Raw genomic sequence first — 55,085 nt, 5'->3', positions numbered from 1 at the left:
ATGATGGACTTAACAACGACTGGGGCTCGACACCGGCGGACGTACGGCATTTGTGAAAGGTTGCTCTCTCGGCTGTGGAACAGCCTCGGTCACTTTGTCGCATTTTTGAGAGAATATGCTAGGAAAACAGGTTGTTACTCTTGCTTATCCTCGACATAAGCAAGCGCTCTTAAAGGCATTCTTAACTATGCGGGCCTAATCCTCCGGTCACGCCTTAACCCATCTGCCGGCATGATGCCGATCGCGCAGCGCGCATGCCTTTCCCCGTTTCGATTTAGGATGCTCCCGTATGTCTGCGCCCGTTTCCACGACCAAACACCTTAATGAACGTCTCGATTTCGTCGGGCTTGTTGGCGAAGAGCGTGCTGCTCTCGTGCGGGCAAGGCCGACCATTTCTGCCTCCCTTGATGGTGCACTCGACAAGTTCTACGCGAAGGCGACCGCCAATCCGGAAACGGCGAAGTTCTTTGCCAGTGAAGCGCATGTCAAAAGCGCCAAGACAAGGCAGGTCCGCCACTGGGACCAGATCGCTTCCGGCGAATTCGACGATAAATATGTCGATGCGGTGACCGCGATCGGCAAGACCCATGCGCGCCTCGGGCTGGAGCCGCGCTGGTATATCGGCGGCTACGCACTGATCATGGAATCGATTATCAAGGCCGTTGTCGAAAAACACCTTGAAGGCTTTCTCTACAAGAAGAAGGCGAAGGACATCACGATCGAGGTGACTGCCATCATGAAGGCGGCGTTCGTCGACATGGACTACGCCATCTCGGTCTATCTGGACGCGTTGCAGGAGCAGCGGGCCATCGGCGATGCCGAGCGGAAAACACTTTCGGCACAACAGGACGAAGCCCTGTCTGCGCTTGACCGTTCGCTGACCGGGCTTGCCAATGGCGACCTGACCGCCAAGCTCAGCGCAGCTCTGGCGCCGCAGTTCGACGGCCTGCAAACCAACTTCAACTCAGCACTCGGGACGCTCGATACAGCTCTGGGTTCGATCGTTCTGGCTGCCGACGAAACGTCCGGCAATGCTGGCGAACTGGTGACTGCGGTCGATGACATGGCCCACCGCACCGAACAGCAGGCTGCCTCGCTTGAACAGACTGCAGCAGCGCTGGAAGAAATCACCACGATTTCCAAGGAGGCGGCACTGCGGACCGAGGAAGCCCGTCGCGTTGTCGGACATGCCACAGAGGAGGCGCATAAGTCCGGGGCGGTGGTCGAGCAGGCCGTCAGCGCCATGAGCGCGATCGAGGAATCCTCCCGCCGGATCACCCAGATCATAAGCGTCATCGACCAGATTTCCTTCCAGACCAATCTTCTCGCCCTGAATGCCGGGGTAGAGGCTGCACGTGCCGGTGATGCCGGCAAAGGGTTTGCCGTGGTTGCCCAGGAAGTGCGTGAACTGGCACAGAAATCGGCTGATGCCGCCAAGGAGATCAAGGGGCTGATCGACAAGTCGTTCGAGGATGTTCTCAGGGGAGTCTCGCTGGTCAATCAAACCGGCGATGCGCTGAGGACCATCGGCGAACAGGTCACCCATATCAACGGCCATATCGATGCCATTGCCGGCTCGGCACGGGAACAGGCGATCGGCATCACCGAGATCAACACGGCCGTCACCGGCATGGATCACATGACCCAGCAGAATGCCGCGATGGTCGAACAGACCCACGCAGCAACCCATAATCTGATGCGCGTCAGTACCACCTTGAAGGCTCTGGCCGATCAGTTCACGGTTTCGGGTGGGCGGCGCGTGCCAGCGCCTGTTCGTCAGCGGGACCAGCGGCGCTACGCCTAAACGGACACTGCAGGCGAAGCATCAGGCCGGACGGTCAGCGCTTCGTCCATTTGAGCGATGGGGCCGCGACAGAGTTGCGGACCACCAGATCGGGACGAAGCAGGATTTCCGTTTCCGGTGGCTGGCCGTCGGACAGAAGGTCCAGCAGCAGCGCCATCGCATGTTTGCCAATGGCCGTTCGCGGCTGGCGAATGGTGGTCAGCGCCGGCGACATGAAGCTTGCTTGCGGAACATCGTCAAAACCCGTCACTGAAAAATCGCGCGGGATATCATAGCCACGTGCGCCAAGGCCGATCATCACCCCAATCGCCGTCTGGTCGTTGACGCACATGAACGCCGTTGGCAGCGTGTCGCGCATGAACAGCTGCTCGACCGCCAGCCGCCCGCTTTCGATCGTGCCGTCGCCCTCGAAGACTATGCGCTGATCGGCGCCGACATTGGCCGCGTCCAGTCCGGCCTCGTAGCCCATCCGGCGCCGGCTATAGGCAAGCCGGGTGCGGGAATCGCCGATGAAAGCGATCTTGCGATGGCCTTCGGCGAGAAGCAGGTCGATCACCTTGCGGGCGCCCTCGGTATCGTCGACGCCGACATAGGGAATGCCGCCATTGAAAACCGGCTCGAAGACGCCGACACTCGGCGGCAGCCTTGCCGTCATCGACTGATGGCCGAAAGGCAGGATGCCGGTAAACAGGATCAATCCGGCGGCCTGGTTTGAATTGAGGAACTTCAAGTATTCCAGACCGCGCTGGGCGTCATTCTGCGTATGGCCGATCAGCACGCCATAACCATGCGAACGCGCCTCGTTTTCCAGGCCGACGAGAATGTTAGAAAAATTCGGGTCGCCGATATCGGGCGCCACAACGAGGATCATGTTGGAACGGCCAAGCCTGAGGCTGCGAGCCATGGCGTTGGTGGTGTAGCCAGTGATGGCAATCGCCTGGCTTACCTTCAGCCGCGTCGAATTGGCGACCTTCTCCGGCATATGGATGGCGCGCGACACTGTCGCGATCGACACTTCCGCGATCCGGGCGACGTCTTCAATGGTTGCCGGCGTGGAATTCGACACTGCGCTCTGCCTTGGTTTTAGTCTCGGCGGGACACTACACAGACTTACCCAGAGGTCAAAGCCTACGCGAAGAATTTCTCGGGTATGCCCTGATGTAAACCTTTACATGGCTTATGTAAAGGTTTACATAGCATTCAAGCGGACGGGAGCCGCAGGGAGGATTACATGAATGCGCAGACCAGCGGCGCCGGTGACGGCGCAGTCGTGCTATCTGCTCGACGCATCAGCAAGTCGTTCAACGGCGTGCAGGTCCTGTTCAGCGTTGACTTCGATCTCCGCGCTGGCGAAATCCATGCTTTGATGGGAGAAAACGGCGCTGGAAAATCCACGCTCGTCAAGATTCTGTCCGGTTTCGAGCAGCCCACGTCCGGTGAAATTATCCTCGATGGTAATCCGGTCAAGCTGCCGCCGAATGGCGCCGCAGAAGCGCTCGGCATCGTCATCATCCACCAGGAATTCAATCTCGCCGAACATCTGACCGTCACCGAGAGCCTGTTTCTCGGCCGCGAAATAACCCGTTTCGGTGTGCTCGACCGCAAGTTCATGCGGGCCGAAACGCGGCGTGTTCTCGACCTGCTCGGTTCGCATGTCGATGAAAATGCGATGATCAGTTCGCTGTCCATTGCCGACAAGCAGATGGTCGAGATCGCCAAGGCCATCAGCCGCGATGCCCGCGTCGTCTTCATGGACGAGCCGACGGCTGTTCTCTCCGGCGAAGAAACCAGTTTCCTGTTCAAACAGGTGCGCAAGCTGCGCGATCAGGGCACGAGCTTCGTCTTCGTGTCGCACAAGCTCGATGAAGTCATGGCGCTGACCGACCGGGTGACGGTGCTGCGTGACGGCCAATGGATCAAGACCTCGCCGACATCGATCCTCGACGGGGAATCGATCGCCCAGCTGATGGTCGGCCGTGAGTTGTCGAAGCTCTATCCGGCCAAGCGCGAGCCGAATGTCGATGAAGAGGTCGTGCTGAGCGTCGATGCGCTATCGACCGGCTATGTCAAGGACGCGACTTTCGAGGTTCGCAAGGGCGAAATCCTCGGGTTTTCCGGCATGATCGGCTCGGGCCGCACCGAGCTGATGGAGGCGATTGCGGGCTTGAGGTCTCGCGCCTCGGGCGAAGTGATCATTCGCGGCGAGACCGTCCCATCCGGCGACGTACACGCCGCCAATAGGCAGGGCCTTGCCTACATGACCAAGGACCGCAAGTCGAAGGGCCTGCTTCTCAATTCGCGCATGACCGCGAACCTGACGCTGCAGTCGCTCGAAAATCACGGCAAGCTCGGATACCTCAATCCCGCCAGCGAGGCGCAGGCGCTGGAACGCGCCCGCCGCCGCTTCGATATCCGGGTGCGCGATGGCAATGTCGTGGCCGGCCGCATGTCCGGCGGCAACCAGCAGAAGCTGCTGCTTGCCAAGGTGATGGAAACCGAGCCCGAGATCATCATCATCGACGAGCCCACCCGCGGCATCGATGTCGGCACCAAGCAGCAGATCTATCATTTCATCTCGGCATTGGCGCGTGACGGACGTTCCATCATCGTCGTCTCCTCCGAAATGCCGGAGGTGATCGGCCTTTGCACCCGCGTCGCGGTGATGCGGGAAGGGCGGATTGTCGGCATGCTGGAGGGCGATGAAATCTCCGAACAGGAGATCATGCGCTATGCGGCCGGACTGAAGAAAAAGGCTGCGGCCTGAGCCGCGCAACTGCGGGGACGGCACTGAAAAACAAACCCCAGGGATAATGGGACGGGAGGTTGAAGTGGACACGAGCGTGAATGAGGAAACCCGGGACGTGCGGCGCCGGAACTGGCAGGATATCGACCTTCGGGCCGTCGCACCGTTTGCGGCTTTGATCCTGCTGCTCATCCTCGGGGCGCTCGTCAATCCGAACTTCATCGGATTGAACAACCTTGCCAATGTCGCAACCCGCAGCGCCTTCATAGCCATCATCGCGATTGGTGCGACCTTCGTCATCTCCTCGGGCGATCTCGATCTGTCCGTCGGCGCGATGGTTGCGTTCGTTGCCAGTCTGATGATCCTGTTCATGAATTCAGGCGTCATCGCCGATCCCACCCTGATGCTGATGGCGGCCGTGCTGTTCGCGGTCGTCGCCGGGTCGCTCTGCGGCCTTGCCAATGGCCTGATCACCACGGTCGGCCGGATCGAGCCGTTCATCGCGACGCTGGGAACCATGGGCATCTATCGTGGCCTTACCACCTGGCTGTCGCAGGGCGGCGCGATCACGTTGAAGGATCCGGCCCTCCAGGAAATCTACCGTCCGGCCTATTTCGGCTCGATCCTCGGCGTTCCGGTGCCGATTGCGGTGATCCTGGCGGTCACCTGCGTTGCGGCCTTCATTCTCTATCGCACCCGCTATGGCCGTCATGTCGTTGCCGTCGGCTCGAACGCCGATGTCGCCCGTTATTCCGGCATTCCGGTCAACCGGGTCCGCACCATCGCCTTCGTCATCCAGGGCCTGTGCGTAGCGATTGCGGTTCTGCTTTACGTGCCGCGCCTCGGCTCGACTTCGGCAACCACCGGTATCCTGTGGGAACTCCAGGCGATCACCGCAGTGGTTGTCGGCGGAACTGCATTGAAGGGTGGAGCCGGCCGGGTCTGGGGCACGATCTGCGGCGCTTTCATTCTCGAGCTGGTCGGCAACATCATGCTGCTTTCCAATTTCATCAGCGAATATCTGATCGGCGCCATCCAGGGCACGATCATCATTGTTGCGATGCTCGTCCAGCGCTCGCTGGTACGGAAATCGTGAAGTGCCGGGTTCAGGGGGTCGCCCGGTCGCAAAGACTGCAAGACCCGCATCACTAGGGAGAGAGAAACATGCGTAAAGGACTATTTGGCGCTGCAGCCGTCGCCATGATGGCGCTGACCGGCGTGGCCCATGCACAGGAAGAAAAGAAGGTCACGATCGGCGTTTCGATCCCGGCTGCCGACCATGGCTGGACCTCGGGCGTGGTATTTCACGCAGAGCGCGTCGCCAAGCTTCTGATGGCACAGCATCCGGGCCTCAACATCATCGTCAAGACGTCGCCGGATCCGGCAAGCCAGGCCAATGCCGTGCAGGACCTTGAGACCCAGGGCATCGACGCGCTGGTCATCCTGCCGTCCGACCCGGATCCGCTGGTCAACGCCATCAAGGAAGTCAAGAGCAAGGGCACGTTCGTTGCCATCGTCGACCGCGCACCGTCGGTCAACGACAACACCGTTCGCGACCTTTACGTTGCCGGCAACAACCCGGCACTTGGCCAGACGGCCGGCGAATACATCAAGGCAACGACGCCGGACGCTGAAGTCGTCATCATCCGCGGCCTGCCGATCCCGATCGACCAGCAGCGCCAGGACGGTTTCGATAAGGGTATCGAAGGCTCCAACGTCAAGGTTCTCGACCGCCAGTTCGGCAACTGGAACCGCGACGATGCCTTCAAGGTCATGCAGGATTACCTGACCAAGTATCCGAAGATCGACGTGGTCTGGTGCCAGGATGACGACATGGCTGTCGGCGTGCTGCAGGCCATCGACCAGGCCAAGCGCACCGACATCCAGTATGTCGTAGCCGGTGCCGGTTCCAAGGACATGATCAAGAAGGTCATGGACGGTGACAAGATGATCCCGGTCGACGTGCTCTATCCGCCGGCAATGGTGGGTACTGCGCTCGAAATGACCGTTGCCAATTTCTACGGTCAGGTTCCGGTTCGCGGCGTCTATACGATCGACGCAACGCTCGTCACCAAGGACAATGCCAAGGACTTCTACTTCCCCGATTCACCGTTCTGATCGGTTCCACTCACGACCGGGCGCCCGCGAAAACGGGCGCCCATTTTTATGGCTTAGGGTTGCCCGTCTTTGTTTTCAGTTTTGCGGCACGTACCTCTTGCCGCCATGCAAAGTCCGTGATTAGGTTCCGGCGCACTGGAATTCTGGCTGTCCCCACCAGCTGGCCGTTATCGGTAAGAGGCGTCTTGCCCGCGATGAACGGCGTGTTAAACCACTTCGGAAACGTTTACGGTCGATAATCAGGGAGGAATCTGACATGAAGACCATCAAGGGCCCGGCGCTCTTCCTCGGACAATTCGCGGGTGATGCCGCTCCGTTCAACTCATGGGATTCGATCACCAAATGGGCCGCCGATTGCGGCTATATCGGCGTGCAGGTGCCAACCTGGGCCAGCCAGCTGATCGATCTGAAAAAGGCAGCTTCGTCGAAGGATTATTGCGACGAGTTTGCCGGCAAGGCGCGCGAGAACGGCATCGAGGTGACCGAGCTTTCCACCCATCTTCAGGGGCAGCTGGTTGCGGTCAATCCGGTCTATGATGAAGCCTTCGATGGTTTTGCCGCTCCCGAAGTGCGCGGCAATCCGAAGGCTCGCCAGGAATGGGCCGTCGAGCAGGTCAAGATGGCGCTGACGGCGTCGAAGCATCTCGGCATCAAGGCGCATGCGACCTTTTCCGGCGCGCTCGCCTGGCCGTTCATGTATCCGTGGCCGCAGCGTCCGGCCGGTCTGGTGGAAACCGCTTTTGACGAATTGGCCCGCCGCTGGACGCCGATCCTCAACCACGCCGAAGACTGCGGCGTCGATATCGCCTATGAGATCCATCCGGGCGAGGATCTGCATGACGGCGTCACCTTCGAGATGTTCCTCGATCGTGTCGGCAACCATCCCCGCGCCAACATGCTCTACGATCCCTCGCACTATATCCTGCAGTGCCTGGATTATCTCGACAACATCGATATCTACCACGAGCGCATCAAGATGTTCCACGTCAAGGATGCCGAGTTCAATCCGACCGGTCGCCAGGGCGTCTATGGCGGCTATCAGGGCTGGGTGAACCGGGCCGGGCGCTTCCGCTCGCCGGGTGACGGCCAGGTCGATTTCGGCGCGGTGTTTTCGAAACTGACGGCTAATGATTTCGACGGCTGGGCCGTGGTCGAATGGGAATGCGCGCTGAAGCATCCGGAAGACGGCGCCCGCGAAGGTGCCGAGTTCGTCAAGCACCACATCATCCGCGTCACCGAAAAGGCCTTCGACGATTTCGCTGATAGCGGCACCGACGACGCGGCCAACCGGCGCATGCTGGGGCTTTAGTCTCTTTCGAGGGTGGGTACCCCCCTCTGTCACTTCGTGACATCTCCCCCACAAGGGGGGAGATTGTTCTTTTCCCTCATCGCCCTGCCGTAAGGGACGCATGAGCTTCGCAGTTAATCTCTCCCCTTGTGGGGGAGATGTCGGCGTCGCCGACAGAGGGGGGTAAAGCTCTCCGCAAACTCAAAAATCAAGGGAGACACTCTCATGGCAATCGAAGGAACCACTGAGGTTCGCGAAAAACGCATCCGTCTCGGCATGGTCGGCGGCGGTTCCGGTGCGTTTATCGGCGCCGTCCACCGTATGGCCGCGCGCCTTGACGATCATTTCGAGCTGGTCGCCGGCGCCCTGTCGTCGACGCCGGAAAAGGCGAAAGCCTCTGGCGCAGAATTGGGTCTTGATCCCTTACGCAGCTATTCCGATTTCAAGGAAATGGCGATCCGCGAGGCCAAGCTGAAGAACGGCATCGAGGCCGTTGCGATCGTCACGCCGAACCATGTGCACTACGAAGCCGCGAAGGAATTCCTGAAGCGCGGCATTCATGTGATCTGCGACAAGCCGCTGACCTCGACGCTGTCGGATGCCAGGAAGCTGAAGAAGCTGGCGGACGAGAGCGAAGCCCTGTTCGTGCTGACGCACAATTACACCGGTTATCCGATGGTCCGCCAGGCCCGCGAGATGGTCGAGAATGGCGATATCGGTGCTGTCCGCCTGGTGCAGATGGAATATCCGCAGGATTGGCTGACGGAGAACATCGAACAATCCGGCCAGAAACAGGCCGCATGGCGCACCGATCCGTCGAAGTCGGGTGCTGGCGGTTCCACCGGCGATATCGGCACGCATGCCTATAATCTCGGGGCCTTCGTGTCTGGACTCGAACTGGAAGAGCTTGCCGCCGATCTCGACAGTTTCGTCGAAGGCCGGGCACTCGATGACAACGCCCATGTGATGATGCGCTTCAAGGAAAAGAACGGCCAGCGCGCCAAGGGTCTGCTCTGGTGCAGCCAAGTTGCCCCGGGCCACGAGAACGGCCTGATGGTGCGCGTCTATGGCACCAAGGGCGGCCTCGAATGGACGCAGAAGGACCCGAATTATCTCTGGTACACGCCGTTCGGCGAGCCGAAGCGCCTGATCACCCGTGCCGGTGCAGGCTCCGGCCCGGCCGCGGCGCGCGTTTCCCGCATTCCGTCCGGCCATCCGGAAGGTTATCTCGAAGGCTTTGCCAATATCTACACCGAAGCGGCCCGCGCCATCTTTGCCAAGCGCAAGGGCGTTGCGGTCGATCCGGCTGTCATCTATCCGACAATCGACGATGGCATGAAGGGCATGGTGTTCGTCGATGCCTGCGTGCAGTCGTCAAAACGCAATGGCGCCTGGATCAAGGTTTAAGCTTTTCCGCGATCTTTATCCGGTTGGCGCATGCTGTTATGCTAACTATTATTGTCTCCTGTCAGTGGACACAAAGGAAGCAGCATGGCCAGCAGCGCGAACCTCGGGCAACATCTGGAAGACTATGTGACCGATCTGGTGAAAAACGGGCGCTATAATTCTCGCAGCGAGGTGCTGCGAGAAGGTGTCCGTATGATCGAGGATCGCGAGAAAAGGCTGGCTGCCCTTGACCAGTCGATCGCCCAAGGACTCGACGACGTGAAGGCAGGCCGTGTGAAACCTGCAAAGGATGTGCTTGCGCGCCTTGTTGCCAAATATGAGGGCGAGGCGAAAGACGGCAATTCGTGATCGTCGTTTTCACCGCTGCGGCCGAGGCGGACATGGAACATATCGCCGATTATATTTCTCGCGATAATCCCGGTCGTGCCGTGACCTTTATTCGTGAACTGATCGATCGCTGCGAACAGCTGCCTCAATCGCCCCATGCGTTTCCGATCGTGCCGCGTTATGCGCAGGCTGGTGTTCGAAGACGTCCCTATCGAGGCTATCTGATCTTTTACACCGTCAATGAAGACAGGGTGGAAATCCTGCATGTTCTGAATGGTGTTCAGGACTATGAAGCCATTCTTTTCCCTGAAACATAAATATCTCATCTTCTCTGCGACCGTGAACTTAGCAACTCGTGCCAGCGCGAGGTTGACTTTTTTGCAAACCGTTTTACTGCAACGTTGCAGTAGATGTCGCTTATCCGGAGTGTTTCATGATCGATCCCAAAATCCTTGCCCAGCGCTTCCCCGGTGATTTCATTTTCGGCGTTGCGACCGCCTCCTTCCAGATCGAGGGTGCGACGAAAGTCGATGGCCGCAAGCCGTCCATCTGGGATGCCTTTTCCAACATGCCGGGCCGGGTCTACCAGGGCCATAATGGCGATATCGCCTGCGATCATTATAACCGGCTGGATGAAGACCTCGACTTGATCCAGAGCCTCGGCGTGGAAGCCTATCGGTTCTCGATCGCCTGGCCGCGCATCATCCCGGAAGGCACCGGGCCGATCAACGAGAAGGGGCTGGATTTTTACGATCGCCTCGTTGATGGCCTAAAGCAGCGCAATATCAAGGCATTCGCGACGCTCTACCATTGGGACCTGCCGTTGGCGTTGATGGGGGACGGGGGCTGGACGGCGCGGTCGACAGCCTATGCCTACCAGCGCTACGCGAAAACCGTCATTGCCCGGCTGGGTGACCGGCTGGATGCGGTGGCAACCTTCAACGAGCCGTGGTGCTCTGTCTGGCTCAGCCATCTCTACGGCATCCATGCGCCGGGCGAACGCAACATGGATGCAGCGCTGCATGCGCTGCATTTCACCAATCTCGCTCATGGCCTCGGCGTTGCCACCGTTCGCGAGTTGCAGCCGAACCTGCCGGTCGGCATCGTCATCAACCCGATGCACGTCTATCCCGGCAGCGACAGTGCTGACGACAAGGCTGCGGCTGAGCGGGCGTTCGATTTCCACAATGGCGTCTTCTTCGGCCCAATCTTCAAGGGCGAGTACCCGGAAAGCTTCCTCTCGGCGCTTGGCCATCGCATGCCGGCGATCGAGGATGGCGACATGGCGACGATCGGCCAGAAGACCGACTGGTGGGGCGTCAACTATTATACGCCGATGCGCGTTTCTCACGATCCGGCCGAAGTTGCCGAGTTCCCGGCGACGGTCAGTGCCAAGCCGGTCAGCGACGTCAAGACCGATATCGGCTGGGAAGTTTTTCCGCAGGCGCTGGGCGATCTCATCCGCACGGTCAACGACCGCTACGCGTTGCCGGATTGCTATATCACCGAGAACGGTGCCGCCTACAACATGGGCGTCGAAAACGGCGTGGTCGATGATCAGCCACGGCTCGATTACATCGCTGAGCATCTGGCCGTGACGGCCGACCTGATAAAGGAAGGCTATCCGATGAAGGGTTATTTCGCCTGGAGCCTGATGGACAATTTCGAATGGGCGGAAGGCTACAAGATGCGCTTCGGCATCGTCCATGTCGATTACGACACGCAGGTCCGCACCATCAAGAACAGCGGCCACTGGTACAAGGAACTGGCCGAACAGTTTCCGAAAGGCAATCACAAGGCCGGTTGACGGTCGTGTTTTGGCGGAGATCATAAGCCCCGATTGACAGCAAATGATCCGGCATTCTAAGCCGGATCATGGCTCTTCAACTCTCTGCCTTTGACAATGAATTGCTGGACGGCACGCATGGCGAGGCGGCGGCTTTCTGCATGCGGCTTTTGACGCGTTTCGCCGAAGCCGTCGATGCCGGCAGTTTCATCGATATCGAAGCGGCCCATATCGACGGTTGTCTGTATCTCGGAGAGGTCAGCCTCGATTTCGTCCAGCATCTCGTTCGCCTGAAAGGCCGTGTTCGCGTACCGACGACGTTGAATGTCGGCTCGGTCGATCTCATCCATCCGGAGCTGTTCCATGGCGACGGCAAGATTGGAACCAACGGCGCGCGGCTGATGCGGGCGCATGAGGCGCTGGGCTGCTTTCCGACTTTCACCTGCGCGCCCTATCAGACGATCTTCCGCCCCCGTTTCGGCGCGCAGATTGCCTGGGCGGAATCCAACGCCATCGTGTTTGCCAACTCGGTGATCGGCGCCCGCACCAATCGCTACGGCGATTTCATCGATCTCTGTTGCGCGCTTACGGGCAGGGCGCCCTATTACGGGCTGCATCTGCCGGAAAACCGGCGCGCCCAGATTTTGGTCGAGATTGAAAGCCTACCGGAGGAGTGGCCGGACGCCGGTCCGGCCTGCGTTGCGGTCGGCCATGCCATCGGAAAACGTTGCGGAAGCCTCATCCCGGCGATCACCGGTCTACCGGCCCATACGCAGGAGGATGACCTGAAGGCGCTCGGGGCGGTCGCTGCGTCGTCCGGCGCCGTCGCGCTGTTCCATGCAATCGGCTTGACGCCGGAAGCGCCGACGGTCGAAGCGGCGTTTCAAGGCCGCCAGCCGATTGAGACGATCCGGCTGACGGCCGACGATCTGCGCCACACGGTGCGCAATCTCTCGACAGTGCCGGATGGTACGCCGCTTGTCGGCGTCAGCCTCGGGACGCCGCATTTTTCCTTGGAGGAATTCGCCCGCCTGATGCCGCTGATGAAGGGCCTGCGGCCGCTCATCGATATCTACATCAACACCAATCGCGGCGTGTTGAGCGAACTCACGGACAGAGGCTGGGACACGGCGCTGAAGGCGCAAGGCGTAACGCTGGTGATCGATACCTGCACTTATGTCACGGCGATCATGCGCGACATGTCCGGTGCGATCATGACCAATTCCGGCAAGATGGCTTATTATGCGCCGAGCAATATCGGTGTCGATATCGCCTTTGGATCGCTGGCCGAATGTATGGCCTCGGCCAGGGCCGGAAAGGTGGTGCGGCTGTGACCATCCAGGCGATTACGCTGGTGCCCGGACAGGCGGAAGGGCGGACCTTTGTTCTGAGCGAGCCCTTGAGCTTCTGGGGCGGCCTGGATTCCGCTACCGGCCGGATCATCGATCAATGGCATCCGCAGAAGGATGCAGTGATATCAGGCCGCATTCTCGTCATGAAGGCGGGGCGGGGCTCCAGTTCCGGCAGTTCCGTTCTGGCCGAGGCGATCCGCCGGAAAACGGGGCCGGCTGGTATCGTCCTGATGACGCGCGATGCCATTGTCACCGTCGGTGCGATGGTCGCGGCCGAACTTTACGGGGTTCATTGTCCCGTCGTTCTGGTGGAAGAGACGGATTGGGATGCGATCGTCTCGGCCGGACTTGTTGGCATCAGCGCAGCCGGTACCGGGCCGGCCATTCTGACACTCCCGATCTGAGCCTGTCTGAGCGCGTCAGCTTCCCAGATGCCGTTCGCCGCGTTTCTTCGCCAGGTCCATCTGCTGCTGCCGCTGGCGGTAGCGCTGGCGGTCCTCGTCGGTGCGGGTGTCGTGGCAGTGGATGCAGGTGACGCCATGTTCGTGATGGGGTGACAAAAGGTCCTGCGGCGTCAACGGTTGGCGGCAGGCGTGGCAGAGGGTGTGTTCGCCTTCCTTCAGGCCATGGGTTACCGACACGCGATCATCGAAGACGAAGCAGGCGCCGTCCCAGAGGCTTTCTTCTTCCGGCATCTCCTCCAGATATTTCAGGATGCCGCCCTTGAGGTGGTAGACCTCGTCAAAGCCCTGTTCCTTCATGAAGGCAGTCGCTTTCTCGCAGCGGATGCCGCCGGTGCAGTACATGGCGATCTTCGGCTTGGCGGCGAGATCCGGGTTGTTCTTCACCCAGTCGGGGAATTCGCGAAAACTTTTGGTGTTCGGATCGACAGCGCCACGGAACATGCCGATCGCCGTCTCGTAATCGTTACGGGTGTCGATCACCAGCGTATCCGGATCGGAGATCAGCGCGTTCCAGTCCTGCGGCGCCACATAGGTGCCGACGATCTTGTTGGGGTCGATATCCTCGACGCCCATGGTGACGATTTCCTTCTTCAGCCGCGCCTTCATCCGAAGGAACGGCATCGACGACGCCCAGCTTTCCTTGTGCTCGAGATTGGCGAATTCGGGCTGGGCGCGCAAAAAGGCGAGCACGGTACGGATGCCATCTTCCGGCCCGGCAATCGTGCCGTTGATGCCCTCATGTGCCAGCAGCAAAGTGCCCTTGACGCCATTGCCGTCGCAAATTGCCTGCAACGGTTCGCGGAAGTCGGCGAAGCGTTCGAAACCGGCGAAATGATAAAGCGCCGCCACCAGAAACTGGCCGCTGGCTTCCGGGCGAGGAATATGGATCGTGTCTGTCATGCGGCGTGAAATACAGCTTTCCGGCCGCGCACGCAATCGGGGTGTGCGGCCGGAAAGCACTGGTCAGGCGGCCTGCGGCGTGAAGACCCGCAAGCGATGGCCGTCTGGGTCGGCGCAGGTGAACGTGTAATCAGACGCCGACGAGGTGGGTTCCTGCAGGATCGTCACACCTTTCCTGCGCCATTCATCGTGTAGCGCATCGACGCCTTCCCGGCCGGCGACGAAGATCGGAAGTTCGGCATCATTGGCATTCACAGCCGTCGGCAGTTTCCTCCTCTTCGCTAGGCCAAGTTTCAACGCATCGTTCATCAGGACGACTGCATAAGTCGGCGACAGCTCCAGCGGCAACGCGCCGAACATCGCCATGTAGAAAACGGCGCTCTCGGCCGGGCTTTCGACAGGCAGAACAAAATCGGTTTTCATGGCAGTCTCCTCTCGGTGGGTTCGGAGACCTTTTTATTCCGTCCTGCTGTCAATTTCTGGCAGTAGAGTCACATGTCCTGCGTGAGATTGTGAGCACGCCGCCATTCGGCCAAAAGCAGGTCGCGCCGACGCGGGATGCGGATGCCGGTCACGGTCATGGTGGTGAAGCGGTCGGTACGAAAGTGGCGAAAGTCACCGCGCAATTCGCACCAGGCGGCCAGCACGCGCGTCTCTTCGAAATAGGCCAGCGCAAAGGGCCAGACGCGCCGTGTCGTCGGCTGGCCGTTGACATCGGCATAATCGATGTCGATCTTCATGCCCAGCCGGATGGCTTCGCGAATGGCGGGAAAGTCGACGGTGCCGAGCCTCAGATCGCGCGTGTTGTAGACGAGCAGCGAATTGGTCTCCAGTTCATGGCGCAAATCTGCAGGCAGCACGGCGGCAATCTTTGCCAAGGCGTTCTGCGCCGCATCCTTCAATTCGTCGTCGGCCCGCGCCGCCACCCAGCGTGCGCCGAGCACCAAGGCCTCGATCTCCTCTTCGCTGAGCATCATCGGCGGCATCAGGAAGCCGGGCTTGAGCACATAGCCGAAGCCGGGCGCGCCCTGAATGTCGGCGCCTTGCGCCTGCAGCGTGGCGATATCGCGGTAAAGCGTGCGGATGCTGATGCCCATGCGCTGCGCCAGCGAGTTGCCGCTCACCGGCCGGCGGTAGGTGCGCAAAAGCTGGATCAGGTCGAGAAGGCGGGTGGAACGGGACATGGCCGATCATACTGACAGGGATTGGCAGTATCAATGCCGGGAAGGAGGGCCGCTTCAGACTGCGTCCCGCCACATGAGCTTGATCCTGCGGCTTTCCGTTTTCGGATCATCGCGGAAAACCGAAGCAGCGACCGTCAGTGCCTGTTCCCGGAGGATTTTCTGCCGGGTAATGACAGCCGAGAGCAGATAGGCGACGTCCTCGCTCTTGCCGAAAAGCTGTGGCTGTTCATCGACCAGGGAGGCAAGCAGTGCCAGATCGTTGTGATGGCCGAGAAGATCGACAACCTTTGTCACCTCGATCCGCTTTGCATGCATCGCCGACGGCCAAAGCCGCTGCAACATGTCCAGATAGAAACGGTAGTCCTGGCTGCGTTTGCGCAGTTCGTGAAACAGATGTGCATCGGTGGTGTCCGTGCAGGCCTGCTGCGCTACCGCTACTCTCTCCAGCGCCTTGCGCCAACCCTTGGCGAGGCGTTTGGCGCCCTTTTTACTGCCATCCTGAAAGGTGATGCGGGAGAGCGAATCCAGTGCCCGGCCGCAGGTTGAGATCGCCGCCGCCACGCTTTCTTCGAGTTGGTTCCCCTCAGCGACCTGTTCGTCGCGCCGGGCGGTCAGCAGCTTGCCGATCCGTTTCAGCGCGGCGCGTTCGTCGGTGTTTTCAGCATGATCAAGCAGATACAGGCTGACTTCGACAAGCGCGGTTGCGTCGCGGGAGGTCGAAAGCGTCCGTGCCATGTTGCGGATGCGCGCATTTTCCGAGCGCCGGAAGGCCGGGATGTCGGCGGCTGCGAGGCGGTAGAGGGAGCGCAGCCTCTTGAAGTTCTTGCGGGCGCCGTGGATCGCCTCCGGCAGCCCTTGCGGACGGTCGGTCAACGCGGCGATGGCAAGTGTCAGCTGCTCGGCTCCAACTGCCTTGAATTCTTTAGTGAAATGTTCAGAAGGGCGAATATGATAGCTCATGATCTGCCTTGGATATTATCGGACTGGTTGAGAGATACTGGTTCGAGTAGTGCGGATCCCCGGTCACTTCGGTGCCCAGCCAGTCCGGCAGAATTGGTTTGTCGTCTTCGGTTCCGAGTTCGACTTCAGCGACCACAAGGCCTTCATGCGCGCCGCCATAGACATCGACCTCCCAGAGGAAGCCGCGATGCTTGACCTCGTAGCGGGTCTTTTCGATGACGAGGCCGATGGCTTTCGTCATCATGTCCCTGGCGTCCTGCACGGGGATCTCATATTCGAATTCATCGCGGGTCATCGAGCCGCTGCCGATCTTGATCGTCAGTTTCGCCCGCTTGTCGTCCATCAGCCTCACACGTGCGGAACGGTCGTCCATGGTAACGATATAGGCCTGTAGAAAGCGTGTGCCGCCGTCTGCAGTATTGCGCCACCCGTCGGATGCCACCAGAAACTTCCGTTCAATTTCCTTGGCCATTGATAAGCCTGCCGTTTTCGACCTCGATACAATCCAGACTATAGAATTGTGGCGTGGGGACAAGCATCCACTTCGGGCTTGCTGCGGCTTTCGTGCGGCGTTGAGTCGGCGCCGCAGTCAAACATCCGTCACCATGTCCGAATAGGTTCGGCCGGTCCGTTTGGTATCGACAAAAGCGGATGGGAAGAGTATTCGAACCTTCACTTCAATCGTTTTAAAAGGGCTGTCCGGCATGAGCGAGAAAACCGATAGACTTCTTTCCGTCCTGAAATTGCAGCCGGTCGTTCCGGTGCTGATCATCGATGACCTTGCGACCGCCGTTCCATTGGCGCGCGCCCTCGTTGCCGGTGGACTGAAGGCGATCGAGATCACCCTGCGCACCACGGCTGCTCTCGAAGCGATCCGCGCCGTTGCCAACGAAGTCGAGGGTGCCGTCGCCGGTGCCGGAACCATCCTCAATGCCGCACAATACGAGGCGGCTGTCGAGGCGGGCTCAAAATTCATCGTCAGCCCCGGCACGACGCAGGAGCTGATCGACGCTGCCAACGATTCCGAAATCCCGCTTCTGCCGGGTGCTGCCACGGCCAGCGAAGTCATGGGCCTGCGCGAAGAAGGCTATAAGGTGATGAAGTTCTTCCCGGCCGAACAGGCGGGCGGCGCGGCCTACCTGAAGTCGCTGTCTTCACCGCTTGCCGGAACGCTGTTTTGCCCGACCGGCGGCATTTCGCTGTCGAATGCCAAGGATTACCTGTCGCTGCCCAACGTCGTCTGCGTCGGCGGTTCTTGGGTTGCGCCGAAGGAACTGGTTGCCAGGGGCGATTGGGCCGGCATTACCAAGCTCGCTGCCGAAGCATTCGCGCTGCGCGGCTGATCGTTTTTTCGCATCCGTGCCGGATGGAGTTGTTCTCCATGCGAGGCCCTGAAACGGTACTCGACGTTCTTTCCACCCTGCGTCAAGGCAGGGTGGAATACGACCTTTTTGGTGGATGGGCAGAAGAGGTACTCGGCCTCTTCCCGCCGCGGGGAATGCTTTTATGACATCAAGGGGTGGCGACCTCGAGGAGGTGACTGGAAAACGGTTTGCCGCGACCGTTACGCCAGTTTCGCTTGGCCATGAAGACCACCTGCAAAAAATATCGCGCTGAGTTCAAATAGATAGAGAACTATCGCTGGTGCGATCCTGTATCCAACATTCGGTGATTGCGGTATATTTGCTTGGCGCTTTCATTTGTATTCCTCTCGTTGCATTCCTATGTCTCTATCCGACTGAAACCGGCCTCAAGGGAGTGGACCGAATGTTTGATGCGAAGAAATTGCTGGATCAATTGTTGGGTTCGCAGATCCCCGGTGCCGGCGGCACTGTGCGCGATCGCGCCGGACAGGCGACGCAGCTGGCTAAGGACAACCCGCTGGCCGCTGGTGCCATCGCCGCTGTCCTGCTTGGCACCGGTACCGGCCGTCAAGTTGCGGGTTCGGCCCTGAAGCTCGGCGGTCTTGCCGCCATCGCCGGCCTTGGCTATCAGGCCTACAAGAATTACCAGGCGGGCAAGGAGCCGGTCGTGCAGCCTGGAGCGCAGGCGCAGCCTGAACTCCTGCCGCCACCGGCCGATTCCGGTTTCAGTACCGAGCCTGCCGTTCTCCGCAACGATTTCGTGCTGGTGCTTGTCCGCGCCATGATCGCCGCTGCCCGCGCCGATGGTCACATCGATGATGTCGAGCGCGCCCGCATCATGGACAAGGTCAAGGTTTCCGGCCTCGATTCCGAAGCCGGACAGTTTCTGCACGAGGAACTCAGCAAGCCCGTCGATCTCGATGCCATGGTCGCTGCAGCCGTGACCGAGGAAGAACGCGTTGAGCTCTATACTGCCTCGCGTCTGGCCATTGATGCCGACAGCCGGGCCGAGCGCGGTTATCTTGATCAGCTGGCCGGCCGCCTTGGCCTTGCCGATGCGCTGATCGATCACATTGAGGCGACGGTCTCTTCGGCCAAGACCCCGGTTATCGAGGCGCAGGCAAACCCGACGCAGACCTCAGTGCCGCAGGCCGGTCAACCACCGATCAAGTCGCCGTGGTGATGGATCCATCATCACTTTGCATTTGTGCGGATGCCTGAGCTGTCCTATGCCAGCGTCAAGCCCTTTGCATGACCGGCGCGGTTGTTTCCGAGCCGGTCTCAAGGCTGATGGTATGGTCTCTCCTGGAGTGTGCAGATGCGTGATTTGACCCATTGGACTGGCTGCCCGGCCCCAATGCCGGTGGCTCTAGAAGGCCGTTACGTCCGGATCGTGCCCTATGATCGCGCCGCGCATCTGGAACCACTGTGGCAGGCTTTTGGCGGGTTGGAGATCAATGCCCGCCTGCAGTATTTCGCGCAGGATGATTTTCGCAGCATCGAGGATTTCGATGCCTGGCTGACGGCCGCGCAGAAGGGCGGCTGGATCACCGAAGTGTTCTACGACAAGGCCAGCGGCGATGTCGTCGGCATGGCCAATTACATGCGGCCCGATCCCGCCAATGGCGTGGTCGAGGTCGGCGGTGTCGCCCACTCTTTCTCGATGGCCCGCTCGCCGCTTTCCACCGAAGTGCATTACCTGATGGCCAAGCACGCCTTCGAGGATCTGGGCTACCGTCGCTACGAGTGGAAATGCGACAATCGCAACGAAGCCAGCAAGAAAACGGCCAATCGCCTCGGTTTCAGCTTCGAGGGCATCTTCCGGCAGCATATGCTGTCGAAGCGCGCCAATCGTGATACCGCCTGGTTCTCGATCATCGACGGCGAATGGCCGTTGCTCAATGCCGCTTTCGAAGCCTGGCTGTCGCCGGATAATTTTGCCGGTGACGGCACACAGAAGCGCAAGCTTGAAGATATTCGCACTGAACTGGCGCAAAAGGAGACCGCATGAACACTCCGGAAAAGAAGGAACGCTCGCCGGCGATAGCCGCAGCAGTCATCCTGCTTGTCGTTGGGGTGGGTTTCTTTATCCTGCCGAAAATCATGCTCTGGATCGGCACATATTCGCCTTGGCTGGCCGCAGCATTCGGCGCGGTTTTCGTGCTCGGTTTCTTCTTGATTTTCTGGCTACGAGCCCGCTACCAGCGGGGCCGCGGGCTCTAAAGGTTCAGCCCTGCAGCGACGCGCCAAGCAGCACAATGCCGAGTACCAGTACCAGCATCGCACCGGAGATTTCGATGCCGTTGCTGATGCGCATGGCCGACGATCCGCTGGATGCGTAGCGCACCGCGAGGTCCTTGGCGGTTACGGCCAGTGTCGCCAGCACCGAGACGGTGATGGCCGTGCCGATCGACATCGCAAACACCGAGAGCACGCCTCCGAGATACAGACCGTTCAGAAGCGCAAAGCTCAGCACGATCAACGCGCCGGAGCAGGGGCGCAGGCCGACCGCAATGATGGCCGACCACGCTTCACGCAGTGCGAACCGATCGCCTTTCAGCATCGAAGGGTCGGGTGCATGCGCGTGGCCGCAGGTGTCGCAGACGTCGCCCGGCGCATGGTTATGGCCGTGATCGTCAGAGTGCGCGTGATGTGCATGGCTATGGCCGTGCGCATGAGCGTGCCCCTGCGTTATCGCGGGAGCGAAGCGCCGCGCTTTCAAGCCCCGCAGCTTGCGGAACAGCAGCCAGCCGCCAAAGGCGGCAATCAATGCGTAGCTCACCACTTCCAGGAAATGCGTCGCCTGCGTCATCGAGATCGACGATCCACGCAGGACGAGATAGGCGGCGCCGACGAGAAGAATGGCAACGCCCCCCTGCATCATCGAAGACAGGAAGGATAGGAGCACGCCCCGCTTCAGTTCCGTCTCGTTGGCGATCATGTAGGAGGAAATAACCGCTTTGCCGTGGCCAGGCCCGGCGGCGTGGAAGACGCCGTAGGCGAAGGACAGCCCGATCAGCGACCAGAGATGCCACGGGTCATCCCGCATGGCTTTGATCGCTTCGGTCAGCGTATGGTAAAAGCGCTGCTGCTCCATGTTTATCCAGCCGAAGAATCCACCGAAAATGCCGCCGGTATTGAAGGATGGCTCGGCGGTGCCGATGCCGAGCGGGGATTGCGCATGGGCAACGCTGATCCCGGCGGCTGCCACGAACAGTGCCACGCCGATCAGGCGGACAGGAGCCCGCGCCGTCAGCATTTGAACTCGATTCGCGTGGCAAACATCTTCGACATGTCGGTTCCGGTCGGGTCGTTGAAGAAGGCGTCGGTCAGGCTCGCCTGGTTCTGGGCGAGCACTTCGTCCGGGTCCGGGCGCACCACCTTGTGTTCGCAGGCATTCAGCTGGTCGCCGACCGCCACGAGATCGCCGTCCGTCGGAAAATCCATCGCGGTGTACATTGTCGGGTCATAGACGCCGAACGACATATTGCCCTTGAGCGGCATCGCCTCCGCAGGCTTGACCGCGAACATCAAAAGCAACTGGCCATCCTTGTAGTCGGCGGTGATTTCATTCGGCTTATCGACCTTGATGGTTTTGCCGTTTTCGGTGATCGTCGTGTAGTAATTGTACTCCGCCAGCGAATCCAGAACGGTCTGGCCGACTTCCTGCAACTCGTCTGGATCGAGCTGCGCATTGGAATTCTTGTCGAAATCCATCACAACGCTGGCGGAAAACAGTTCGTCGAAGCGCCAGACATTGCGCAATTCGGTGATCCGGTTCGTGTTATCTGCCACGATCTCAAGCCGGGCCTCGGCGAAGATATGCGGATGGGCAAATGCTGCGCAGGGCGCAAGCACGGCCGCTGCCGCCAAGATCAGGGAGGATCGTTTCATGCTGTGATGATTCCTTTGGCTGTTTCGGGCGCAACGCCAACACTCTTGCAATGCCAACACTCTTGCAATGTATGTCAAATGGGACGGAATTGGGACTTTCTGGCCGTTGCGGCCCCGTCATTTTTCCGCGTTCTTGCGAAACCAGTGATGCAGGAAATCGACGAACGTACGCACCTTGGTCGGCAGATAGCGCCGGTGCGGATAGATCGCGTAAATGCCGCGATCCTTCGGTACATAGTCTTCAAAAATCGAAACCAGCGTGCCGGCGGTGATCTTCGGCCGGGCGATGAAATCGGGAACGCTGGCGACACCCATGCCGGATTCCGCCGCCCGCACGGCAGCAAGCGGGCTGTTGACTTCGATCGGCCCGCCAACTGGAACGCTGAAGCCTGTGCCGTCCGGCTCGGTGAAGCGCCAGTTGCTGTAGGACCGCCCATTGGTGTCAATGATGCAGGAGTGGCGCGACAGCTCGGACGGGTGATTAATCGGTCCGAATTCCTCAAGAAACGCCGGTGTCGCGCAGTACAGAACCTGGAAATCATCGAGCTTGCGGGCGATCAGCGTCGAATCCTCCAGCTTGGTGATGCGGATCGCCACGTCAAAACCTTCTTCCACCAGATCGACGAAACGGTCGTCGGAGATGATCTCCAGCGACAGTTCGGGATGGGCCTTGCCGAAATCGATCAGCGACTGGCCGATTTCGGCATCGACGAAAGTGCGCGGTGCGGAAATGCGCAGGCGACCCTTGAGATCGGAATTGCTGGCGCGAACCAGGTCGGCGAGGTTGTCGATCTCCTTGAGAATCTCTGATGCCGTGCGGTAATAGGTGTGGCCCGCCTCCGTGAGCGAAAATTGCCGGGTCGTGCGGTTCAACAGAAGGGCGCCGAGTTCATCTTCCAGCTCCCGCACATATTTCGACAGCAGCGCCTTTGAGCGTCCGACGCGCCGTGCTGCCGCCGAAAATCCCTCGGCATCGACGACGTCGATGAAAGCGCGTATGCGGGTTAATGTATCCATCGGGCTGCTGTTCCTGCCTGCTTGGGCCACCGCCCCGTTTCTGATTCGCTATTTTCGTCGCGGCAACGATAAACCGGAGTTGCTGGCGTCCGAAAGACTGCGGGCGACGTTAACATTTGGCATTCCGGAAAAACCGGAAGCTGTTTTGCAAAAATGGCTATAAAACAAGGCCTTGGTTTTCACAGGAAGTGTACGGCTGATTGTTCAGCGCTTGTGAACATCTTAACGGGCTTTGTTGCGAATAAAAAATCAACAGCCGATTTGAAAAAGGTCTTGATTACGACAAGGTTTTTTCTTATCTCCGCTGCAGCCCAAAGTCGCACGTGCCCGTGGGTGTCCGCCGACCCTCGAATTTGGTGAGGAAATCGGTAAGGTACCTGGAATTAACCCCTCCAGTCGCTCCTCCGGCCAACCGGAAAATGCGAGGACATCTGAAGCAACGACGGTGCGGGCCTTTTTGTTCTCTCCCTGCTTTCCATCAGCGGGGGTTACTGAAGAGGCACACCTTCATTGCCGGAAGTGCGGTAGGGTCATCCTTCCAATCAATGGCAGACAAAGCGGATCAAAGCTCTTGGCGGGGCGTTGTTCCATCATTCGCGCATCGTGCGCATGTCTGGATCCGGGGTCTCCACCGGCTGGTTCCGGGACATGTTCGCGTATGTCCTTTGTCCTCCACGTTTTCGTGGAGCGTACCTGATTGGGGATAGAACCATGACGACTGCACGTATCATCGACTTCCTGAACACCCGACGTCCCGAAGGCCCTTGCCTTGTGGTTGACCTCGATGTCGTGCGCGACAATTTCAAGGCTTTCCGTCACGCTCTGCCGGACAGCTCGATCTACTACGCCGTCAAGGCAAACCCGTCGCCGGAAATCCTGCGTCTGCTCGCCTCCATGGGCTCCAACTTCGATTGCGCCGGCGTGGCCGAAATCGAAATGGCGCTCGATGCCGGTGCGACTGCTTCGCGCATTTCCTTCGGCAACACCATCAAGAAGGAACGCGATATCGCCAAGGCGCACGCGCTCGGCGTCTCGCTGTTCGCCGTCGATAGCCATGAGGAAGTCGAAAAGATCTCCCGTGCAGCACCCGGCGCCCGCGTATTCTGCCGCGTCCTGACGGACGGCGAAGGTGCTGAATGGCCGCTGTCGCGCAAGTTCGGCTGCGTCCCGCAGATGGCCGTCGACGTTCTCGTCTACGCGCATCAGCTGGGCCTCGTATCGCACGGCGTCTCGTTCCATGTCGGTTCGCAGATGACCAAGGTCGATGCCTGGGATTCGGCTCTTGCCGATGCCAAGCGCGTCTTCGTGCAGCTGGCCAAGCAGGGCATCGAGCTGAAGATGGTCAACATGGGCGGCGGTTTTCCGACCAAGTACCTGCGCGACGTGCCGTCGGCTGAAGCCTACGGCCAGGCGATCTTTTCGTCGCTGCGCAAGCACTTCGGCAACAACCTGCCGGAAACCATCATCGAGCCGGGCCGCGGCATGGTCGGCAATGCCGGCGTGATCAAGGCGGAAGTCGTCCTGATCTCGAAGAAGTCGGACAATGACAACCATCGCTGGGTGTTCCTCGACATCGGCAAGTTCGGCGGTCTCGCCGAAACCATGGACGAAGCGATCCGTTACCCGATCCGCACCATCCATGATGCCGACGAAATGGAGCCCTGCGTTCTGGCCGGCCCGACCTGCGATTCGGCCGACGTGATGTACGAGAAGAACATGTATCCGCTGCCGATCACGCTTTCGATCGGCGACGAAGTTCTGATCGAGGGCACCGGCGCCTATACGACGACCTACTCGGCCGTGGCCTTCAACGGTTTCGATCCGCTGAAGGCCTACGTCATCTGATTGGCGTCATCTGAAAAGTCTGCTCCGGGTCAAGCCGGAGCAGCACCTTCACAATTTGTCTTCGATACCGTTTGAATCGGTTTTGAGTACGGGAGGCCAAGATGGCCGCTGTTCTTAATTCTGTCCGCGCCTTCTTTGCGCAGAATGCCTTCACTATCGACACCGAAAATCCGGGCGACGTCGTCGCGCGCGAAAATCTGCTTGATCAGGCCATGGGCCCGAACCGCCGCCGCAAGTCGTCCGAGACGCTGCGCCGTGGCCGCGTTCCGGCTGAAGGTTTGGCGCTGGTTGCCCGCGATCCGGATGGCCATGTCATCGGCACCGTGCGCCTGTGGAACGTCGAAGCCGGCGTCAGCCGCGAAGGCGTTCCCGTCGATGCGTTGATGCTTGGCCCGCTGGCGGTCGATGCCGCCTACGAGGGGCGGGGTATCGGCGGTGCCTTGATGCGTGCGGCCATCGGCGAGGCAAAGGCCCGTGGTCACGGAGCCATCCTGCTGGTCGGTGATGCGCCGTATTACGAGCGCTTCGGCTTCTTTGCTGCCAAGGCGCAACACCTCGTCATGCCCGGTCCGTTCGAGCGCAACCGTTTTCTGGCGCTGGAACTGAAGGACGGCTGGCTGGAGGGCGCTGCCGGCATCATGGTCGCGAGCGGCTGCGCCTTCGCCAGGGCGGCACGGTAAATCGGGTGAGAAAGCCCTGCCTCAAGCAGGCAGGGCATTTCCTGTAACATGGATGCAACGGTCTTCGCCGGTTGCTTCCTGTGAGCGAAATTGTGCAGTCTCGCTTCTCATACATTGATTTGAATCAAAGCATTGCCGCTCCGTGGGCGTAGTCCTCCCTTGTCAAAGTCATTCGACATTTCAAGGAGAGGCAATATGAGATACGGACGCGCAGTGATCGCTCCGCTGGCGGCGGGATGTGCAGTGTTCCTGACGGGACAAGCCGCAGCGGCAGATTTGGGGCGGGCTCCGCTGGAGCCGGTCTCCATCGAGAGCCTGACGGCCCGCAACCCCTGGCAAATTCGCGTGCGGGCGCTGGGCGTCATCACGCGGGACAGCGGCTCTATCGACGGCGTGCCCGGCTCCGATCTCACCTACTCCGATACCTTGGTCCCGGAACTCGATATCAGCTATTTCTTCACCGACAATATCGCCGCCGAACTGATCCTCGGCACCACCTATGCCAATATCAAGGAGGATGGCGCGGTCGGTGTGCCGGTCGGCAAGGCCTGGCTGCTGCCGCCTACTGTGACGCTGCAATACCATTTCACCGATTTCGGCGCGTTCAAGCCCTATGTCGGGGCGGGCATCAACTATTCGTTGTTTTACAATCAGACTGAAAAAGCCGGCTTCAGCAATCTCGACGTCAAGAGCCATTTGGGTGCGGCCGTGCAGGCCGGTTTCGACTATATGCTGGACGACAATTGGGGCGTCAACTTCGACGTCAAAAAGATCTTTCTCAAAACCGACTGGTCGGCCGATCACGATACGCTCGGTCCATTGCGCGGCAAGGCCAAAATCGATCCCTGGCTGATCGGCACGGGCATTACCTATCGTTTCTAGCCGCGGGCTAGCACGCTTCGCCGGTGCTATGGGATGCCGTTATCAAACGCGGCATCCCAAGCGTATTTTAGAATGAGCCACTAACGCGGGCTGTGACCTCGCTGCCCTTGTAATTATTGGCCGGGTCCGCCTCTGTCTGTTTGACATGAGCATAGCCGAATTCGAATTTCGGTTTCTTCTCCTCGCCAAGCGTCAGCTTGACCGAGACGTTCCGCGTCGTTCGGTCGTAGGCATAATAGACATATTCGCTTTCGCTGCGATCGTAGGCGAGCGTCACTTTTGCCCACGGGTTGAGCTGGCGGGATACCGAAATCTTATAGCCATCGACCACCTCCGCCAGCGCATCGTCGATATCGCCAATGGCGACGTCATGTTTGTAGGCGGCGGCGAACTCGAGTTCTGCCGGGGCTTTCCACTTGGCTTCGCCGCGCAGATAGGGGCGGCTCTGCCGTCTGCCGTGGCTGAGGTTGTCGCTGGACAGCACGATGATACCGGCTTCAGCGATCAGCGACAGGCTTCCGGTGAATTCCTTGCCGTAGGCGAGGGAGCCGCGCAAGGTCGAGGCCGGAAAGCGGGCGTAGACGGCCTGCTCATCCTTATCGACCATCGATTGATTATACTCGAGACAGAGGCAGAGTTCGCCGCCTTTGGCCGCGATGAAACGGCTGGCACCGAGCGTCAGAAGCCCGACATCGGGGTCCAGCTTGGCAGGCCTCAGCAGGTCGGTCGTGAAGTGCGCATCGCCTTTGAGCAATTGGCTTATCTTTGCTGTGAAGACCGTTTTGTCACCAAACGCGGTGGTTGTAATTTTTCCGCCAAGCTGAACGGCGCGGTCCACTGCCCGGTATCCGATAATGTTTCCCGGAAGTTGCAGGAAGACATCTCCGGAACTGTTGCGGATGTAGGAGCCTTCAAGCTCGACTACTGCGTCTTTTCCCAGCTGTTGCGCATATCCCAGGTTGAATCCGGTTTCATGCGTGTCGCCAAACCGGTAGTCGCCGGTTCGCAGTTCTTCCTGATAGATTGCATAGCTGAGCTTCGCGTCATCCTGGCCGACCGTACCTCTCAGTTTGAGAGAACCTTGCCAGAATGGACCAGAAAGCGGGTCTGGGCTTTCCAAAAGGTTGCTCGAATAACCCTGCTTGGTCCAATATTCGACAGTTGTCTCACTCCGCGCCGCCCGTGCCAACGGCAGCAATGCCATGGTTAGCACGGTGATCAGCAAGGTGCGCATTCATGATTTCCTCAACGTAAGGTTTCTTAAGCACACTCTGCAGTTAGATGGTTAAATAACTCCTATGGATGCCTTCGGTCCAGGTGTTCAAGGCTATTTCCAGCAGTTGCAGTCGGGAACTTAACTGATTTATAATAAATGTTAAAGTTGTATTTATTATGGTTAACAATTTATTATGAATTCCTTATTTGCTTGAGTGTTTTGATTTCGAGAATATCCTCCTGGTTGTGCACAAGGGATGCACGAACAACGGAGGTAAGACATGAACTTCAAATCCGCATTCATCGCATTCGCCTCTCTCGCGGCTGTTGCTGCGCCGGTTTCTCCGGCTTCAGCCGGCGGCCTCTCGCTCAATCTGTTCAACGGCAAGGGTAACGGCATTGCCAATGGCGGCATCGTCATCGCGCCAGCCGTGGGCGTTGGTGATGTCCTTTCCGGCAACAACGTTCTCAATGGCGCCCTGAACGGCAGCGGAAATGGCATTCTCAGCGGCATCCTTTCGGGCAACAACACCGGCATCCTTGGTCTCGGTGTCCTCTCTGGTGATGGCGGCAAAAAGCGCCGCTAGCACTGAGACGCAGGGAGAGGGGTTAGCCCCTCCTCTCCCTGCCGTCGATTGGGGCTGCATGACAACGGTGGGCGATGCTTGATGGTAACGCCGGCCGTTTTGCGTTGGGCCTGATATTTGACAGGGGCTGCGCAATGGATTACATGCCCGGCCACGGGTGAGAGCCCCGGCCGTCCGCAAGCTCCAAGCTTTTGGTGAAGTCTCTCGTTCCTCTTCGGTCGTCCATCCTTGTGGCGTGCGAACGGCGGCAAGGCGGACCCCCTCCGAATGATTGCACGCTCCATGTTGGAGACTGAACGATGCGTGGATCGATCCCGCTTCCCTCACTCGATGCCCTGAAGGACCAGGCAAAGCGGCTACGCGCCGGTCTTGCCGCCGGCGGTCAGGACATCACCCATTCGAAATCGCTGGAGCTTCTGGCAGCTCAATACGGCTTTCGCGACTGGAACACGCTGCATGCTGTGGTCGGCAACCGGCCACCGCTCAATCCATGGATGCTTGGCTCGCGGGTCAAGGGCCATTACCTCGGCCAGCCCTTCGAAGCGACAATCCTCGGGGTGCAAGCGCTTACCGCCCAGCCTGGCCGCTTCCGGCTGACGTTGGATTTCGACGAAGCCGTGGATGTTGTCACCTTCGACAGCTTCTCGGCTTTCCGCAAACGCGTCCATTGCACGATCGATGAAACCGGGCGAACGGTGGAGAAAACTTCGAACGGCCGGCCGCAGGTGGAACTGGCGTGGTGAAAACGGATCTTCAGGTCTCCGCGAGGAAAGCACGTCCTCGCGGCGAGATCCGGTAGCCGCTCTGCAGACTTTCCGTCAGGCCGAGCTCTTTCAGCTTACGGATTTTCTGCTTGAGGGCGGCTTTTTCATAGCCGATGCTCGCGGCGAGCTCTCCGGCCGTGATGCCGTCACGTGCGGCGATCAGCCGAAGCGTTTGCAACGTCCAGGGAATATCGCCATCGAAGGCAGTCAAGCGACGCCGTAGTTCGCCGTGCTCGCCGGAGCCAAAATCGGCGATATCGCGTAAGGCCACTCTCGGATCGGCACCCAGAAGATGAAAAGCGATGCGGTAGAGGGCGCCCGCGCGTTGTCCCGCTATATCGGCAAGCAGCGCGTCCAGCGAAGAATAGCCTGAACACGAGGCATCCTCATTGGTGAGGCCGCCAGCATCCACGATGTCGATCGCGTCGATGGCGAGCACGCCGGCAGCGGTGCGCAATGTACCGCCGGCCCGCACGGTCGGCTTTTGCCAACGCCGGAACGCCAGCGTCACGTCACCTTTGGCAATCCCGGCGAGCACATCCTTTTTGAACAGCATTCAACGATTTTCGCGCGGCAGGTCCTGATCGTCAAGCCTGCTGCTGATGGTCAAGCCCGGCGTCAGCCGGCGATATCGACGACGCCGCAATCGCCTGCTTCCGAGCCGAAAGCAAGCTGCCTGCCGTTCTTGTGCCAGGCCATGGCGGTGATCGCGCCCTTGCCGGGGCGGCGCAGCAGCACTTCCTTACTGTCGGTGAAGCGCACCACCATGATCATGCCGTCGGCATAGCCGATCGCCGCGATCTCTTCGACGGGATGACAGCAGACCTGCGTCACCATGATGTTGGCGCGGGTGCCGAGTTCCAGCGGTGCCTTGCCCATTGGGCCGTCCTTGGCCTGGAAGGGCCAGACGATTGCCGCAGGGGCGCCAGAGGATGCCAGCCATTTGCCCTTGGCGGACCACGAAATCGATTTGATCTTGGCCGGATAGCCGGTCATCCGCATATGGCGGGTCTCGGCGCCGGGCTTGGTGTCGAGTTTCCAGCCGTGCAGCGCATTTTCCTGCATCGAGGTGACGACGAAACGGCCGTCGGGCGAGAAGGTGACGCCGGTATGGGCGCCTTTCCATTCCAGGTCGACCGGCTGGCCTGCAATCGCCACCCAATGCAGCGAGACGCCGTTATAGCGTGCAAGCGCAATGCGCAGGCCCTTGGGCGCAAAGGCAATGCCCTCGACGGTGCGTTCCTCGGCGAAATCCTTGACGGTTCCATCGGCCAGCCGCACATGCGCGGTCTTGCCATAGGCATAGGCAACCGCACCTTGAGGTCCGGCAGCGACCTGCGAAATCCACTTGCGCGGAACATTGGCGAGTTCGGCCGTTATGCCATCCGCCTTGACGCGCAGCACCTTGCCGTCTTCGCCGCCGGTCAGCAGCGTGTCGGTTGCTTCATCGCGGATGCAGGAGAGCAGGCCCTCATGCGCCTCGATGGTCTTGTGGCCGTGATCGAGGCTGTGGATGAGGCCGGAGGATTCGGCAAAGAACGGAATGTCGCCGAGAAAGGCCACGCCAGCGACGTGACCTTGGAGGTCGAGAGGAGCAACTGTCGGCATCAGTGAGCTGCGGCCTCGGCGGGAACGGCCTCGCAGGCCTTGAACGTACGTTCGAGCTTTTCGCGGTCCAGTTCGCGGCCGATGAAGACCAGACGGCTTTCGTGCTTTTCGCCGTCCTTCCAGGCGCGCTGGTGGTCGCCCTCGATGATCATGTGCACGCCCTGAACAACGTAACGCTCAGCATCGTCCTTGAAGGCGATGATGCCCTTGAGGCGCAGAATGTTTGGACCTTCCGTCTGGGTGATCTTCTGGATCCAGGGGAAGAAACGGTCCGGGTTCATCTCGCCGCCGCGCAGCGAAACCGACTGCACCGTCACGTCATGAATCGGCGAAGGAGCGTGATCGTGATGATGGTGATCATGGCCGTGATGATCATGATCGTGGTGGTCGTGATCACGACCATGGTCATGGTGGTGATGATCGTGGCCGCAATCCGGACCACACGCATGGTCGTGGTGGTGATCATCGTGGTCGAGGAAATGCGGTTCGTTTTCCAGCGCCCGTTCCAGGCTGAAGGCGCCCTGGTCCAGCACCTTGGTCAGGTCAATATTGGAGCGCTCGGTGCGGTGAATGCGGGCGGACGGATTGATCGCCCGTACGGTGGCTTCGATCTTCGCCAGTTCTTCCGGCGTGACCAGATCGGTTTTGTTCAGCAAAACGACATCGGCAAAGGCGATCTGGTCTTCGGCTTCGCGACTATCTTTCAGGCGCAGCGGCAGGTGCTTGGCATCGACCAGCGCTACGACGGCGTCGAGTTCGGTCTTGGCGCGCACGTCGTCATCCATGAAGAAGGTCTGGGCGACCGGCACCGGGTCGGCAAGGCCGGTGGTTTCGACGATGATCGCATCGAAGCGGCCCGGACGGCGCATCAGGCCTTCGACAACGCGGATCAGGTCGCCGCGCACGGTGCAGCAGACGCAGCCATTGTTCATTTCGTAGATTTCTTCGTCGGATTCGACGATCAGATCATTGTCGATGCCGATCTCGCCGAATTCGTTGACGATGACGGCGTATTTCTTGCCGTGGGCTTCCGTCAGGATGCGGTTCAAAAGCGTCGTTTTGCCGGCGCCGAGATAGCCGGTGAGCACGGTGACGGGAATGGGCTTGGCGGCAGCTGTGGTTGCTTCGGTCATGGGAACCTCGGAAAAATCGGGATGCCTTCGGGCACAGGGGTATCGCTGATATAGGAGATGGAAGGCGTCAGCGCAAATGCGGGCGCGATCTTCACGCTGTTTTTCTACGCGTGGGATGGCCGCTGCTTAGCGCAAGGTGGAGAGATCGAAGGCGGCAACATCCTGCAGCAACTCGACAATGCCGGTCACCGCGTGGGCAGTCAGCTGCTCGCCACGCTCGGCCGTCGCCGCCGACGCGTCACCGGCAACACCCTGCGCGCTCAGGTCCGACATTTTCCAGCCAAAGGCGTGCGTGCCATAGGCGCGAAGATGTTTGAAACGATGGGCAAAGTCTGACTGGCGTGAGGTGAAACGCTGGGCCTTCGACATATCCACCCTGTCCGGATACATCGCCAGCATTACCGACGTCTCGATATCGCCGCCGTGAATGTCGATCGCCTTGTCTTCCGGCCTGATCCAACCATCAGGTTGCCCGAACCGCGTCCAGCTGGTCGCCACCGCCAGCATGTCGAAGCGGACGCGCGCCTCCGTCGCAACAATGGTCATCAGCGGGGAATTGCCGCCATGGGCGTTCAGCATGACGAATTTGCGGATGCCCTTTTCGTTCAGATCCTGCGCAATGCTGAGCCAGCGTTGCACCGCCTCATCATATCCCAGCGAACGCGTGCCTTCGACGTCCAGATGCTCGATCGAATAGCCGACAGGTTCCGCCGGCAGAACCGTGACGGGCAGGGACGGTGGCAGGCGGGCGATGAGCCGTTCGGCGAGACCCTCGGCAATCAGCGTATCGGTTTCGAACGGCAGGTGCGGTCCGTGCTGTTCATGGGCGCCGAGCGGCAGTACGGCAATCCAGTCCGCTCTCGCTGCGGGCGGAAGATCGGAAACATTGTCTTTCCAATGCGGTGCGGGGACTGTCATGCTCCTGAGAGCCTTTCGGTTGTACTTGCGGTATGGCCGTCATCTGAGTCATACAGGTGACGGATGGCCGCGCAAGAAATTTGGTGGAGGACCGATGGGAAAGAAGAGCAAGGCCGAAAAGAAAGCCAAGGGCGGCAAGAAAAAACGGCAGGACGTCGAAGTCCACGCACAGGACCTTGCATCGGTGCTGGTGCAGGCAGCGCGCTCGATGCGCACGGTTCTGTCGCGCAATCTGCTTGAAAGCGGGCTCTATGCCGGCCAGGACGGCGTCATGCTGGCGTTGGCCGAAACCGACGGGCTGACAGCGGGTGTTCTGGCGATGAAGCTCGGCGTCAAGGCACCGACCATGACCCGGACCGTCGGCCGTATGGAAGCCCAAGGGTTTCTGGAGCGCCGGGCCGACAATGAGGATGCCCGGCTGACCAAGGTCTATCTCACCACGCTTGGCCGGGACCGCCTGCAGACGATTGCCGAAGCCGGCAAGATTTCTGAAGACATGGCGACCAAGGGTCTGACCGAAAAGCAGATCAAGACCCTGATGAAGTTGCTGCGCGCCGTCGATGGCAATCTTCAGGGCACGGCTAATACAGAATAGCTCTTCCTCCGATCCTGCCTTAATTGGCGATTGCGGCGGCAATTTAAACAGTTTAAAGAGGATTTAAAAATAGCGGTATTTAGCCGGGATATCTGAGGGGGAAACGTGGCGCAGAAGATCAAGCTCTCTACCATTGCGGAAACGCTTGGTGTGTCCACGGCAACCGTTTCCCTAGCATTGCGCGATAGCCCGCTTGTGGCCGCCATGACCCGCGACAAGATCAAGGAACAGGCCCGCGCCCTCGGCTATATCTATAATCGCCGCGCCGCCAGCCTTCGGACCTCCCGCTCCGGCATCATTGGCGTCGTCGTGCACGACATCATGAATCCGTTCTACGGCGAAATCCTCAAAGCCATCGAGGCCGAACTCGACCGCGACCGGCAGACCTTCATTCTATCCAACCATTACGATTCCGTCGAAAAGCAGCGCGCCTTCATCGAGACGCTGCTGCAGCTCGGTGGCGACGGTGTCATTATGTCGCCCGCCATCGGCACGCCGCCGGAAGATATCATGCTTGCCGAAGACAATGGCATGCCGGCCATCCTGATCGCCCGCTCGATCGAGGGCCTGGACGTGCCGATCTTCCGGGGTGACGATGCTTATGGCATCTCGCTTGCCACCAATCACCTGATCAGCCTTGGTCACCGCGTCATCGCCATGGTCGGCGGCACGGACCAGACCTCGACCGGCCGCGACCGCTATCAGGGTTACGTCAACGCGCTGCGCAAGGCCAATATCGATGTCGATCCGGACCTGCGCATTCCCGGTCCCCGCTCCATGCAGGGCGGCTTCGAAGCTGCCGTGCATCTGCTTTCCCTGCCGCAGAAACCGACGGCCGTGGTTTGCTGGAACGATCTTGTTGCCATCGGCATGATGAACGGCATTGCCCGCGCCGGTCTCATACCTGGCCGCGATGTGTCGGTCACCGGTTACGATGACCTCGAGGAAGCCTCGATCTCGACGCCGGCGCTGACCACTGTCTGGAACGGCCAGTCCGATGTCGGCCGCAGTGCCGCCCGCGCTTTGCTCGACAAGCTGAACGGCAGCCACGAGCCGGATGGTATCCACCTGATCAAGCCCGAAATGCGGATCCGCCAGTCGACCGGCCCGCTCCGGCCCAATCCCACCGAATAATCAGACCCAATTCCGCAAGGAGCACACCATGCCCAACGGCCGCCCGCGTATTCTCGTGCCCGGAAAAATGAGCCAGCGTGTGCTCGACCGTTTGCCGGATCATTTCGAGCCCGTTTTCGTCGCGGCCGCTGATCCCGGCCTGGTGACGGCCGACCTTGCATCCAGTGTTTCCGGGATCGCCGTCCAGGGTAAGATCGCGGCCGAATTCATCGATGCTTTTCCAAACCTCGAAATCATCGCCAATTTCGGCGTCGGTTACGATGGTGTCAATGCGGGCCATGCAGCCAGGCGTGGCGTTACCGTTACCAACACCCCGGATGTGCTGACGGAGGAGGTGGCGGATACGGCGATCGGCCTGCTGCTCAATACGCTGCGGCGTTTTCCGGCGGCCGAGCAATGGCTGCGCCAGGGCCGCTGGGTAAAGGACGGCGCCTTCGCGCTATCGCCGCTGACGTTGCGCGGCCGCACGGTCGGGCTTTACGGCCTCGGCCGTATCGGACTGGCGATTGCGAAGAGACTGGAAGCCTTCGGTGTTTCCATCGCCTATCACACCCGCACGCCACGCGAGGGGCTGGCCTATAGCCATTATCCGACGCTGAAGGGCATGGCTGAGGCGGTCGATACGATCATCGTGATCGTCCCCGGTACCGAAAGCACCCGCAAGACGATCGATGCCGAGGTTCTGGAAGCCTTGGGGCCACAGGGTGTGCTGATCAATGTCGGACGCGGCACGACCGTGGACGAAGCGGCGCTTGCCGATGCGCTGCAGCGCGGCGTCATTGCGGCTGCCGGTCTCGATGTCTTCGAGAATGAGCCGCAGGTGCCCGAGGCGCTGCTGGCCTTGCCGAACGCCTCGCTGCTGCCGCATGTCGGCTCCGCCTCGCAGGCGACGCGCAATGCCATGGCCGATCTGGTCGTCGATAATCTTGTTGCATGGTTCGAAAACGGCGCCGCGTTGACGCCGGTTGCTGAAACACCGTTCAAGCGGAAGACGGCGTAAACGCCGTCAAGACTTCCTTTTCGCCGCAGCATATTCTCGAACGGCATCACCGAATGCCCGAAACAAGGTCGAGGACGGTGCGTCCTTGCCGACCCAGTATTCCGGATGCCATTGCACGCCGACGGCAAAGGCTTTTGCGTCGATAACGGAGACGGCCTCGATCGTGCCGTCTTCGGCGACGGCTTCCACGGCCAGACGCGGAGCGGCCTTGGAGATTGCCTGCCGGTGCAGCGAATTGACCTGTACTTCGCCGGCACCGAGCACCGAGGCGAGACAGCTGCCTTCCTTGACGACGACGTTCTGGCGGATGCCATAGGCGATATCGAGATCCGGCACATCCGGCTTGCGGTGATCCGAAATGCCGGGCAAATCCTGGATTTCGTTTGCCAGCGTGCCGCCGAGCGCAACGTTCAGTTCCTGGATGCCGCGGCAAATGGCGAGCAGAGGCACGCCGCGCTCGAGCGCACGGCGGATCAGCGGAAGGCTTGTCGCGTCGCGGCCGGGGTCGAAAGGACCGTGGCCCTCCGTCTCTTCCTGTCCATAAAGGGAGGGATGCACATTGGTGCGCGATCCGCTGACAAGAACACCATCCACCCGGTCGAGGATTTCGTCGGCATCGTTGCCGCTCTCAAGGGCTGGAACGAGAAACGTCATGACGCCGGAGCCTTCGACGGCTGCACGGACATATTGGTGCGGCGTGGCATGCCAGACGTTGCCGTCGAATGCTCTGAAATCGGCGGGTATGGCAACGACGGGTTTCGGCACTGCGAGATCTCCACTGGCGGCTCGTCGCTCCGCGAAGCAAGGCCTTATGTCACGTTATCAAGCCATTGCCGTCGAGGACAAGGGAAGTCAATTCCGTTGACGGCGGTTCTGTGCGTAAACCGGTTGCGTGCAACTGGCAAGATTTGGCCCTTTGCCTTAGAATTGGAGTAACCATTGCGGCAGATAAATTGAAGGGCAGAAATCAGAAGAAATGTCCGGGCTGCCGCGCAGCGTATAACCGGTTCGAAGTTGAATCCATGCACGGTTGTACAAAAACAATAATCCTTAGCGCCAGCTGCAATACTGGGTTGAAATATTTCAATAATTCAGTATCTGGACCACACACCCTAATATATGGGAGGATTTTTTCCGGTAAGCGCGCGAAATCTTTCGTTAAACCCTCGGGAATAACACTTCGCCAAACCGGAGCAGGGGGTTCATGAATTCAAATGAACAGAGCGCTCTTCCGACCGATGTGTACCTTTCGTTCGTAAGCTCGCTTTACGATTACCGCCAGATGCTTTTGATCGGCATGCTGTCGCATGTCGTGACATTCCTGCTCGTTTTTGCAAAAACCAGTGATCCCTTTTTCATCGGCTGCACAATTGCGATTGTGCTGATCTGGTTCGTTCGCGGTATCGATATGCGCCGGTTCGATCGCGAAGATCTGACTTCGCTGGATTTTGAAGGCATTCGCCGCTGGGAAAACCGCTACAATGCTGGCGGTGTCTGCGCCACCATCACGCTCGGCATGGCGTGCGGCTATGCCATTCTCGTCACTCGCGACCCCTTTGCCGAGCTCGCCTGCATTTCCGTGACGCTCGCTACCATGGTGTCGCTCGTCGGTCGTAATTACGGTTCGGCCCGTGCGGTCGTCGTCATGTCCCTATCGGCCTGCGTGCCGATCATCCTTGGGTTGCTTGGCCTGATGGATGGGTTCATGGCCATTTTGGCCGTGTTGATCGTGCCGTTCATCCTGACGACCTGGTCGATGGCGCGCGGGGTGCGCGAAACACTGCACAGGAATGTGCTGGCTGCGCGCGAGATATCGACGATCGCCGGCCGGTTCGACCTCGCCCTCAACAACATGCCGCATGGCCTGTTCATGCTCGATGCCGGCCACCGCATTCTGGTTGCCAACCGGCGCGCCTGCGAGCTTCTTAATCTGGGCGATAAAGAACGTCTCAAGGATTGCCATCTCGATGCCGTGCTGCGCTATGGCGTCCGTCACACATTTTTGGAGCAGGATCAGGCCAAGCAGGTCCTGAAGCAGTTGGACCAGTTGATGCAGGGCATGCAATCGCGTGCTCTGATCCCTTTTTCTGATGATCTGTTCCTCGAATTTTCCGCAAGCCGGCGCGCCAGTGGCGGTATCGTGCTGATCTTTGAAGACGTGACGGCGCGCGTGCGGGCGGAAAAAAAGATCCTGCAGATGGTCCGGTTCGACACGCTTACCGGCTTGCCCAATCGCGACTATTTCGGCGAGCTTGTCGGCAACGCGCTGGTCGATCAAAGCCGTACGGGCCTCACCGGTTTCATGGTTCTCGATGTCGCCGAGTTCAAGCATGTGAACGATACGCGCGGCCATGTCGTCGGCGACAGATTGCTGTGTGCGATCTCCGAACGATTGAAGAAGGTGACGGGGGAAAAGGCGATTGCGGCACGCCTGATGGGCGACGAATTCGTCTTGTTCTTTTCAGGCGAAAACAACCGGCGTGTCCTCGAAGAGCGCATGCGGGCGGTGCATATGCAAATGCGCGGCATTTATTTCGCCAGCGGCTTTACCTTCAATATCTCGATGAGCGCTGGCTATGTGATCGCCGATAGTTCCGATTTCCGGTTGGAAGACATGCAGATCAAGGCCGACCTTGCGCTATTTGAAAGCAAGAGCCGCGAAAAAGGCAGCTGCACTGCGTTCGAAGCGGAAATGGATGCGAACTATCTTGACCGGCAGAAACTGAAGACAGATCTGCGCGAGGCTATCGCAACGGACGGGCTGTCGGTTGCCTATCAGCCGATGTTTCTCGCCGATGGCTCGCGCATCGAATGCTGTGAGGCGCTGGCGCGCTGGACCCATCCGGAACGCGGCCCAGTTCCGCCGGATGTGTTCATTCAATTGGCCGAGGAAATCGGTGTCGTTTCCAGCATTACCAAATTCATGCTGCGCCAGGCGTGCCTTGATTGCCTGGAATGGCCCAGCCACATCGCCGTTTCCGTCAATCTCTCGGTCCTTGACCTGCGCAATGGCGAAATTATTCCGACCGTCACGGACATTCTGTCGGAAACCGGGCTGGATCCGTCCCGGCTTCACCTTGAAGTAACGGAGAGCTGCCTGATGGAAGAGGCGGCCAAGGTGCAGATGATTCTCCAGGAGCTGCGCGCCCGCGGCATCACCATCGCCATCGACGATTTCGGAACGGGATATTCGAGCCTCAGTTATCTCGATGCGCTGCCGCTCGATATCATCAAGATCGATCGCTCCTTCGTGCGCAATATCCGCGAGGATGCACGCCGCTTCAAGCTTCTGCGCGGCATGGTCAACCTGTCTCGCGAGCTGGGGTTGAAGATCGTTATCGAAGGGGTCGAGACAAGTGATCAATTGGCGCTGATCAATCAGTATAAATGTGCCGACCTGATCCAGGGTTACGTCTTCGCTGCCCCCATGCCGTCGCTGGCGATCGAAAGCCTGTCGGATACATTGCTGAAGAAGCTGTCCGTGCCAAAACGGCGCAATCGGCCCACTGCGTAGATTTTCAGCCTTTCACCGCTTTTATTTGCAACCCGATCGCGTGATCGGTGCGTGACACCGCAGGAGCACCCGTTTCAAGCTGTTACGCTGTCAAGAAATGCAATGGTAATTTAGCGTTAACTGTCTGTTAACCTTAACAAATGGTTTATAATTACTGATCCATTAAAACATTGTGAGGTGCCTCCGTTTGGACGATGAATGCCCCTTCAACGGGGGCGTTTGATGAAATGAAAGCGGAGCAGCAGAACAGGTTTTCAGAGCGACTGCTGGAACTGTTGGATCATGTCGAATATCGCCGGGTCGAGACGGGCGAGGACATGGAAGATGTCGCCCGTATCCGTTTCAAGGCCTACAAAATGGCAGATATATTGCCCTTGTCCGGCACGATGCTGATCGACGATATCGATTTCGACAGTCACGCCTATGTTTTCGGTATCTATTTCGAAGAGCGGCTGATCAGTACCGTGCGGGTGCATCATGTGACGCCCGAGCATCGTGTCAGCTCGTCCGGTTCGGTCTTTGGAGCGGAGATTGACGGCTTTCTGGACGCGGGCCTGTCGTTGATCGATCCGGTCCGGCTTGCCGCCGATCCCGAAATCCTGCGGGAAATGCCGGCCATCCCCTATCTCACCCTGCGCGTCGCCACCATGGCATCCGAGCATTTCGACGTCGACCGCTGCCTATCGCTGGTCAAGCCGCAGCATGCCGCCTTCTACAAGCGGGTCTTCGATGCCGACACGATCGTCTCCCCACAAAAGAATTGCGGCAACTACAAGATCGACCTGACACTGCTGGCTGCCCGTGTCCGCGAAATCCGGCCCTGGCTCTATACCCGTTTTCCGTTCTTCGATTCGGAACCGTTCGAGCGACGCATGATGTTCGGGGATGACCGGGAAACCCAGTATGCACCGCTGACGGTGCTGCCGACAGCCCGCCTGGCATTGACGATGCAGAGCCGCGCGCGCAGCCAGGCCTGATCAGGCCTTCGTGTTGTTGCAACAGTCGTCTGATCAACCGTTATGCCGCATGGCGCGCCTGCAGTTTTCGTTGCGTTTGACCGTGGCTTTGTGTAAGGCCACCTATGCGCGATCGATGTCTTCGGGCACTCTGGACGCACATAGAATGGAAGAGAGACGAGATGCCGCGCTCGCCGCCAAGGGCAGAGTAGGGTGCGGCTGAATTTCAGGGAGATATGGACGATGGCTGAACATCATTCCGGACCGGCCGAACTGGGCGCACCGATGGATTATGCCGAACACGAGAAGACCTATAATTTCTTCCTTGAGGCGACGAAAATTGTCACGATCTTCTGCGTCGCGCTGCTGATCGCCATGGCTGCCGGTTTCTTCACCAGCGCCGGTTTCTTCACCGCCTTCGTCCTCTTCGTTCTCCTCAATATCGCCGGTTTCGTGCTTCTGCGCTGACCGGTTTTCCAAAGTTTTGATGAAAGCGGCACTTGGGAGTGAGGTGCCGGCTTTTCCATGGCCCGGTGATTGCCGGGCCGGGAGAGACATGCGCGCAGGCCACCAAAGGGCGGCTCAAGGCGCGATTATCGAGTGTACGGGAAAGTGGAAATCGCGGCCCGCCGTGTTCCAGCCCGTGTCAGGGAGGAACCTGTGGCAGAGACCGTATTCATACCGTTGGAAACATTTCCGGGCGAGGGCCGTATCGCGGCGTCACCCGAAAGTGTCAAGAAGCTCAAGACCCTCGGCTTCGAGGTTGTCGTTCAGGCCGGTGCCGGCACCTTGTCGCGCATTCCGGACGGCGAGTTCGAGAAAGCCGGCGCGCGGATCGGTTCCGCTGCCGATGCGGCGAGCGCCGATGTGGTGCTGAAGGTACGGCGCCCGACATCCGCAGAGGTCACAGGTTACAAGCCCGGTGCCATCGTGCTGGCAATCATGGATCCCTATGGCAACGAGCAGGCATTGGCGGATATGGCCAAGGCCGGCGTTTCGGCGTTTGCGATGGAATTGATGCCGCGCATCACCCGCGCCCAGTCGATGGACGTGCTGTCGTCGCAGGCAAACCTTGCCGGTTACCAGGCGGTGATCGAAGCGGCATCCGAATATGACCGGGCCATGCCGATGATGATGACGGCTGCGGGCACTGTTCCTGCGGCGAAAGTCTTCGTCATGGGGGCTGGCGTTGCCGGTCTGCAGGCTATCGCCACGGCACGGCGCCTTGGGGCGGTGGTGTCCGCTACCGACGTGCGTCCGGCCTCGAAGGAGCAGGTCGCCTCGCTCGGCGCTAAATTTATTGCGGTCGAGGACGAGGAATTCAAGGCGGCCGAAACATCCGGCGGCTATGCCAAGGAAATGTCGGCGGACTACAAGGCCAAGCAGGCAGTGCTGACCGCCGAGCATCTGGCCAAGCAGGATATCGTCATCACCACCGCGCTGATCCCTGGCCGTCCGGCGCCACGGCTGATTACTCGCGAGATGCTGAAAGCCATGAAGCCCGGCTCGATCGCCGTCGATCTCGCTGTCGAACGCGGCGGCAATGTCGAAGGTGCTGTGGCCGATCAGGTGGTCGAAGTCGAGGGCGTCAAGGTCGTCGGCTACACCAATATGCCGGGCCGCATCGCTGCTTCCGCCTCCGCGCTCTATGCCAAGAACCTCGTGACGTTCCTCGAGACCATGGTCGGCAAGGAAACCAAGGTGCTTGCCCTCAATATTGAGGACGAACTGGTCAAGGCGACGATGTTGACGCATGGCGGTGCCGTGGTGCATCCGAGTTTCGCCGCAGCGCCGTCCGTGGTCGCAGCAACAGCTTAAAATTGGAGAGGGTAGCGTGCGTGCTTCGGGGAGAAGCGTGGCTGCCTAAGGGAGAGATATGATGGCCAATGAGATGCTCGACAAGGCGATCGGCGACCTCGACCGGGCGGTCGAGGCGGTGCGCACCGCCGCCGAATATGTGCCGGATGCCGCCGGCAATGTTGTCCACGGTTTGAGCGGCGGCGCGATCGACCCGTTCGTGTTCCAGCTGGCGATCTTCGTCCTGTCGATCTTCGTCGGCTATTATGTCGTCTGGTCGGTAACCCCCGCACTGCACACGCCGCTGATGGCGGTCACCAACGCGATTTCCTCGGTCATCGTCGTCGGCGCGCTTCTGGCCGTCGGCATCTCTGCCTCCGGCCTTGCCACCGGCTTCGGCTTCGTGGCGCTGGTTCTCGCTTCGGTCAATATCTTCGGCGGCTTTCTGGTGACCCAGCGCATGCTCGCCATGTACAAGAAAAAAGAGAAGTGAGGCTGCCGTCATGAGTGCCAATATCGCAGCCTTCCTCTATCTGGTTTCCGGCGTCCTGTTCATCATGGCGCTGCGCGGCCTGTCGCATCCGACCACCTCGCGCCGGGGCAATATCCTCGGCATGGTCGGCATGGGCATCGCCATCGTCACCACACTCCTGCTCGCCACCCCGTCGTTTGGCGGACTGGTGCTGATCGTGCTCGGCCTTGCCATCGGTGGCGGTGCCGGTGCCTATATCGCCCGCTCGATCCCGATGACCTCGATGCCGCAACTGGTTGCCGGCTTCCATTCGCTGGTCGGCCTTGCCGCCGTTCTGGTCGCAGCCTCCGCACTCTATACCCCGTCCTCCTTCGGCATCGGCGAGATCGGCGGGATCCATGCCCAGGCGCTGGTCGAAATGGCCCTTGGTGTCGCCATCGGCGCCATCACCTTCACCGGCTCGATCATCGCCTTCCTGAAGCTCGATGGCCGCATGTCGGGCAAGCCGATCATGTTGCCGTTCCGCCATGTCATCAATTCAGTGCTTCTGTTGCTGATCATCTTTTTCATCGTCGGGCTTGCGGCTTCGGAAAGCCATTTCGATTTCTGGGCGATCGTCGTTCTGTCGCTGGCGCTGGGCGTTCTGCTGATCGTCCCGATCGGCGGCGCCGATATGCCGGTGGTCGTCTCGATGCTGAATTCCTATTCCGGCTGGGCCGCCGCCGGTATCGGCTTCACGCTCGGCAATCTGGCTTTGATCATCACCGGCGCGCTGGTCGGCTCGTCCGGCGCGATCCTGTCCTACATCATGTGCAAGGGCATGAACCGTTCCTTCATCTCGGTCATTCTCGGCGGCTTCGGTGGCGATACTGCAGCGGCTGCCAGCGATGATGGCGTCGTGCGCACCGTCAAGCAGGGCTCGGCCGATGACGCCGCCTTCCTGATGGCCAATGCGTCGAAAGTGATCATCGTTCCGGGTTACGGCATGGCGGTGGCGCAGGCGCAGCACGCGGTTCGCGAACTGGCGGATGCGCTGAAGAAAAACGGCGTCGAGGTAAAATATGCCATCCATCCGGTCGCCGGCCGTATGCCGGGCCATATGAACGTGCTGCTTGCCGAAGCCAACGTGCCCTATGACGAAGTGTTCGAACTGGAGGATATCAACTCCGAATTCGCCCAGGCTGACGTTGCCTATGTCATCGGTGCCAACGACGTCACCAACCCGGCGGCGCGCGACGACAAGACATCGCCGATCTATGGCATGCCGATCCTCGATGTCGACAAGGCCAAGACCTGCCTGTTCGTCAAGCGTTCGCTCGGCTCCGGTTACGCCGGTATCGACAACACGCTGTTCTACAAGGACGGCACCATGATGCTGCTCGGCGACGCCAAGAAGATGACCGACGATATCGTCAAGGCCATGAACCATTGATGATGAACCGCTGACGGTTCTTCGCAGATGCTGGAACACAAAAATGCCCGCCGGCGAGGCGGGCATTTTTGCGACTGGAGGTCAGGATGCTTGGCTTAGATGGCAGCCGGTGCCAGCGTCATCTTCTCGACGCCAACAGCAATATTCAGTCCTTCCTGGACTTGAACGTTGACTGGCTGCAGCATGAAGGCCTTATCGATCCCACCGCCGAGAACTTTGGCGCCTGCACCCGCAGCAAAACTTGCGTCGGCGCCAACGCCATAATATTCGCCGCTCAGCGGGAAGTTGGCATCGCTGGCGCCGGTCTTGGCCAGCACATCCCATATCATCACGCTCTTCCCGGTCTGGCCGAGATCGATGCCGAATTTCTGGATCTTGCCGTCATAGACGGCAGCCGGGCCACCGGCCGCCGATGTATAGGTGCATCTCAGCGCCTTCTCGGATGTGACGATCATGCCTACGCCGCCTTCAGAGCCACAAACCAGCCGTCCAACAGTCACGTAGTTCGCGGCACCTGCCGGTGCGACCCAAATCGCAGCAAGTGCGGCGGCGGCGATGATTGCGCGTTTTACCATGATTTTACTCCTATTCGACCCGGACCTGCAATCCGGTTGCAGAGGGCGTGTATTTCGCTGTGCGCATCCTAACTCTGGAAACTATGCGCTGACGGCCTGATAACGGCTCGCGGGATGGATGGTTCCGCTGCGGTGCGACAAACAGGCAATAAAAAACCCGCTGCGGTGGCAGCGAGTCCAATTTCGTCCGGACATTGGGTAAGCTGTCAGCCGGCGGCTTTCACCCGTGCGAGACCGGCGCGGGCTGGTTCATACTTGGAATCCAGCGACAGCGCGTGGCCATAGGACTTTGCCGCTTTCGCCTTGTCGCCGCGGCGCTCGTAGACCAGCGCCTGGTTGGCCCAGGATTCGGCGATCTTGCCGTTCAGGTTGATGGCCGTGTTGAAATCAGCAAACGCATTGTCGTCGTCATTGGTCGCGACGTAGGAAATGCCGCGGCCGTTATAGGGCTCTGGGGCATTCGGCGACAGCGAGATCGCCGTCGAGAAGTCCTCGATCGCCTGCGCATGCTGCTTGCGGGCCTGATAGATCAAGCCCCGATTGTGGTAGGCGCGAGGGTCCGTCGTATCGAGTTCGATCGCCTTGTTGAAATCGGCAAAAGCCTGATCCAGTTGACCGGCCTGGCGGTAGAGATTGCCGCGGCCGATAAAGGCTACGTCGTAGCGCGGATTGAGTTGCAGAGCCATGTTATAGTCCGACTGCGCCGCAGACTGGTCGCCCATGTTGCGTTCGACAAGCGCCCGGTTGGCATAGGCCTGGTAGAAACGCGGATTGAGTTCGATCGCCTTGTTGAAATCAGCCAGAGCGCGGCGGAATTCGCCAGCGCGGCCATAGGCCGAACCGCGGACATTGTAGCCTTCCGGGTCGCTCGGATTGGCGGAGATCACGGTGGACAGGGAGGCGATGTTCTCGTCTGATCCCTGCGCCCGCTCGACGCGCATCATGTTGCTCGGCGTGTCTGCGGTGGTGCAGCTTGACAGCATCAGCGCGCCGGTCACGGCAAGCATGGAGGCGAGGAAAACACCGCGCCGATTGGAGCGCCCGGCAAAGCCGGTATAGTCGGAAAAGTCCGCAGTCCTGGCAGTCGATGTCAAGATTGATTCCCTCGATTAAGCGAAGCGTCTCGGCATGTCCCGGGCCTTAAACGGCGGATCGGGCCAGCAGTGTCAAAGGCCTGGGGCACGGCAGATACACCATCATGGGTGCCGTTTCGCGTCCGAAGACAGTGTAGCACGCTCTGCGCGCTGGTCGCCTGTATCCGGAATTAAATCCGGCACCATGCGATTGAAACAGAAAGAGCGGTGGCGATCGTGTCGCCCCCGCCCGATTTACGCGTTAGATGCGCAGTGAACGCCGATCAGCGTGCCGCCGCCGCCGAAGGGCGGGGGGTAACGATGCCCATCTCGCGCTGCAAACGCTTGCGGGCCAGCTTGCGAATGCGACGAACGCCTTCAGCCTTTTCGCGAGCGCGCTTCTGGGATGGCTTTTCGTAGGCCTCACGCATCTTCATTTCGCGGAAAATGCCTTCGCGCTGCATCTTCTTCTTGAGTGCGCGAAGCGCTTGATCGACATTGTTGTCGCGGACTAGTACCTGCACGTGAATCCCGTTCCTTCAGTTTCGAGTGATCGCCTCATGAAGTCAGGTCAACGAGGCAAAAAAATATGGTTCGCGGAGCCCGAGAGCTTTACGATTGGGAGAGCGGATACCAGATCGGTTGCTCAAAGTCCAGCCGCGAGTTGCCTTCCACGGCTGAAAGCGCCGCAAAACGCTGGTTCTAAGGTCTCGGTGATAGGAATGGAGAGGAGGCGACGCCGTGTGGTGCGGGCGTATCGTGCTTTCTCAATATGTGTGCTGCCTTATATTGCGCGCGGGGAACTGCATGTCGCAACTCGTGCGACAAGCGCCGTCTCGCGTCGCAAAAGAAACGTTGCGGAAGTCCGGGATTTGCGATTTCTAGATCGACCACAGGAAATTCACCGGCCTTTCGGCAGGACTACGGAGTGTGAAAGCGGATGCGCAAATATTCGGTTTTTGCTGTCGCTCGCGAAGCGATGCGCGGCCACAGGGGATGGGAGGCGCAGTGGACCTCGCCCGAGCCGCGTAAGGAATATGATGTCATCATCATCGGCGCCGGCGGTCATGGCCTGGGCACTGCCTATTACCTCGCCAAGGAGCACGGCATCACCAACATCGCCGTGCTTGAAAAGGGCTGGCTCGGCGGCGGCAATACCGGCCGCAACACCACCATCATCCGCTCCAACTATCTCTATGACGAAAGTGCGGGGATCTACGACCACGCGCTGAAGCTCTGGGATGGCCTCAGCCAGGATCTCAACTACAACGTCATGTATTCGGCGCGCGGCGTCATGATGCTGTCGCACAATGTCCATGACCAGCAGGTGTTCAAGCGTCACATCCACGCCAACCGCCTGAACGGCATCGACAATGAATGGCTGACGCCGGAACAGGCGCAGGAATTCTGCCCGCCGCTCGATATTTCCCGCACCGCCCGCTATCCGATCAACGGTGCCGCCCTTCAGCGCCGCGGCGGTACCGCCCGTCACGATGCCGTCGCCTGGGGTTATGCCCGTGCCGCCGCCGATCGCGGTGTGCACATCATCCAAAACTGTGAAGTCACCGGCATCCGCCGCAATCCGGATGGTTCGGTTGCCGGTGTCGATACCAATCGCGGCCAGATCAATGCCAAGAAGGTCGGCGTCGTTGCTGCCGGTCACACCTCGGTGCTGATGGAAATGGCCGGCGTGCGCATGCCGCTGGTCAGCTATCCGCTGCAGGCTCTGGTCTCCGAGCCGATCAAGCCGATCTTCCCCTGCGTCGTCATGTCGAACACCGTTCATGCCTATATCTCGCAGTCCGACAAGGGCGAACTCGTCATCGGCGCCGGTACCGACCAGTATTCGTCCTATTCCCAGACCGGCGGCCTGCAGATCATCACCCACACACTCGATGCCATCTGCGAACTCTTCCCGATCTTCCGCCGCATGAAGATGATGCGGTCCTGGGGCGGTATCGTCGACGTGACGCCGGACCGCTCGCCGATCCTGGCCAAAACTCCGGTTTCCGGTCTCTACGTCAACTGTGGCTGGGGTACCGGCGGCTTCAAGGCAACGCCGGGCTCGGCCAATGTCTTTGCCCACACCATCGCCAACGACGCGCCGCACAAGATCAACGCGCCGTTCACGCTGGAGCGCTTCCGCTCGGGCCGCCTGATCGACGAAGCGGCCGCCGCCGCCGTTGCGCACTGAGGGGATCAGGATGCTCAGAGTTCGTGGTTACCCCCCTCTGTCACTTCGTGACATCTCCCCCTCAAGGGTGGAGATCATTCTTTTTCCTTATAGGCACAAAAGTCAGCGGCTGATCTCCCCCCTTGAGGGGGAGATGCCCCATGAGGGGCAGAGGGGGGTAAGTCTCCCCGCAGACGATGCTGAATTTGTCATCCCATTTCGTCATGCCCAATCGGCAGGGAGTCTCCCATGCTTCTGATCTACTGCCCCTATTGCGAGGAAGAGCGTTCCGAGCTCGAATTCCGCCAGGCCGGCGACGCCCATATCGCCCGCCCCGCCAACATGACCGGGATGACCGACGAGGATTTTGAGGCGTTCTTCTTCCTGCGTGACAACGTCAAGGGCCTGACCTTTGAGCGCTGGCGGCACCTGAACGGCTGCGGCCGTTTCTTCAATGCAGCCCGCGATACCGTCAGCGACAAGTTCCTGACCACCTACAAGGCCGGCGTGCCGCGCCCGGACCTCGGCACGCTGCGTCCGGCAACGGAAGCGACGGTCGAAACCTATGAAGCCACGGAGTCAGACGCGAAATGAGCGGCGCCAATCGTATCCCCGGTGCAGGCCGTCTCACCCCTGCAAAAACCGCCCGTTTCGTCTTCGACGGCAAGAGCTATGCGGCACTCGAAGGTGACACCGTCGCCTCGGCCCTGCTAGCCAACGGCGTCCATCTCGTCGGCCGCTCGTTCAAGTACCATCGTCCGCGCGGTATCGTGTCGGCCGGTACCGAAGAGCCGAACGCATTGATCGGCGTCGAGCGCGACGCTGCCCGCAAGCAGCCGAACGTGCGTGCCACCGTGCAGGACGTGTTCGACGGCATGAAGGTGATCTCGCAGAACCGCTGGCCGTCGCTCGCCTTTGATGTCGGCGCGGTCAACAACCTTTTGGCGCCTTTCTTTGCCGCAGGCTTCTACTACAAGACCTTCATGTGGCCGAAGCAGGCCTGGAAGCATGTCTATGAGCCGCAGATCCGCGCTGCTGCCGGTCTCGGCGTGTCGCCGACCGAGGACGATACCGATCATTATTCCAGCCGTTACGCCCATTGCGACGTGCTGGTGATCGGTGCCGGTGTGGCCGGCCTCTCGGCAGCGCTGGCCGCCGCCAAGACCGGTGCCCGGGTCATCATCTGCGACGAGCAGCCGGAAGTCGGCGGTGCGCTGCACTACGACAAGAGCGTCACCATCGACGGTCAGGACGGCTTTGGCTGGGCGCAAGGCACGGCAGCCAATCTGGCGAAGATGGACAACGTCACGGTTCTGCCACGCACGACGGCCTTCGGCTATTACGCCCAGAATTTCGTCGGTCTCAACGAGCGTGTGACGGAGCATCTGGCCAAGCCCGACAGGAAACTGCCGCGCGAACGTCTCTGGCAGGTTCGTGCCAAGCGCGTCATCATCGCCACCGGCGCCATCGAGCGCCACATGGTTTTTGCCAATAACGACCGTCCCGGCATCATGCTGGCGTCTGCCGCCCGCACCTTCCTCAACCATTTCGGCGTTGCCGTCGGCAAGAAGGTCGGCGTCTACACCGCCAACGATTCCGCCTATGAAGCCGCTTTCGATCTGAAACGGGCTGGCATTACCGTCGCCGCCATCGTCGATTGCCGCGAGCAGCCGGGCGAGGGTGTGCTTACCGAGGCCCGTTCGCTTGGCATCGAGGTTCTCACCGGTCATGGCGTCGTCGATACCGGCGGCAAGCTCCGGGTCTCCTCCATGTCGGTCGCCCGCAATGGCGGTGGCAGTACCCGCAAGATCGCCATCGACGCACTGTTGATGTCGGCCGGGTGGACGCCGTCGGTGCACATGTTCTCGCAGTCGCGCGGCAAGGTCGCTTACGACTTCGAGACCCAGCGTTTCCTGCCCGGCACCTATGCCCAGGACTGCCTGTCCGTCGGCGCCTGCAACGGCACCAACGACCTGCAGGCGACCATCGAGGAATCGCTGGCTGCCGGCGAGCTGATGTCGAATGCGTCTGGGTTTACCGCACCGGAGAAGCTGGCGCTTCAGGGCGTGAATGCCTTCTTTTGGACCGGCGGCATGGCGGGTGCGGCCGAGGGAGCGGGACCGGATACCACTGTCAAGGCCTTCATCGATTTCCAGAACGACGTCTGCGCCAAGGATATCCGCCTTGCGGTGCGCGAAGGCATGCACTCGATCGAGCATATCAAGCGTTTTACCACCAACGGCATGGCGACCGATCAGGGCAAGCTGTCCAACATCCACGGCCTTGCGATCGCTGCCGAAACGCTTGGCCGAGAAATTCCCAAGGTCGGCCTGACGACGTTCCGCGCGCCCTATACGCCGGTGACGTTCGGCACGCTGATCAACCATTCGCGCGGCGAGCTGTTCGACCCGACGCGCAAGACGCCGATGCACGCTTTGGAAGAAGCACAAGGCGCGGTGTTCGAGGATGTCGGTCAGTGGAAGCGCGCCTGGTACTATCCTAAGCCCGGCGAAGATATGCATCAGGCCGTCAACCGCGAGTGCAAGACCGTGCGCGATGTCGCCGGCATCTTCGATGCCTCGACGCTCGGCAAGATCGAAGTGGTTGGCCCGGATGCGGCGCAGTTCCTCAACCTCATCTACACCAACAGCTGGGATACGCTGAAGCCAGGCCGCTGCCGCTACGGCATCATGCTCCGCGAAGACGGCTTCGTCTATGACGATGGCGTCGTCGGCCGTATGGCGGAGGATCGTTTCCACGTGACGACGACGACGGGCGGTGCCGCCCGCGTCATGAACCACATGGAAGACTATCTGCAGACCGAGTTTCCGCATCTGAACGTCTGGCTGACTTCGGCCACCGAACAGTGGGCTGTCATCGCGGTTCAGGGACCGAAGGCACGCGAGATCATTGCACCGCTGGTCGAAGGCATCGACCTGTCGAACGAAGCCTTCCCGCACATGAGCGTTCGCGAAGGCAAGATCTGCGGCGTGCCGACCCGGCTGTTCCGCATGTCGTTCACCGGCGAAACTGGCTTCGAAGTCAACGTTCCCGCCGATTTCGGCCCGGCCGTCTGGGCGGCGATCTATGAGCGGGCGCAAGCACTCGGCGCTTGCGCCTACGGTACCGAGGCGATGCACATCCTGCGCGCCGAAAAGGGCTATATCATCGTCGGTCAGGACACCGACGGGACCGTGACGCCGGACGATGCGTCGCTCGGCTGGGCGGTCGGCAAGAAGAAGACCGATTTTGTCGGCATTCGCGGCCTGCGCCGTCCCGATCTGGTCGCCGATGGCCGCAAGCAGTTGGTCGGGCTTTTGACCAAGGATCCGAAGGTGGTGCTGGAGGAGGGCGCGCAGATCGTTGCCGATCCGAACCAGCCGCTGCCGATGACGATGATCGGCCATGTGACGTCGGCCTACTGGTCGGAAAACTGCGGCCGCTCGATCGCGCTGGCGCTGGTTGCCGGCGGCAAGGCGAAGATCGGCCAGACGCTCTATGTGCCGATGCCGGACAAGACGATCGCCGTCGAGGTGAGCGACATGGTGTTCTTTGACAAGGAAGGAGGCCGCATCAATGGCTGATTTGATTGGGGCTAATTTGGCCACCCGCACCCTGCCGCTGTCCGGCTTTCACGGCGGCTCCGGCGCTGCCTCGCTTTCCGTTGCAGCACCCGCAACCCGGATTTCGCTGCGGGCAAAGCCCGATGCCGTTTCCGCACTGTCCGGTGCGCTCGGCCTGCCGCTGCCGGTGAAGGCCAAGACATCGACGTCCGCAAACGGCCGCCATGCGCTCTGGCTCGGGCCAGATGAATGGCTTGTTATCGACGAGAACGAGGCCGATCTGATAGCGGCGGTGGCGTCGAGCAACGTGCTGCATTCGGCAACGGATATTTCCCATCGCAACACGGCACTGATCGTTAAGGGACGTGGCGCCGAAGTGGCGATCAATGGCGGCTGCCCGCAGGACCTGTCACTGGCAGCATTCCCGGTCGGCGCCTGCTCGCGCACGGTTCTGGCCAAGGCGGAAATTGTGCTGTTGCGCACCGCCGAGGACACGTTCCGGGTCGAATGCTGGCGGTCGTTCTCGCCTTATGTGTCGACGCTTCTGGCGGAAGCTGCCGAGGATGCGGGGAACTGATATCGTTGGCCCAGCCTCAATGCGCTCCGGGCCAGCCGATCCACTCCACCCAGCGGCCGTGAAAATCGGCGCGGCCGATCAGGTGTTTTTCGCCGGATGGCCAGACTTGCAGTGTCAGTGCTGCGCTGTGTTTCTGATCGTCTGCTTCCATCTGCAGGCGTGCCAGCGGCGCGCTTTCCGTTGCGCGCTCTCCGGCGGCGGCGATCAGGGCTTCGCCCTCTGCCTTTGAATGCGCGGGCAGATATTGCCAGGCGATGGTGTGGTAGACCACGTGAACCTGATCCTCGTGGACCTCTTGCAGACGTTTTTCCAGCCAATCCACGGCATCGGCGCGATCGACCGTCTGACGGTTGGTGGCGGCAATGGCGAGTGCAAAGCGGGTGCGCTCCAGTCTGTCCTGCTGGTCGGCCCAGATGTAGGAGAGAAGGCGCAGGGCGTCGGCCTCGCTTGCCGGGTTCAGTGGATTGAGATCGCACCCCGCGCGGCTATCGACATGGACCGGCGTATCGAGTGGCGGCGGTGGGCCGCGCCATTCCGGGGCGATCAGCACCGGGGAGGGCTGCAAGGCCCAGGTCCTATCGCCGAGCCAGTACTCGTAGCGATCCCATTGCAGATTGAGCCCAGCGCTGGCGCCGACTTCCGAGAGGACCAGCGGTTTTTGCAAGAGGCTGGAAATGGTCAGGAAACCGGGAAGCAGGGCGCCGGACCGGCGTACCTCGTTGGTCTGCGGCGCTGATGTCAGCCGGTCGAGGATGAAGGACGCATGGATGCGGCAGGCCTGTTCGATGGCGCTCCAGAGGTCATCCGCTTCTGCCGTTTGAGGCGGATAGACTGAGGCAAGTTGTTTGTCCGAGCCGGACAGCACCAGCGCATGCAGCGCGCCGGCAAGGCGCAGCGGCACGGAATCGCCACCGGGCGAAGGGTCGCCGGACCAGGACAGAATTTTCGCGCCAACCGGGTGGTCACCGGTCAACCGCTCGGCGGCAAGCGCGCAGAGACTTGAAGTGAAGGGGGAACCGAGCTCGCGGCAGGAACTCGCCTGCTGGACGAATGCGAGACGGACGCTGTCCTCTGTCGTCTTTGAGTCAGGCATCCTCAGGCCTATCCTTCGGATCGAACTGGATGATGGTCAGCCACGTGGCGGTGAGCGCCGGTTTGCGTTCGCCCTCAATGTCGACGGTGATCTCATAGGTGACCATCAGCATGCCGGCACCGCGGAAGCGGGCTTCGGCCATGGTGAAGCGGCCGCGCACCTTGGCGCCGCTTTTCACCGGTGCCACGAAGCGCACCTTGTCGAAGCCGTAGTTGATGCCCATCGTCTGTTCGCGTATGCGTGGCAGGCAATTGTAGTTCATTGCCGACAACAGCGACAGCGACAGGAATCCATGGGCGATCGTGCCGCCGAACGGGGTTTCGGCGGCGGCGCGGACCGGATCCGTATGGATGAACTGGTGGTCGTCGGTCGCGCCGGCAAAACTGTCGATGGTTTCCTGTGTGACCGTGATCCAGTCGGAAATGCCGACCTCGGTGCCCACCAGGTTCTTGACGTCCGTTAGCGAAATTTCCTGCGGCATTCTCTTTTCCGATCAAAAACATCCCCCCGGTTTTCTATAGGCCGCTCTGGGGAAAAACGGCAATCGGGGGAGCAGTACAGGTTCATAAAATTTCGGCGTGGAAACCGACACTGCGTGCCGCGATGGTGCCCATACCCGCCGTGGCGGATGGCAAGAGGCTCTGCCAGCCGGACCCGTGCCGGACCGGCAATTGCACCGGATGCGGCGCGTGGCTGCGATTGATCACGACGGCGAGCCGGGTTCGTCTGTTCTGCACACTGTCGCCGGTTGAGAGTAGCATGACCAGATGATCGGCCGTGGCACTTTCCCAATCGCCCGTCGTCATCGGCTGGCCGTCGAACCGCAGCCATTCGACATCGCCGTTTCCGATGAAGAACGTGGTGTCGTGAAAGACATCGAAGCGGGTGCGGATCTGCGAAAGGGATGCTGTATGGGCGATCAGCGTCTCGTCCAAAGTGCTCCAGTCGACCCAGGTGATGGCATTGTCCTGGCAGTAGGCGTTGTTGTTGCCGCGCTGGGTGCGGCCGCCCTCGTCGCCGGCGGTCAGCATGATGGCGCCGCGCGTGGCAAACAGGGTCGACAGCAGCGCCATGACATCGCGGCGGCGGAAGGCGAGGACCTCGGGATCGGCCGTTGCGCCTTCGACGCCATTGTTCCAGGAATGGTTTTCGTTGTGGCCGTCGCGGTTGTCCTCGCCATTGGCTTCATTGTGCTTGCCGGCGTAGGAGACCAGATCCATCAGCGTGAAGCCGTCATGGGCGGCGATGAAATTGACGCTGCGGGTCTGTTCGCCGCCATTGCGGGAAAAGACATTTGACGAGCCGGCCAGCGCCGTCGCCAGGTCGCCGATCGTATGGCTGTCGCCGCGCCAGATGCGGCGCAGGTCGTCGCGCGCCCGGTCGTTCCATTCGAGGAAGGGCGCCGGGAAATTGCCGAGCTGGTAGCCGCCGGGGCCGATGTCCCAGGGTTCGGCGATCAGAACGCGGTCTTTCAGCACCGGGTCTGCGCGTATCTCTGAAAGCAGGGCGGCATCGCTGTTGAAGCCGTTGATATCGCGGCCAAGGATCGAGCCGAGGTCGAAGCGGAAACCATCGATACCAGCGGAAAGAACGAAGTGACGCAAGCTGTCGAGGATGAACTGGCGCACCACCGGGTGATCGCAGGCGATGGTGTTGCCGGTGCCTGTATCGTTGACCAGTTCGCCGGGCCGATCCGTGGCGTGGCGGTAATAGACGGGGTTGTCGAGGCCGCGCATCGAGAGTGTGGCACCCCAGCGGTCGCTTTCGCCGGAATGGTTGAAGACCAGATCGAGAATGGTGCCGATGCCCTCGCCATGAAGGGCGGCGACGGTTTCGCGCAACTCGGTCATGCCGCCCGGCACCAGGCGCGGATCGAGTGCCATCAAGGCGATCGGATTGTAGCCCCAGCCGTTGGTGAGCTTAAGTGGCGGCAGGTGGCGCTCGTCGATCCAGGCGGTGATCGGCATCAGCTCGATGGCCGAGACGCCGATGCGTTTCAGATGGGCGATGACGGCGGGATGGGCAAGCGCCGCAACGGTGCCGCGCTGCTGGTCCGGCACCTCCGGATGCAGCATGGTGAAGGGTCGGACGGCGACCTCGTAGATCAGGCCGCCGGCCTGGAAAAGCGGGGCTTGCCGTTGCGCGCTCTGCGGTTCCGTCACGATCGCCTTGGGAACGAGATCGGCAGTGTCGTCACCGAAGGCCGACAGGCGGGGATCGTAATGGAAGGGGCGGTCGAGTTCGCGGGCATAGGGATCGACCAGCAGCTTGGCGGGGTCGAACCAGAGGCCATGATCGGGATCGTAGCTCCCTGAGGCGCGAAAACCGTAGCGGGTTCCGGCCCGCGCATCCGGGACGGTCAGGCTGTAAACATCATCCTCGCCGCGTTGCATCGGCAGGCGGCGCAGTTCGCGGTCGCCGGTCGGGTCGTAGAGGCAAAGCTCGATGCCGGAGGCGCAGGACGACCGGACCGCGAAGGTCGTACCGCTGGCGGTGAGCGTGGCGCCGAGGGAAGAAGCGAGAGGGTTCGGCATCGGGGTCACCTTGGGATGAACTGGCGGGGCTTATGCGGTTGCGTATCAGATTGGTTTGACAGTGATTTGTCTCTGCTTTGGGGGATCTTGCAAGCGGTATGTTTTACCCTCCCCTTGAGGGGAGATGGGAGCTCCACTTCTCCCCTGCGGGGAGAAGTGCCGAGCGTATGCGAGGCGATGAGGGGGCGGTTCGGCAAACTCTGGAGTCAATGGCTTCGCCCCACCTCATCCGGCCCTGCGGGCCACCTTTGTAACTTCCCTTCTTCCGCATTTGGCGCTGTAATGCCAGTTGCGGTGGCGGATGGAAGACCGTCGCACCTTTGGGACACCAAGCCCGTGGGAGAGCAAGGGTCTCCG

General features: G+C 60.3%; 56 protein-coding genes (1 of these 56 running past the window's edge). 35 read left to right on the top strand and 21 right to left on the bottom strand.

The features are described from left to right. Together ACP7BS_RS20565 and ACP7BS_RS20560 are read left to right on the top strand one after the other, a co-directional pair. A protein-coding gene (locus tag ACP7BS_RS20565; protein WP_426239611.1) for a GFA family protein crosses the window boundary here: on the top strand, positions 1-56 show its 3' portion. 352 nt of this gene lie to the left of the window's left edge; the window shows 56 of its 408 coding nt (coding positions 353-408); the start codon falls outside the window, past its left edge; the stop codon is at positions 54-56. A 233-nt stretch (positions 57-289) separates the two neighbouring features. Then, the gene (locus ACP7BS_RS20560) at positions 290-1,804 is read left to right on the top strand and encodes a methyl-accepting chemotaxis protein (RefSeq protein WP_426239610.1); all 1,515 of its coding nucleotides are present in this window, start codon (positions 290-292) and stop codon (positions 1,802-1,804) included. Between the two features lie 34 nt (positions 1,805-1,838). Here the strand turns inward: ACP7BS_RS20560 and ACP7BS_RS20555 are convergent, their stop codons facing one another. Continuing rightward, positions 1,839-2,870, bottom strand: coding sequence for a LacI family DNA-binding transcriptional regulator (locus ACP7BS_RS20555; protein ID WP_426229808.1), 1,032 nt, complete (start codon positions 2,868-2,870; stop codon positions 1,839-1,841). A gap of 165 nt (positions 2,871-3,035) precedes the next feature. On the opposite strand from ACP7BS_RS20555, the gene ACP7BS_RS20550 reads away from it, so the two are divergent. From ACP7BS_RS20550 to ACP7BS_RS20505, 10 genes are all read left to right on the top strand, one after another. Further along, positions 3,036-4,568 carry a sugar ABC transporter ATP-binding protein gene (locus tag ACP7BS_RS20550; protein WP_426239609.1) on the top strand — a complete coding sequence of 511 codons (1,533 nt, stop codon included), beginning with the start codon at positions 3,036-3,038 and terminating at the stop codon, positions 4,566-4,568. A 46-nt stretch (positions 4,569-4,614) separates the two neighbouring features. Next, entirely contained in the window at positions 4,615-5,643 is a 1,029-nt protein-coding gene (locus ACP7BS_RS20545; protein ID WP_426239607.1) for an ABC transporter permease, read from the top strand. 68 nt (positions 5,644-5,711) lie between these two features. Beyond that, positions 5,712-6,665: a substrate-binding domain-containing protein gene (locus ACP7BS_RS20540; RefSeq protein WP_426239606.1), complete on the top strand. Its 954-nt coding sequence runs from the start codon at positions 5,712-5,714 to the stop codon at positions 6,663-6,665. A 256-nt stretch (positions 6,666-6,921) separates the two neighbouring features. Beyond that, positions 6,922-7,974 carry a sugar phosphate isomerase/epimerase family protein gene (locus ACP7BS_RS20535; RefSeq protein WP_426239605.1) on the top strand — a complete coding sequence of 351 codons (1,053 nt, stop codon included), beginning with the start codon at positions 6,922-6,924 and terminating at the stop codon, positions 7,972-7,974. 204 nt (positions 7,975-8,178) lie between these two features. Beyond that, positions 8,179-9,360, top strand: a complete 1,182-nt coding sequence (locus tag ACP7BS_RS20530) for a Gfo/Idh/MocA family protein (RefSeq protein ID WP_426229803.1) — start codon at positions 8,179-8,181, stop codon at positions 9,358-9,360. Positions 9,361-9,444: 84 nt separating this feature from the next. Next, positions 9,445-9,708 carry a type II toxin-antitoxin system ParD family antitoxin gene (locus ACP7BS_RS20525; protein ID WP_426229802.1) on the top strand — a complete coding sequence of 88 codons (264 nt, stop codon included), beginning with the start codon at positions 9,445-9,447 and terminating at the stop codon, positions 9,706-9,708. Then, a complete protein-coding gene (locus ACP7BS_RS20520; RefSeq protein ID WP_426239604.1) occupies positions 9,705-10,004 on the top strand; it encodes a type II toxin-antitoxin system RelE/ParE family toxin in 300 nt (99 codons plus the stop codon). Before ACP7BS_RS20525 ends, ACP7BS_RS20520 begins: the two co-directional genes overlap by 4 nt. 116 nt (positions 10,005-10,120) lie before the next feature. Beyond that, positions 10,121-11,494 carry a GH1 family beta-glucosidase gene (locus ACP7BS_RS20515; protein WP_426239603.1) on the top strand — a complete coding sequence of 458 codons (1,374 nt, stop codon included), beginning with the start codon at positions 10,121-10,123 and terminating at the stop codon, positions 11,492-11,494. Between the two features lie 68 nt (positions 11,495-11,562). Next, the gene (locus ACP7BS_RS20510; protein ID WP_426239602.1) at positions 11,563-12,807 is read left to right on the top strand and encodes an aconitase X; all 1,245 of its coding nucleotides are present in this window, start codon (positions 11,563-11,565) and stop codon (positions 12,805-12,807) included. Then, positions 12,804-13,229, top strand: coding sequence for an aconitase X swivel domain-containing protein (locus tag ACP7BS_RS20505; protein ID WP_426239601.1), 426 nt, complete (start codon positions 12,804-12,806; stop codon positions 13,227-13,229). Before ACP7BS_RS20510 ends, ACP7BS_RS20505 begins: the two co-directional genes overlap by 4 nt. Positions 13,230-13,244: 15 nt before the next feature. Here ACP7BS_RS20505 and ACP7BS_RS20500 read toward each other — a convergent pair whose 3' ends face one another. From ACP7BS_RS20500 to ACP7BS_RS20480, 5 genes are all read right to left on the bottom strand, one after another. Continuing rightward, positions 13,245-14,189: a rhodanese-related sulfurtransferase gene (locus ACP7BS_RS20500; protein ID WP_426239600.1), complete on the bottom strand. Its 945-nt coding sequence runs from the start codon at positions 14,187-14,189 to the stop codon at positions 13,245-13,247. Positions 14,190-14,252: 63 nt separating this feature from the next. After that, positions 14,253-14,612, bottom strand: a complete 360-nt coding sequence (locus tag ACP7BS_RS20495; protein WP_426239599.1) for a VOC family protein — start codon at positions 14,610-14,612, stop codon at positions 14,253-14,255. A gap of 68 nt (positions 14,613-14,680) precedes the next feature. Beyond that, positions 14,681-15,373, bottom strand: coding sequence for a helix-turn-helix transcriptional regulator (locus ACP7BS_RS20490; RefSeq protein ID WP_426239598.1), 693 nt, complete (start codon positions 15,371-15,373; stop codon positions 14,681-14,683). 54 nt (positions 15,374-15,427) lie between these two features. Further along, complete coding sequence (locus ACP7BS_RS20485; RefSeq protein ID WP_426239597.1) at positions 15,428-16,333, bottom strand: CHAD domain-containing protein; 906 nt, start codon at positions 16,331-16,333, stop codon at positions 15,428-15,430. Beyond that, positions 16,308-16,805, bottom strand: a complete 498-nt coding sequence (locus ACP7BS_RS20480) for a CYTH domain-containing protein (RefSeq protein WP_426239596.1) — start codon at positions 16,803-16,805, stop codon at positions 16,308-16,310. Before ACP7BS_RS20480 ends, ACP7BS_RS20485 begins: the two co-directional genes overlap by 26 nt. A 232-nt stretch (positions 16,806-17,037) precedes the next feature. On the opposite strand from ACP7BS_RS20480, the gene ACP7BS_RS20475 reads away from it, so the two are divergent. The 4 genes from ACP7BS_RS20475 (at position 17,038) to ACP7BS_RS20460 (ending at position 19,920) form a co-directional block, all read left to right on the top strand. After that, the gene (locus ACP7BS_RS20475; protein ID WP_426239595.1) at positions 17,038-17,676 is read left to right on the top strand and encodes a 2-dehydro-3-deoxy-phosphogluconate aldolase; all 639 of its coding nucleotides are present in this window, start codon (positions 17,038-17,040) and stop codon (positions 17,674-17,676) included. Between the two features lie 424 nt (positions 17,677-18,100). Beyond that, entirely contained in the window at positions 18,101-18,880 is a 780-nt protein-coding gene (locus ACP7BS_RS20470; RefSeq protein WP_426239594.1) for a tellurite resistance TerB family protein, read from the top strand. Between the two features lie 135 nt (positions 18,881-19,015). Next, positions 19,016-19,708 carry a GNAT family N-acetyltransferase gene (locus ACP7BS_RS20465; protein ID WP_426239593.1) on the top strand — a complete coding sequence of 231 codons (693 nt, stop codon included), beginning with the start codon at positions 19,016-19,018 and terminating at the stop codon, positions 19,706-19,708. Beyond that, complete coding sequence (locus ACP7BS_RS20460) at positions 19,705-19,920, top strand: hypothetical protein (protein ID WP_426229791.1); 216 nt, start codon at positions 19,705-19,707, stop codon at positions 19,918-19,920. Before ACP7BS_RS20465 ends, ACP7BS_RS20460 begins: the two co-directional genes overlap by 4 nt. Before the next feature lie 4 nt (positions 19,921-19,924). Here ACP7BS_RS20460 and ACP7BS_RS20455 read toward each other — a convergent pair whose 3' ends face one another. From ACP7BS_RS20455 to ACP7BS_RS20445, 3 genes are all read right to left on the bottom strand, one after another. Continuing rightward, positions 19,925-20,956 carry a nickel/cobalt transporter gene (locus ACP7BS_RS20455; RefSeq protein WP_426239592.1) on the bottom strand — a complete coding sequence of 344 codons (1,032 nt, stop codon included), beginning with the start codon at positions 20,954-20,956 and terminating at the stop codon, positions 19,925-19,927. Next, entirely contained in the window at positions 20,950-21,591 is a 642-nt protein-coding gene (locus tag ACP7BS_RS20450) for a DUF1007 family protein (protein ID WP_426229789.1), read from the bottom strand. Before ACP7BS_RS20450 ends, ACP7BS_RS20455 begins: the two co-directional genes overlap by 7 nt. A 117-nt stretch (positions 21,592-21,708) precedes the next feature. Further along, positions 21,709-22,608: a LysR family transcriptional regulator gene (locus ACP7BS_RS20445; protein ID WP_426229788.1), complete on the bottom strand. Its 900-nt coding sequence runs from the start codon at positions 22,606-22,608 to the stop codon at positions 21,709-21,711. Between ACP7BS_RS20445 and ACP7BS_RS20440 the strand changes: the two genes are divergently transcribed. The 4 genes from ACP7BS_RS20440 (at position 22,589) to ACP7BS_RS20425 (ending at position 26,015) form a co-directional block, all read left to right on the top strand. Beyond that, a complete protein-coding gene (locus tag ACP7BS_RS20440; protein ID WP_426239591.1) occupies positions 22,589-22,771 on the top strand; it encodes a hypothetical protein in 183 nt (60 codons plus the stop codon). The genes ACP7BS_RS20445 and ACP7BS_RS20440 overlap by 20 nt on opposite strands. Before the next feature lie 548 nt (positions 22,772-23,319). Beyond that, positions 23,320-24,453, top strand: coding sequence for an ornithine/lysine decarboxylase (odc2, locus tag ACP7BS_RS20435; protein WP_426239590.1), 1,134 nt, complete (start codon positions 23,320-23,322; stop codon positions 24,451-24,453). Between the two features lie 101 nt (positions 24,454-24,554). Further along, a complete protein-coding gene (locus ACP7BS_RS20430; RefSeq protein ID WP_426229786.1) occupies positions 24,555-25,133 on the top strand; it encodes a GNAT family N-acetyltransferase in 579 nt (192 codons plus the stop codon). Between the two features lie 195 nt (positions 25,134-25,328). Continuing rightward, positions 25,329-26,015: an OmpW/AlkL family protein gene (locus ACP7BS_RS20425; protein WP_426239589.1), complete on the top strand. Its 687-nt coding sequence runs from the start codon at positions 25,329-25,331 to the stop codon at positions 26,013-26,015. 67 nt (positions 26,016-26,082) lie between these two features. Here ACP7BS_RS20425 and ACP7BS_RS20420 read toward each other — a convergent pair whose 3' ends face one another. Next, entirely contained in the window at positions 26,083-27,249 is a 1,167-nt protein-coding gene (locus tag ACP7BS_RS20420; RefSeq protein ID WP_426239588.1) for a hypothetical protein, read from the bottom strand. A gap of 262 nt (positions 27,250-27,511) precedes the next feature. On the opposite strand from ACP7BS_RS20420, the gene ACP7BS_RS20415 reads away from it, so the two are divergent. Beyond that, on the top strand, positions 27,512-27,817 hold the full coding sequence (locus ACP7BS_RS20415) for a hypothetical protein (RefSeq protein WP_426229783.1): 306 nt from the start codon (positions 27,512-27,514) through the stop codon (positions 27,815-27,817). Between the two features lie 299 nt (positions 27,818-28,116). After that, positions 28,117-28,560 (top strand): glyoxalase superfamily protein, encoded by a 444-nt coding sequence (locus ACP7BS_RS20410; RefSeq protein ID WP_426239587.1) that lies wholly within the window; start codon positions 28,117-28,119, stop codon positions 28,558-28,560. Positions 28,561-28,570: 10 nt separating this feature from the next. Here ACP7BS_RS20410 and ACP7BS_RS20405 read toward each other — a convergent pair whose 3' ends face one another. From ACP7BS_RS20405 to ACP7BS_RS20390, 4 genes are all read right to left on the bottom strand, one after another. Further along, entirely contained in the window at positions 28,571-29,137 is a 567-nt protein-coding gene (locus tag ACP7BS_RS20405) for a hypothetical protein (RefSeq protein WP_426239586.1), read from the bottom strand. A 62-nt stretch (positions 29,138-29,199) separates the two neighbouring features. Continuing rightward, complete coding sequence (locus ACP7BS_RS20400; RefSeq protein WP_426229780.1) at positions 29,200-30,189, bottom strand: WD40 repeat domain-containing protein; 990 nt, start codon at positions 30,187-30,189, stop codon at positions 29,200-29,202. Beyond that, positions 30,189-31,322, bottom strand: coding sequence for a CobW family GTP-binding protein (locus ACP7BS_RS20395; protein WP_426239585.1), 1,134 nt, complete (start codon positions 31,320-31,322; stop codon positions 30,189-30,191). Before ACP7BS_RS20395 ends, ACP7BS_RS20400 begins: the two co-directional genes overlap by 1 nt. A gap of 126 nt (positions 31,323-31,448) precedes the next feature. Continuing rightward, positions 31,449-32,240: a creatininase family protein gene (locus tag ACP7BS_RS20390; RefSeq protein ID WP_426239584.1), complete on the bottom strand. Its 792-nt coding sequence runs from the start codon at positions 32,238-32,240 to the stop codon at positions 31,449-31,451. Between the two features lie 94 nt (positions 32,241-32,334). Between ACP7BS_RS20390 and ACP7BS_RS20385 the strand changes: the two genes are divergently transcribed. From ACP7BS_RS20385 to ACP7BS_RS20375, 3 genes are all read left to right on the top strand, one after another. After that, positions 32,335-32,835, top strand: coding sequence for a MarR family winged helix-turn-helix transcriptional regulator (locus ACP7BS_RS20385; RefSeq protein WP_426239583.1), 501 nt, complete (start codon positions 32,335-32,337; stop codon positions 32,833-32,835). 105 nt (positions 32,836-32,940) lie between these two features. Then, complete coding sequence (locus ACP7BS_RS20380) at positions 32,941-33,969, top strand: LacI family DNA-binding transcriptional regulator (RefSeq protein WP_426239582.1); 1,029 nt, start codon at positions 32,941-32,943, stop codon at positions 33,967-33,969. Positions 33,970-33,997: 28 nt separating this feature from the next. After that, positions 33,998-34,969, top strand: a complete 972-nt coding sequence (locus ACP7BS_RS20375; RefSeq protein WP_426239581.1) for a 2-hydroxyacid dehydrogenase — start codon at positions 33,998-34,000, stop codon at positions 34,967-34,969. 6 nt (positions 34,970-34,975) lie between these two features. Here ACP7BS_RS20375 and ACP7BS_RS20370 read toward each other — a convergent pair whose 3' ends face one another. Next, positions 34,976-35,734 (bottom strand): gamma-glutamyl-gamma-aminobutyrate hydrolase family protein, encoded by a 759-nt coding sequence (locus ACP7BS_RS20370; protein WP_426239580.1) that lies wholly within the window; start codon positions 35,732-35,734, stop codon positions 34,976-34,978. A gap of 439 nt (positions 35,735-36,173) precedes the next feature. Here ACP7BS_RS20370 and ACP7BS_RS20365 point away from each other — a divergent pair, with 439 nt between their 5' ends. The 6 genes from ACP7BS_RS20365 (at position 36,174) to ACP7BS_RS20340 (ending at position 43,140) form a co-directional block, all read left to right on the top strand. Beyond that, a complete protein-coding gene (locus tag ACP7BS_RS20365) occupies positions 36,174-38,483 on the top strand; it encodes a putative bifunctional diguanylate cyclase/phosphodiesterase (protein WP_426239579.1) in 2,310 nt (769 codons plus the stop codon). Between the two features lie 227 nt (positions 38,484-38,710). Then, positions 38,711-39,460, top strand: a complete 750-nt coding sequence (locus ACP7BS_RS20360; RefSeq protein WP_426239578.1) for an N-acyl amino acid synthase FeeM domain-containing protein — start codon at positions 38,711-38,713, stop codon at positions 39,458-39,460. A gap of 222 nt (positions 39,461-39,682) precedes the next feature. Beyond that, positions 39,683-39,907, top strand: a complete 225-nt coding sequence (locus ACP7BS_RS20355; RefSeq protein ID WP_060639570.1) for an aa3-type cytochrome c oxidase subunit IV — start codon at positions 39,683-39,685, stop codon at positions 39,905-39,907. Between the two features lie 192 nt (positions 39,908-40,099). Next, positions 40,100-41,257, top strand: a complete 1,158-nt coding sequence (locus ACP7BS_RS20350) for a Re/Si-specific NAD(P)(+) transhydrogenase subunit alpha (RefSeq protein ID WP_426239577.1) — start codon at positions 40,100-40,102, stop codon at positions 41,255-41,257. A gap of 61 nt (positions 41,258-41,318) precedes the next feature. Then, positions 41,319-41,729 (top strand): NAD(P) transhydrogenase subunit alpha, encoded by a 411-nt coding sequence (locus ACP7BS_RS20345; protein WP_113246605.1) that lies wholly within the window; start codon positions 41,319-41,321, stop codon positions 41,727-41,729. Between the two features lie 10 nt (positions 41,730-41,739). Further along, entirely contained in the window at positions 41,740-43,140 is a 1,401-nt protein-coding gene (locus ACP7BS_RS20340; protein WP_113246606.1) for an NAD(P)(+) transhydrogenase (Re/Si-specific) subunit beta, read from the top strand. A 95-nt stretch (positions 43,141-43,235) separates the two neighbouring features. Here ACP7BS_RS20340 and ACP7BS_RS20335 read toward each other — a convergent pair whose 3' ends face one another. The 3 genes from ACP7BS_RS20335 to rpsU all read right to left on the bottom strand — a co-directional run bounded on the left by ACP7BS_RS20335 (position 43,236) and on the right by rpsU (position 45,312). Then, positions 43,236-43,715 (bottom strand): DUF992 domain-containing protein, encoded by a 480-nt coding sequence (locus ACP7BS_RS20335; RefSeq protein WP_426239576.1) that lies wholly within the window; start codon positions 43,713-43,715, stop codon positions 43,236-43,238. A 206-nt stretch (positions 43,716-43,921) separates the two neighbouring features. After that, the gene (locus ACP7BS_RS20330) at positions 43,922-44,809 is read right to left on the bottom strand and encodes a tetratricopeptide repeat protein (protein ID WP_426239575.1); all 888 of its coding nucleotides are present in this window, start codon (positions 44,807-44,809) and stop codon (positions 43,922-43,924) included. Between the two features lie 263 nt (positions 44,810-45,072). After that, positions 45,073-45,312: a 30S ribosomal protein S21 gene (gene rpsU / locus ACP7BS_RS20325; protein WP_113246608.1), complete on the bottom strand. Its 240-nt coding sequence runs from the start codon at positions 45,310-45,312 to the stop codon at positions 45,073-45,075. A gap of 416 nt (positions 45,313-45,728) precedes the next feature. On the opposite strand from rpsU, the gene ACP7BS_RS20320 reads away from it, so the two are divergent. The 4 genes from ACP7BS_RS20320 to ACP7BS_RS20305 all read left to right on the top strand — a co-directional run bounded on the left by ACP7BS_RS20320 (position 45,729) and on the right by ACP7BS_RS20305 (position 51,101). After that, positions 45,729-46,982: a sarcosine oxidase subunit beta family protein gene (locus ACP7BS_RS20320; protein ID WP_113317516.1), complete on the top strand. Its 1,254-nt coding sequence runs from the start codon at positions 45,729-45,731 to the stop codon at positions 46,980-46,982. A 228-nt stretch (positions 46,983-47,210) separates the two neighbouring features. Then, entirely contained in the window at positions 47,211-47,555 is a 345-nt protein-coding gene (locus ACP7BS_RS20315) for a sarcosine oxidase subunit delta (RefSeq protein ID WP_426239574.1), read from the top strand. Then, positions 47,552-50,545, top strand: coding sequence for a sarcosine oxidase subunit alpha (locus tag ACP7BS_RS20310; protein WP_426239573.1), 2,994 nt, complete (start codon positions 47,552-47,554; stop codon positions 50,543-50,545). Before ACP7BS_RS20315 ends, ACP7BS_RS20310 begins: the two co-directional genes overlap by 4 nt. Continuing rightward, a complete protein-coding gene (locus ACP7BS_RS20305; RefSeq protein WP_426239572.1) occupies positions 50,538-51,101 on the top strand; it encodes a sarcosine oxidase subunit gamma in 564 nt (187 codons plus the stop codon). The genes ACP7BS_RS20310 and ACP7BS_RS20305 overlap by 8 nt, the downstream gene beginning before the upstream one ends. Before the next feature lie 16 nt (positions 51,102-51,117). Here the strand turns inward: ACP7BS_RS20305 and ACP7BS_RS20300 are convergent, their stop codons facing one another. From ACP7BS_RS20300 to glgX, 3 genes are all read right to left on the bottom strand, one after another. Further along, a complete protein-coding gene (locus tag ACP7BS_RS20300) occupies positions 51,118-52,194 on the bottom strand; it encodes a DUF2332 domain-containing protein (RefSeq protein ID WP_426239571.1) in 1,077 nt (358 codons plus the stop codon). Then, positions 52,187-52,675, bottom strand: a complete 489-nt coding sequence (locus tag ACP7BS_RS20295; protein ID WP_426239570.1) for a MaoC family dehydratase — start codon at positions 52,673-52,675, stop codon at positions 52,187-52,189. The genes ACP7BS_RS20300 and ACP7BS_RS20295 overlap by 8 nt, the downstream gene beginning before the upstream one ends. An 82-nt stretch (positions 52,676-52,757) precedes the next feature. Continuing rightward, the gene (gene glgX, locus ACP7BS_RS20290; protein WP_426239569.1) at positions 52,758-54,728 is read right to left on the bottom strand and encodes a glycogen debranching protein GlgX; all 1,971 of its coding nucleotides are present in this window, start codon (positions 54,726-54,728) and stop codon (positions 52,758-52,760) included. Positions 54,729-55,085 lie beyond the last annotated feature (357 nt).

The organism is Pararhizobium sp. DWP1-1-3 (assembly GCF_049896125.1).
Lineage (GTDB): Bacteria > Pseudomonadota > Alphaproteobacteria > Rhizobiales > Rhizobiaceae > Pararhizobium.
This window is presented reverse-complemented; position numbering and strand designations above follow the sequence as displayed.

What these genes read in the sequence shown, in the direction of transcription:
- ACP7BS_RS20560 (WP_426239610.1), top strand. Translation starts at nt 290, where the DNA reads ATGTCTGCGCCCGTTTCCACGACCAAACACCTTAATGAACGTCTCGAT.
- ACP7BS_RS20550 (WP_426239609.1), top strand. Translation starts at nt 3,036, where the DNA reads ATGAATGCGCAGACCAGCGGCGCCGGTGACGGCGCAGTCGTGCTATCT.
- ACP7BS_RS20545 (WP_426239607.1), top strand. Translation starts at nt 4,615, where the DNA reads ATGGGACGGGAGGTTGAAGTGGACACGAGCGTGAATGAGGAAACCCGG.
- ACP7BS_RS20540 (WP_426239606.1), top strand. Translation starts at nt 5,712, where the DNA reads ATGCGTAAAGGACTATTTGGCGCTGCAGCCGTCGCCATGATGGCGCTG.
- ACP7BS_RS20535 (WP_426239605.1), top strand. Translation starts at nt 6,922, where the DNA reads ATGAAGACCATCAAGGGCCCGGCGCTCTTCCTCGGACAATTCGCGGGT.
- ACP7BS_RS20530 (WP_426229803.1), top strand. Translation starts at nt 8,179, where the DNA reads ATGGCAATCGAAGGAACCACTGAGGTTCGCGAAAAACGCATCCGTCTC.
- ACP7BS_RS20525 (WP_426229802.1), top strand. Translation starts at nt 9,445, where the DNA reads ATGGCCAGCAGCGCGAACCTCGGGCAACATCTGGAAGACTATGTGACC.
- ACP7BS_RS20515 (WP_426239603.1), top strand. Translation starts at nt 10,121, where the DNA reads ATGATCGATCCCAAAATCCTTGCCCAGCGCTTCCCCGGTGATTTCATT.
- ACP7BS_RS20510 (WP_426239602.1), top strand. Translation starts at nt 11,563, where the DNA reads ATGGCTCTTCAACTCTCTGCCTTTGACAATGAATTGCTGGACGGCACG.
- ACP7BS_RS20500 (WP_426239600.1), bottom strand. Translation starts at nt 14,189, where the DNA reads ATGACAGACACGATCCATATTCCTCGCCCGGAAGCCAGCGGCCAGTTT.
- ACP7BS_RS20495 (WP_426239599.1), bottom strand. Translation starts at nt 14,612, where the DNA reads ATGAAAACCGATTTTGTTCTGCCTGTCGAAAGCCCGGCCGAGAGCGCC.
- ACP7BS_RS20490 (WP_426239598.1), bottom strand. Translation starts at nt 15,373, where the DNA reads ATGTCCCGTTCCACCCGCCTTCTCGACCTGATCCAGCTTTTGCGCACC.
- ACP7BS_RS20485 (WP_426239597.1), bottom strand. Translation starts at nt 16,333, where the DNA reads ATGAGCTATCATATTCGCCCTTCTGAACATTTCACTAAAGAATTCAAG.
- ACP7BS_RS20480 (WP_426239596.1), bottom strand. Translation starts at nt 16,805, where the DNA reads ATGGCCAAGGAAATTGAACGGAAGTTTCTGGTGGCATCCGACGGGTGG.
- ACP7BS_RS20475 (WP_426239595.1), top strand. Translation starts at nt 17,038, where the DNA reads ATGAGCGAGAAAACCGATAGACTTCTTTCCGTCCTGAAATTGCAGCCG.
- ACP7BS_RS20470 (WP_426239594.1), top strand. Translation starts at nt 18,101, where the DNA reads ATGTTTGATGCGAAGAAATTGCTGGATCAATTGTTGGGTTCGCAGATC.
- ACP7BS_RS20465 (WP_426239593.1), top strand. Translation starts at nt 19,016, where the DNA reads ATGCGTGATTTGACCCATTGGACTGGCTGCCCGGCCCCAATGCCGGTG.
- ACP7BS_RS20460 (WP_426229791.1), top strand. Translation starts at nt 19,705, where the DNA reads ATGAACACTCCGGAAAAGAAGGAACGCTCGCCGGCGATAGCCGCAGCA.
- ACP7BS_RS20455 (WP_426239592.1), bottom strand. Translation starts at nt 20,956, where the DNA reads ATGCTGACGGCGCGGGCTCCTGTCCGCCTGATCGGCGTGGCACTGTTC.
- ACP7BS_RS20450 (WP_426229789.1), bottom strand. Translation starts at nt 21,591, where the DNA reads ATGAAACGATCCTCCCTGATCTTGGCGGCAGCGGCCGTGCTTGCGCCC.
- ACP7BS_RS20440 (WP_426239591.1), top strand. Translation starts at nt 22,589, where the DNA reads ATGCGGGTTAATGTATCCATCGGGCTGCTGTTCCTGCCTGCTTGGGCC.
- ACP7BS_RS20445 (WP_426229788.1), bottom strand. Translation starts at nt 22,608, where the DNA reads ATGGATACATTAACCCGCATACGCGCTTTCATCGACGTCGTCGATGCC.
- odc2 (WP_426239590.1), top strand. Translation starts at nt 23,320, where the DNA reads ATGACGACTGCACGTATCATCGACTTCCTGAACACCCGACGTCCCGAA.
- ACP7BS_RS20430 (WP_426229786.1), top strand. Translation starts at nt 24,555, where the DNA reads ATGGCCGCTGTTCTTAATTCTGTCCGCGCCTTCTTTGCGCAGAATGCC.
- ACP7BS_RS20425 (WP_426239589.1), top strand. Translation starts at nt 25,329, where the DNA reads ATGAGATACGGACGCGCAGTGATCGCTCCGCTGGCGGCGGGATGTGCA.
- ACP7BS_RS20420 (WP_426239588.1), bottom strand. Translation starts at nt 27,249, where the DNA reads ATGCGCACCTTGCTGATCACCGTGCTAACCATGGCATTGCTGCCGTTG.
- ACP7BS_RS20415 (WP_426229783.1), top strand. Translation starts at nt 27,512, where the DNA reads ATGAACTTCAAATCCGCATTCATCGCATTCGCCTCTCTCGCGGCTGTT.
- ACP7BS_RS20410 (WP_426239587.1), top strand. Translation starts at nt 28,117, where the DNA reads ATGCGTGGATCGATCCCGCTTCCCTCACTCGATGCCCTGAAGGACCAG.
- ACP7BS_RS20405 (WP_426239586.1), bottom strand. Translation starts at nt 29,137, where the DNA reads ATGCTGTTCAAAAAGGATGTGCTCGCCGGGATTGCCAAAGGTGACGTG.
- ACP7BS_RS20400 (WP_426229780.1), bottom strand. Translation starts at nt 30,189, where the DNA reads ATGCCGACAGTTGCTCCTCTCGACCTCCAAGGTCACGTCGCTGGCGTG.
- ACP7BS_RS20395 (WP_426239585.1), bottom strand. Translation starts at nt 31,322, where the DNA reads ATGACCGAAGCAACCACAGCTGCCGCCAAGCCCATTCCCGTCACCGTG.
- ACP7BS_RS20390 (WP_426239584.1), bottom strand. Translation starts at nt 32,240, where the DNA reads ATGACAGTCCCCGCACCGCATTGGAAAGACAATGTTTCCGATCTTCCG.
- ACP7BS_RS20385 (WP_426239583.1), top strand. Translation starts at nt 32,335, where the DNA reads ATGGGAAAGAAGAGCAAGGCCGAAAAGAAAGCCAAGGGCGGCAAGAAA.
- ACP7BS_RS20375 (WP_426239581.1), top strand. Translation starts at nt 33,998, where the DNA reads ATGCCCAACGGCCGCCCGCGTATTCTCGTGCCCGGAAAAATGAGCCAG.
- ACP7BS_RS20365 (WP_426239579.1), top strand. Translation starts at nt 36,174, where the DNA reads ATGAATTCAAATGAACAGAGCGCTCTTCCGACCGATGTGTACCTTTCG.
- ACP7BS_RS20360 (WP_426239578.1), top strand. Translation starts at nt 38,711, where the DNA reads ATGAAAGCGGAGCAGCAGAACAGGTTTTCAGAGCGACTGCTGGAACTG.
- ACP7BS_RS20355 (WP_060639570.1), top strand. Translation starts at nt 39,683, where the DNA reads ATGGCTGAACATCATTCCGGACCGGCCGAACTGGGCGCACCGATGGAT.
- ACP7BS_RS20345 (WP_113246605.1), top strand. Translation starts at nt 41,319, where the DNA reads ATGGCCAATGAGATGCTCGACAAGGCGATCGGCGACCTCGACCGGGCG.
- ACP7BS_RS20340 (WP_113246606.1), top strand. Translation starts at nt 41,740, where the DNA reads ATGAGTGCCAATATCGCAGCCTTCCTCTATCTGGTTTCCGGCGTCCTG.
- ACP7BS_RS20335 (WP_426239576.1), bottom strand. Translation starts at nt 43,715, where the DNA reads ATGGTAAAACGCGCAATCATCGCCGCCGCCGCACTTGCTGCGATTTGG.
- ACP7BS_RS20320 (WP_113317516.1), top strand. Translation starts at nt 45,729, where the DNA reads ATGCGCAAATATTCGGTTTTTGCTGTCGCTCGCGAAGCGATGCGCGGC.
- ACP7BS_RS20315 (WP_426239574.1), top strand. Translation starts at nt 47,211, where the DNA reads ATGCTTCTGATCTACTGCCCCTATTGCGAGGAAGAGCGTTCCGAGCTC.
- ACP7BS_RS20310 (WP_426239573.1), top strand. Translation starts at nt 47,552, where the DNA reads ATGAGCGGCGCCAATCGTATCCCCGGTGCAGGCCGTCTCACCCCTGCA.
- ACP7BS_RS20305 (WP_426239572.1), top strand. Translation starts at nt 50,538, where the DNA reads ATGGCTGATTTGATTGGGGCTAATTTGGCCACCCGCACCCTGCCGCTG.
- ACP7BS_RS20300 (WP_426239571.1), bottom strand. Translation starts at nt 52,194, where the DNA reads ATGCCTGACTCAAAGACGACAGAGGACAGCGTCCGTCTCGCATTCGTC.
- ACP7BS_RS20295 (WP_426239570.1), bottom strand. Translation starts at nt 52,675, where the DNA reads ATGCCGCAGGAAATTTCGCTAACGGACGTCAAGAACCTGGTGGGCACC.
- glgX (WP_426239569.1), bottom strand. Translation starts at nt 54,728, where the DNA reads ATGCCGAACCCTCTCGCTTCTTCCCTCGGCGCCACGCTCACCGCCAGC.